The sequence below is a fragment of the Caballeronia ptereochthonis genome, assembly GCF_001545075.1.
Classification (GTDB): Bacteria; Pseudomonadota; Gammaproteobacteria; order Burkholderiales; family Burkholderiaceae; genus Caballeronia; species Caballeronia ptereochthonis.
The window spans coordinates 115,343-173,013 of record NZ_FCOB02000011.1 but is presented as its reverse complement, the minus strand read 5'-3'; the positions used below and the strand labels follow the sequence as shown (position 1 = coordinate 173,013).

At 63.8% G+C, this 57,671-nt stretch carries 44 protein-coding genes (2 of these 44 running past the window's edge); 22 read left to right on the top strand and 22 right to left on the bottom strand.

Features of this window, described 5'->3' with window-relative positions:
* The 3 genes in view from AWB83_RS13955 to AWB83_RS13945 are tightly spaced (at most 31 nt apart) and all read left to right on the top strand, a layout consistent with a single transcriptional unit that may run on beyond the window.
* Nucleotides 1-945: the 3' portion of a VOC family protein gene (locus tag AWB83_RS13955; protein WP_087046141.1), read on the top strand. Its footprint begins 21 nt before the window's first position; 945 of the gene's 966 nt are visible here — the last part of the coding sequence; its start codon lies beyond the left edge, outside the window; its stop codon occupies nt 943-945.
* Nucleotides 938-2,173, top strand: a complete 1,236-nt coding sequence (locus tag AWB83_RS13950; RefSeq protein WP_087046140.1) for an NAD(P)/FAD-dependent oxidoreductase — start codon at nt 938-940, stop codon at nt 2,171-2,173. Before AWB83_RS13955 ends, AWB83_RS13950 begins: the two co-directional genes overlap by 8 nt.
* A gap of 31 nt (nt 2,174-2,204) precedes the next feature.
* Nucleotides 2,205-3,632 (top strand): MFS transporter, encoded by a 1,428-nt coding sequence (locus AWB83_RS13945; RefSeq protein ID WP_244197722.1) that lies wholly within the window; start codon nt 2,205-2,207, stop codon nt 3,630-3,632.
* Between the two features lie 42 nt (nt 3,633-3,674).
* On the opposite strand, the gene AWB83_RS13940 is transcribed toward AWB83_RS13945, so the two are convergent.
* From AWB83_RS13940 to tssB, 13 genes are all read right to left on the bottom strand, one after another.
* A complete protein-coding gene (locus AWB83_RS13940; protein WP_087046139.1) occupies nt 3,675-4,790 on the bottom strand; it encodes a nucleoside hydrolase in 1,116 nt (371 codons plus the stop codon).
* A gap of 96 nt (nt 4,791-4,886) precedes the next feature.
* Nucleotides 4,887-5,417: a type VI secretion system lipoprotein TssJ gene (gene tssJ / locus AWB83_RS13935; RefSeq protein WP_087046204.1), complete on the bottom strand. Its 531-nt coding sequence runs from the start codon at nt 5,415-5,417 to the stop codon at nt 4,887-4,889.
* 14 nt (nt 5,418-5,431) lie between these two features.
* Entirely contained in the window at nt 5,432-6,586 is a 1,155-nt protein-coding gene (gene tssG, locus AWB83_RS13930; protein WP_087046138.1) for a type VI secretion system baseplate subunit TssG, read from the bottom strand.
* A complete protein-coding gene (tssF, locus tag AWB83_RS13925) occupies nt 6,550-8,376 on the bottom strand; it encodes a type VI secretion system baseplate subunit TssF (RefSeq protein WP_087046203.1) in 1,827 nt (608 codons plus the stop codon). Before tssF ends, tssG begins: the two co-directional genes overlap by 37 nt.
* Before the next feature lie 57 nt (nt 8,377-8,433).
* Complete coding sequence (gene tssA / locus AWB83_RS13920; protein WP_087046137.1) at nt 8,434-10,005, bottom strand: type VI secretion system protein TssA; 1,572 nt, start codon at nt 10,003-10,005, stop codon at nt 8,434-8,436.
* On the bottom strand, nt 10,002-13,505 hold the full coding sequence (locus AWB83_RS13915; RefSeq protein WP_087046136.1) for an ImcF-related family protein: 3,504 nt from the start codon (nt 13,503-13,505) through the stop codon (nt 10,002-10,004). The genes tssA and AWB83_RS13915 overlap by 4 nt, the downstream gene beginning before the upstream one ends.
* Nucleotides 13,506-13,592: 87 nt before the next feature.
* Complete coding sequence (locus AWB83_RS37245; protein WP_087046135.1) at nt 13,593-13,883, bottom strand: PAAR domain-containing protein; 291 nt, start codon at nt 13,881-13,883, stop codon at nt 13,593-13,595.
* A gap of 54 nt (nt 13,884-13,937) precedes the next feature.
* Nucleotides 13,938-15,206: a KPHS_23130 family T6SS system protein gene (locus AWB83_RS13905; protein WP_087046134.1), complete on the bottom strand. Its 1,269-nt coding sequence runs from the start codon at nt 15,204-15,206 to the stop codon at nt 13,938-13,940.
* A 9-nt stretch (nt 15,207-15,215) separates the two neighbouring features.
* Complete coding sequence (locus tag AWB83_RS13900; protein ID WP_143750051.1) at nt 15,216-16,277, bottom strand: T6SS immunity protein Tli4 family protein; 1,062 nt, start codon at nt 16,275-16,277, stop codon at nt 15,216-15,218.
* Nucleotides 16,274-17,848 (bottom strand): Tle4 family T6SS lipase effector, encoded by a 1,575-nt coding sequence (locus AWB83_RS13895; RefSeq protein WP_143750050.1) that lies wholly within the window; start codon nt 17,846-17,848, stop codon nt 16,274-16,276. Before AWB83_RS13895 ends, AWB83_RS13900 begins: the two co-directional genes overlap by 4 nt.
* 72 nt (nt 17,849-17,920) lie before the next feature.
* A complete protein-coding gene (locus AWB83_RS13890; protein WP_087046131.1) occupies nt 17,921-20,404 on the bottom strand; it encodes a type VI secretion system Vgr family protein in 2,484 nt (827 codons plus the stop codon).
* 106 nt (nt 20,405-20,510) lie between these two features.
* The gene (gene tssC, locus AWB83_RS13885) at nt 20,511-22,064 is read right to left on the bottom strand and encodes a type VI secretion system contractile sheath large subunit (protein WP_087046130.1); all 1,554 of its coding nucleotides are present in this window, start codon (nt 22,062-22,064) and stop codon (nt 20,511-20,513) included.
* Nucleotides 22,065-22,108: 44 nt separating this feature from the next.
* A complete protein-coding gene (gene tssB, locus AWB83_RS13880) occupies nt 22,109-22,621 on the bottom strand; it encodes a type VI secretion system contractile sheath small subunit (RefSeq protein ID WP_087046129.1) in 513 nt (170 codons plus the stop codon).
* Nucleotides 22,622-22,935: 314 nt separating this feature from the next.
* Between tssB and tssK the strand changes: the two genes are divergently transcribed.
* From tssK to tssE, 6 genes are all read left to right on the top strand, one after another.
* On the top strand, nt 22,936-24,288 hold the full coding sequence (gene tssK, locus AWB83_RS13875) for a type VI secretion system baseplate subunit TssK (protein ID WP_087046128.1): 1,353 nt from the start codon (nt 22,936-22,938) through the stop codon (nt 24,286-24,288).
* Entirely contained in the window at nt 24,285-25,013 is a 729-nt protein-coding gene (locus AWB83_RS13870; protein ID WP_087046127.1) for a DotU family type IV/VI secretion system protein, read from the top strand. The genes tssK and AWB83_RS13870 overlap by 4 nt, the downstream gene beginning before the upstream one ends.
* Nucleotides 25,014-25,018: 5 nt before the next feature.
* On the top strand, nt 25,019-26,692 hold the full coding sequence (locus AWB83_RS13865) for an OmpA family protein (RefSeq protein WP_244197728.1): 1,674 nt from the start codon (nt 25,019-25,021) through the stop codon (nt 26,690-26,692).
* Nucleotides 26,693-26,786: 94 nt separating this feature from the next.
* The gene (locus tag AWB83_RS13860; RefSeq protein WP_087046125.1) at nt 26,787-27,272 is read left to right on the top strand and encodes an Hcp family type VI secretion system effector; all 486 of its coding nucleotides are present in this window, start codon (nt 26,787-26,789) and stop codon (nt 27,270-27,272) included.
* 111 nt (nt 27,273-27,383) lie between these two features.
* The gene (gene tssH, locus AWB83_RS13855) at nt 27,384-30,029 is read left to right on the top strand and encodes a type VI secretion system ATPase TssH (RefSeq protein WP_087046124.1); all 2,646 of its coding nucleotides are present in this window, start codon (nt 27,384-27,386) and stop codon (nt 30,027-30,029) included.
* An 11-nt stretch (nt 30,030-30,040) separates the two neighbouring features.
* Nucleotides 30,041-30,469 carry a type VI secretion system baseplate subunit TssE gene (gene tssE / locus AWB83_RS13850; RefSeq protein WP_087046123.1) on the top strand — a complete coding sequence of 143 codons (429 nt, stop codon included), beginning with the start codon at nt 30,041-30,043 and terminating at the stop codon, nt 30,467-30,469.
* A gap of 21 nt (nt 30,470-30,490) precedes the next feature.
* On the opposite strand, the gene AWB83_RS13845 is transcribed toward tssE, so the two are convergent.
* On the bottom strand, nt 30,491-31,069 hold the full coding sequence (locus AWB83_RS13845) for a helix-turn-helix domain-containing protein (protein WP_143750049.1): 579 nt from the start codon (nt 31,067-31,069) through the stop codon (nt 30,491-30,493).
* Nucleotides 31,070-31,199: 130 nt separating this feature from the next.
* Here AWB83_RS13845 and AWB83_RS13840 point away from each other — a divergent pair, with 130 nt between their 5' ends.
* The 4 genes from AWB83_RS13840 (at nt 31,200) to AWB83_RS13825 (ending at nt 36,023) form a co-directional block, all read left to right on the top strand.
* Entirely contained in the window at nt 31,200-31,958 is a 759-nt protein-coding gene (locus AWB83_RS13840) for an acetoacetate decarboxylase family protein (RefSeq protein WP_087046121.1), read from the top strand.
* Between the two features lie 65 nt (nt 31,959-32,023).
* Nucleotides 32,024-33,079 carry an ABC transporter substrate-binding protein gene (locus AWB83_RS13835; RefSeq protein WP_087046120.1) on the top strand — a complete coding sequence of 352 codons (1,056 nt, stop codon included), beginning with the start codon at nt 32,024-32,026 and terminating at the stop codon, nt 33,077-33,079.
* A complete protein-coding gene (locus AWB83_RS13830) occupies nt 33,076-34,257 on the top strand; it encodes an ABC transporter ATP-binding protein (protein ID WP_087046119.1) in 1,182 nt (393 codons plus the stop codon). Before AWB83_RS13835 ends, AWB83_RS13830 begins: the two co-directional genes overlap by 4 nt.
* Nucleotides 34,254-36,023, top strand: a complete 1,770-nt coding sequence (locus tag AWB83_RS13825) for an ABC transporter permease subunit (protein ID WP_087046118.1) — start codon at nt 34,254-34,256, stop codon at nt 36,021-36,023. The genes AWB83_RS13830 and AWB83_RS13825 overlap by 4 nt, the downstream gene beginning before the upstream one ends.
* 8 nt (nt 36,024-36,031) lie before the next feature.
* On the opposite strand, the gene AWB83_RS13820 is transcribed toward AWB83_RS13825, so the two are convergent.
* From AWB83_RS13820 to sauS, 3 genes are all read right to left on the bottom strand, one after another.
* The gene (locus AWB83_RS13820; protein ID WP_374729113.1) at nt 36,032-37,372 is read right to left on the bottom strand and encodes an MFS transporter; all 1,341 of its coding nucleotides are present in this window, start codon (nt 37,370-37,372) and stop codon (nt 36,032-36,034) included.
* Between the two features lie 108 nt (nt 37,373-37,480).
* On the bottom strand, nt 37,481-39,118 hold the full coding sequence (locus tag AWB83_RS13815) for an AMP-binding protein (RefSeq protein ID WP_087046117.1): 1,638 nt from the start codon (nt 39,116-39,118) through the stop codon (nt 37,481-37,483).
* On the bottom strand, nt 39,115-40,578 hold the full coding sequence (gene sauS / locus AWB83_RS13810) for an acylating sulfoacetaldehyde dehydrogenase (protein WP_087046116.1): 1,464 nt from the start codon (nt 40,576-40,578) through the stop codon (nt 39,115-39,117). Before sauS ends, AWB83_RS13815 begins: the two co-directional genes overlap by 4 nt.
* 169 nt (nt 40,579-40,747) lie before the next feature.
* Here sauS and AWB83_RS13805 point away from each other — a divergent pair, with 169 nt between their 5' ends.
* Nucleotides 40,748-41,542, top strand: a complete 795-nt coding sequence (locus tag AWB83_RS13805) for an IclR family transcriptional regulator (protein ID WP_208636753.1) — start codon at nt 40,748-40,750, stop codon at nt 41,540-41,542.
* A gap of 41 nt (nt 41,543-41,583) precedes the next feature.
* Here AWB83_RS13805 and AWB83_RS13800 read toward each other — a convergent pair whose 3' ends face one another.
* The 3 genes from AWB83_RS13800 to AWB83_RS13790 all read right to left on the bottom strand — a co-directional run bounded on the left by AWB83_RS13800 (nt 41,584) and on the right by AWB83_RS13790 (nt 44,982).
* Nucleotides 41,584-43,023 carry an amino acid permease gene (locus tag AWB83_RS13800; RefSeq protein ID WP_087046115.1) on the bottom strand — a complete coding sequence of 480 codons (1,440 nt, stop codon included), beginning with the start codon at nt 43,021-43,023 and terminating at the stop codon, nt 41,584-41,586.
* 103 nt (nt 43,024-43,126) lie between these two features.
* Entirely contained in the window at nt 43,127-43,516 is a 390-nt protein-coding gene (locus AWB83_RS13795; RefSeq protein ID WP_087046114.1) for a nuclear transport factor 2 family protein, read from the bottom strand.
* A gap of 32 nt (nt 43,517-43,548) precedes the next feature.
* The gene (locus AWB83_RS13790; RefSeq protein WP_087046113.1) at nt 43,549-44,982 is read right to left on the bottom strand and encodes an NAD(P)/FAD-dependent oxidoreductase; all 1,434 of its coding nucleotides are present in this window, start codon (nt 44,980-44,982) and stop codon (nt 43,549-43,551) included.
* Between the two features lie 247 nt (nt 44,983-45,229).
* Between AWB83_RS13790 and AWB83_RS13785 the strand changes: the two genes are divergently transcribed.
* Genes AWB83_RS13785 through AWB83_RS13770 form a run of 4 tightly spaced genes read left to right on the top strand, consistent with a single transcriptional unit; the run spans nt 45,230 to nt 49,441 of the window.
* Entirely contained in the window at nt 45,230-45,439 is a 210-nt protein-coding gene (locus AWB83_RS13785) for a DUF3311 domain-containing protein (protein WP_087046112.1), read from the top strand.
* 14 nt (nt 45,440-45,453) lie between these two features.
* Nucleotides 45,454-46,857 (top strand): sodium:solute symporter family protein, encoded by a 1,404-nt coding sequence (locus AWB83_RS13780; RefSeq protein WP_087046111.1) that lies wholly within the window; start codon nt 45,454-45,456, stop codon nt 46,855-46,857.
* Complete coding sequence (locus tag AWB83_RS13775; protein WP_087046110.1) at nt 46,854-48,506, top strand: amidohydrolase; 1,653 nt, start codon at nt 46,854-46,856, stop codon at nt 48,504-48,506. Before AWB83_RS13780 ends, AWB83_RS13775 begins: the two co-directional genes overlap by 4 nt.
* Complete coding sequence (locus AWB83_RS13770; protein WP_087046109.1) at nt 48,506-49,441, top strand: CobW family GTP-binding protein; 936 nt, start codon at nt 48,506-48,508, stop codon at nt 49,439-49,441. The genes AWB83_RS13775 and AWB83_RS13770 overlap by 1 nt, the downstream gene beginning before the upstream one ends.
* Before the next feature lie 642 nt (nt 49,442-50,083).
* Here AWB83_RS13770 and AWB83_RS13765 read toward each other — a convergent pair.
* Both AWB83_RS13765 and AWB83_RS13760 read right to left on the bottom strand, forming a co-directional pair.
* Nucleotides 50,084-51,817, bottom strand: coding sequence for a cobaltochelatase CobT-related protein (locus AWB83_RS13765; RefSeq protein ID WP_087046108.1), 1,734 nt, complete (start codon nt 51,815-51,817; stop codon nt 50,084-50,086).
* Complete coding sequence (locus tag AWB83_RS13760; RefSeq protein ID WP_208636752.1) at nt 51,814-52,800, bottom strand: AAA family ATPase; 987 nt, start codon at nt 52,798-52,800, stop codon at nt 51,814-51,816. Before AWB83_RS13760 ends, AWB83_RS13765 begins: the two co-directional genes overlap by 4 nt.
* 149 nt (nt 52,801-52,949) lie before the next feature.
* Here AWB83_RS13760 and AWB83_RS13755 point away from each other — a divergent pair, with 149 nt between their 5' ends.
* From AWB83_RS13755 to pta, 4 genes are all read left to right on the top strand, one after another.
* Nucleotides 52,950-53,702: an IclR family transcriptional regulator gene (locus AWB83_RS13755; RefSeq protein ID WP_087046107.1), complete on the top strand. Its 753-nt coding sequence runs from the start codon at nt 52,950-52,952 to the stop codon at nt 53,700-53,702.
* Nucleotides 53,703-53,818: 116 nt separating this feature from the next.
* Nucleotides 53,819-54,667, top strand: coding sequence for an IclR family transcriptional regulator (locus AWB83_RS13750; protein WP_087046106.1), 849 nt, complete (start codon nt 53,819-53,821; stop codon nt 54,665-54,667).
* Between the two features lie 210 nt (nt 54,668-54,877).
* Entirely contained in the window at nt 54,878-56,713 is a 1,836-nt protein-coding gene (gene xsc, locus AWB83_RS13745) for a sulfoacetaldehyde acetyltransferase (protein WP_087046105.1), read from the top strand.
* A 66-nt stretch (nt 56,714-56,779) separates the two neighbouring features.
* Nucleotides 56,780-57,671, top strand: partial view of a phosphate acetyltransferase gene (pta, locus tag AWB83_RS13740; protein WP_087046104.1) — the 5' portion only. 122 nt of this gene lie beyond the right edge of the window; 892 of the gene's 1,014 nt are visible here — the first part of the coding sequence; it begins with the start codon at nt 56,780-56,782; its stop codon lies off the right edge, out of view.

The following is a 57,671-nucleotide window of genomic DNA, read 5'->3' as shown; positions in this document are numbered from 1 at the left end:
CGAATCACTTACGGCGTGACGGACCTCGACACCTGCCGGCGCTTCTTCGTCGACTGGGGCCTGAAGGAAGTCGCGCACGACGAGACGCGCGCGTGTTTCGAAACCCTGAACGGCTGCGAAGTGCTGCTCGCGCTCGCGAGCGACCCGACGCTTCCGCCCGCCTTCGAAGGCGGCCCGACGCTGCGCGAAGTGACGTGGGGCGTCGCGACGCGCGCCGAGCTGGACGGATTGCGCGGACGCTTCGCGGGCCAGCCCGGCCACTTCGAGACCGACGATGCAGTGGGCTGCATCGATCCGAACGGCATGGCGATTCGCGTTGAAGTGACGAAGAAGCGCGACATCGACGTGAAGGGCTCGCCTTCGAACGTGTGGGGACAAACCCTGCGCGTCGATACGCCGAGCCCGGTCTATGAACGCGCGGAACCGGTCGAAGTGGGGCACGTCGTGTTCTTCACGAACTGCGTCGCGGAGCAGGAGAAGTTCTATCACGAGCTGCTCGGCTTCGAGACGTCCGACCGTTATCCGGGCCGCGGTGCGTTCATGCGCTGCGCGCCGCACGGCGGGCATCACGACCTGTTCCTGCTGCAACTGCCCGATGGCAAGCGCGGCCTGAATCACGTTGCGTTCACCGTGCGCGATATCCACGAAGTGTTCGGCGGCGGTCTTCACATCAGCCGGTGCGGCTGGACCACGCAACTCGGACCGGGACGTCATCCCGTTTCGTCGGCGTACTTCTGGTACTTCAAGAATCCGGCGGGCGGTCTCATCGAGTACTACGCGGATGAAGACGTGCTCACGCCCGAGTGGCAGCCGCGCGATTTCGAACCCGGTCCGACCGTGTTCGCCGAATGGGCCGTCGACGGCGGTCTCGACGGCCACACGCGCCGCCAGAAAGACGCGAAGGCGCCCGAAGGCAAGTTCATGACGGAGCGGAAAAATGGCTGAGATCAACGAACTGGAGGCGCCGCGCACAGTGGTGGTAATCGGCGGCGGGCAGGCGGCCGGATGGATCGTGAAGACCTTGCGGAAGGAAGGCTTCGACGGACGCCTCGTGATGATCGCAGACGAGATTCATCTGCCCTACGAGCGTCCGCCCTTGTCGAAGGCCGTGCTCGCGGGCGAAGCGGATATCGATACCGTGCGTCTCGTCGATCACGACGCATTCGCCGAACTCGACGTGGAAGCATGGCAGCCGGAATGCGCGGCTTCGATCGATCGCGAAGCGCGCATCGTGCGCACCGCGAGCGGTCGCGAAGTGCAATACGACCGCGTCGTCATCGCGACGGGCGGCGCCGCGCGGCGTCTGCCGGAATCGCTCGTGAAGACCTCGCATCTCGCCTATCTGCGCACGCTCGACGATGCGCTCGTCATCGGCAAGCGCCTGCGCGCAAGCCACAGCAAGCGCCTGCTCGTGATCGGCGGCGGCTGGATCGGGCTCGAAGTGGCGGCGACCGCGCGCAAGCTCGGCGTCGAGGTGACGGTGATCGAAGGCGCGCCGCGTCTGTGCGGGCGCTCGGTGCCTGAAAGCGTCTCCGATTTCCTGCTGAAGCTGCATCGCGACAACGGCGTCGATGTGCGTCTGAACGCAACGCTCGTCTCGCTCGACGATCACGAAGGCGGCGTGCGCGCGCGACTCGCCGACGGCACGTCGCTCGACGCGGACTTCGCCGTCGCGGGTATCGGCCTGACGCCGCATACGGCGATCGCGGAGCACGCGGGGATCGCGGTGAACGACGGCATCGTCGTCGACGAGTTCGGCGCAACCAACGACGCGCGCGTGTTCGCTTGCGGCGATGTCGCCAATCATCCGAACGCGTGGCTGAAGCGCCGCGTGCGCCTCGAATCGTGGGCGAACGCGCAGAACCAGGCGATCGCCACCGCGCGCGCGGTGCTCGGCGTGCGCACGCCGTATGCCGAGATTCCGTGGTTCTGGTCGGATCAGTACGACGTGAATCTGCAAATCCTCGGCGATATTCCGCCGGGCGCGACACCGGTGGTGCGCGGCGATCTGGACGCTCGGCGCGCGTCGCTGTTCTTCTTTGAGGGCGACGCGCTGCGCGGCGTCATCGCGATCAACGCGACGCGCGATCTGAAGGTCGCCAAGAAATGGATGAGCCAGGGGCGCTCGGTGGATATCGCGGCGCTCGCCGACACCGCCAGGGCGCTCGCATAACCACACGTTACGGGATCACTCAGGAGCAGGCATGAGGACATTGGGCAACACGGTCGCCGGGAACGGCGGCATCGCCACCACCGTCGCCGACGCGGGCGCTGCCGCTCACGCGGTGACGAAGGGATCGATCATCGCGCGCATCGAACGGCTTCCCGCCAACGCGATGCAGGTGCGCGCGCGCATTCTGATCGGCGCCGCGACTTTCTTCGATGGCTTCGACGTCATCGTCATCGCAGCCACCTTGCCGCTGCTCATTCAGAAATGGGGGCTCACGCCGGGGCAAGTCGGTTTCCTGATCGCGTCGGGTTCCATCGGGCAGTTGATCGGCGCGTTCCTGTTTCCGTCGCTCGCGGAACGCTACGGCCGCGTGCGCTCGATCGCGTGGAGTTCGGGCATCATCGGCCTGACGAGCATCGCGTGCGGCTTCGCGCCTTCGTTCGCGATGTTCGTCGCTTTGCGCATCGTTCAGGGGCTCGGGCTCGGCGGCGAGTTGCCGGTGGCGGCGACCTACATCAACGAGATCACGCGCGCGCATGGACGCGGCCGCTTCGTGCTGCTCTACGAGATCGTGTTCCCGATCGGCCTGCTCGCCTCGAATGCGCTCGGCGCGTGGATCGTGCCGCGCTTCGGCTGGGAAGCGATGTACTTCATCGGCGGCGTGCCGCTCGTGTTGTTCTTCCTGTTGCGCACGCTGGTGCCGGAGTCGCCGCGCTGGCTCGGCGAACGCGGCCGCATGCGCGAAGCGGGCGATGCGCTCGCCGCCTTCGAAGCGACCGTCAAGAGCCCGTTGCCGCCGCTCGGCAATCTCGCGGATTTCGAAGCGATGGCGAACCGTCATCCGAAGCGCCGCCGCCTCGATCTGATCGGCCCGGCATATCTGAAGCGCACGATTGCGGTCGCGCTCCTGTGGATGACGTGCGGCGTGATTCAGTACGGCCTCTCGACCTGGCTGCCGACGATCTACAAGACCGTCTACCATGCGCCGTTGCAGCTCGCGCTGAATCTCGCGGTGGCGGCGTCCGTGCTCGGCGTGCTCGGCTCGCTGACCTGCGCGCTGATCGTCGACAAGGTCGGACGCAAGCCGGTCATCAACTGGTCGTTCGTGCTGTGCGCCGTGTCGCTCGTGTGTGCGGGCGTGTTCGTCACGCAGTCGGTGTATGTGGTCGCCACCTTCTGCGCGCTCGCGCTCGGCTTCATGGCATGCGGCTTCATCACCGCGTACGTCTATACGCCCGAGCTCTATCCGACGAGCATCCGCGCCTTCGGATGCGGCCTCGGCGGCGCATGGCTCAAGATCGCGGCGATCTTCGCGCCAGCGCTCGTCGGCAAGACGCTGATGGGCGGGAATATGAATGTCGCGTTCTACGCGCTCGCCGCGGTGCCGCTCGTCGCGGCGGTGGCGGTGCACTACCTGGGCATCGAGACGAAGGGCAAGGTGCTGGAGCAGCTCGAGGCCTGATGTGCCCCGGCGGCGCGCGCCGCCGGGTCTGCCCTTTTCGGGTTACTGGAATTTGACCGGAACCGGCCGCGTCAGCAGATCGACGTAGAGCTTGAAAAAGCGGTCGTTGTCGTAGCGCGTCACGTAGGTGATCTTCTGCGGCGACGCACCCGCCTGCGGCGCATCCGGATACACCTTCACGTGCCCCTGATCCTCGCCGGGCGTCGTATCGATGTCGAGGTACGCGCTCTGCGTCTGCGTCGCGTAGGTCGGATCGAGGAAGTAACCGATCGTCAGCGTGTCGTAGATATCGGTGTTGGTGGCGAATGCGCCCGCATTGGCGATGGCATACACCTTCGTCACCGCCGTCTGTCCCGTGGGCGGATTGACGATCTGGTTGTAGACCGATTCCGTCAACGGCACGGTATTGGTCACGTCGAGCGGAATCACCTTCTGCGGGATCGTCGTCTGCAGGAGCGTGCGCACGGCGACCGGATCGAACCACCAGTTCAGTTCGCCGACCGCGTTCGCGTTGCCCGGCACATTCATCGCGCCGCCCATGTAGACGATCTGCTTGATGAGCGGAACGATCTCGGGCGCTTTCTTCACGGCGCTCGCGAGATTGGTCGGCGGCCCGACCTCGATGATCGTCACCTGGTTCGGATAGCGCTTGATCCGGTCGATCATGAAGTCGGCGGCGTCCTGGCTCTGCAGCTTGTTCGACATCGCGAAGCCGTCGGGCGGCGCCGTCAGTTGCGATTGCTGCGTCGGCTCGGGACGCATCCACGCGCCGAAGTAGCCATTCGGATTCGCGGCCTGCTGCGCGCGAATGCTCGCGACATCGTATTGCAGCGGATAGTTCGCGCCCGCGTAGACGCCCACCTTGTCCTGCACGCCCATGCGCTCGGCGGCCTTCAGGGCTTCGGCTTCCTCCTGCAGCAGCCAGTCGTTGCCGGTCACGACGCACAGGCCGAGCAGATCGACCTTGCCTTCGCCCATCAGTTGCGTCGTCATGGCGAAGAGCTGGCCGTCGTCGCCCATCGTGTTGAAGTCCGAATCGATGATGATCTTCGGCGCATCGGCATAGGCGGGTTGATCGTCGTCGGAGCCGCCGCAACCCGCGAGCGCGCCGACGGCGGTCAAAGGAATGATCAGGAATGCCGCTTTGCAACGTCGCATGGTGGTGTCTCCCGAATCGGTTTGTGTAGTCGGTGCGCCGCGGGCTGGGCGCCGTTCATTCTACGATCGATCGGGAGAGGCGGATTGCCGCGCTTCTTATCTGGCTTTCTTGCTCCTGGCTTCCTCGTCCGGCATCAGCCTGTTGTCGACGAGGGTCAGTTTGAGCGGCTCGTCCGCCGACAGCGTCTTCGCGGCGACGACCTGCTTCCACGAATCATCGGCGGGCGGATCGCGGTAGAACGCCGCGACCGCCACGAATCCGGCCTCCTTTTGCATCGCCTGACTCAGGCTCGCCGATGCGCCCGGATTCACCACTGCCGCCATGTTGGCCTGAAGATCCTGAGCGAGTACCGTGGTGTCACGCTTGATGAGGTCGTCGTAGGACGCGCTGTCGAAGCGCTTGCGATCCTTGAGCTGATAGACACGCACCGCGACCGATGTCGAGCGGCCTGCGTCGTCCTGATTCAAGGCAACGCGTGCCGTGAGATCCACGTCGAGCACCTTGACGCGCTTGTGAAACACCGCATCGTATGCGGCGATGGAACTGTCGGACACGGCCTGCCACGCGCCGCATCCGGCGAGCAGAAGCGCGAGAGCGGCGCTGACTGCGGTATTGCATTTGAGCATGGTGAGTTCGGTCGTCACGCCTGAGGTGCGACAGGTGAGTTGATATAGGGATTTGGTAAGGGCGCCGGAAACGCTTCGCACACGCCCAGGGAAATCTCGATGTCCCGTTCGTCGGCGCAAGGCAGCACGATGGTCCATCCGAGCCGCGGCGCGCGTTCCGCGAGCGATGCGGCAACGGCCGGCGTAGGCGCGAAGCGCGACGACATCCGCATTCGAAGATGCACGTCGGCCTTCGTGCCGATGTAGAGCTTCACGAGCGCCATCAGATCATGATGCAGCGATGCGCCGGGCAGCAGGACATGCGCCTGTTGCGCGCTGGCCGGCCGCAGCGTCACGCGCACCGCACGGCTGCGGTAGGGCAGGCGCTTGCCGAGCACGTAGCCGCTCCCGAGTCCGCGACGCTTGTCGACCTGCTTTGAGGATGCGAGCGCGCCGGTCGATGTAAGCGGCGTTCCCCGTGCCGTGCGCCTGGCGACTGGCCAGAATTCGTCGACGCGCACATCGACACCCGGCGCGCCGAGCGCAACCACGCCGGCAAGCCCCTCGGGCGTGCGAGTGCGCTGAACCAGAAGGCCGAGCAAAGCAAGCGCGCGAGCGTCGGGCAAGCCGGCGCGGGCCGGCTTGTCGCCCCAGCCGAGGCCGACGAGGCACAACAGGCTGCGCGAGTGCGCATCGGTGCCGCCGTGGCGAAACGTCTCGGGATACCGGTACTTCTTCCACGCACGATACAGCAGCGTCACGAAGCGATGATTGAACTGGTCGAGAAACGCCTCGACCGCCTCGTGCCCTTCCTCGCGCATCACGATGTCGTCGAGATAGTGAGTGGGCATCACCGCGTCGACGCCGTACAGTCCCATGAAAGTCGTGCGTATCGTGGGCGGTGGCGGCGCGCCGTCCGGATCGGCGTCGTCGTGTTCGAACCCGGAGGCCGCGATCTCGCCCGCTGGAAAGCCCATGCGCGCTCGCGGCCGAAAGCGCACGGGTTCGTTCCCGAGTGTGTCGCGCTGGCCGAAGCCCGGGCACCCGGACGCACGCGCCTCGAGCAGGCGGCACAGTTGCATGAAGCTCATGCGTGGCGCGCGTGCAAGCAACGCGGCGACGAACGGTTCGGGGCACGGAAAATCGTGCGACTTCATAGCGCAGCGCGCGACATCTTCGAGCGCGGCCATTCGATGCGCGCTTGCGCGGGCAACGCGACAATCACGAGCTTCGTGAACAGATTGACCTCGGCGTAGAGCTCGAAGAAACGATGCAGCAGTTCCCCGAACAACATGACATCGCCTTCACCGGAGAACGCTTGCGAATCGAGCGTGATTTCGATCAGCACGCCCCGCTCCACCGCGCCGCCCGTCACTTCCTCGAGCAGTTCCTCCGATACATGCAGAATGCCCGCAAGACGCCGCCGGTTCAATTCGTCGTTGGTCCAGTCGTAAAGGGCGAGCGCGCCGCGCAGCACTTCCGCGTTCATCAACGAGAGGAAGTTCGGCGCGAGGTGCGAGAGCACGCGCCATTGAAAGCGATCGCCGGTCGGCGGATAGAGCGGCAAGGTCGGCGCGACGAGATTGCGCACGCCCGCGACGTTCGGCGTGCTTTCGGCCAGTTCGTCGAGCCGCGCTTCGCGCAAGCCCTTGCGCGGCAGCATGCCGTTCGTGCCGGTCACGCGCAGCGAGACGCTCTCTTCCGGCAGATCCTTCATCGACTCCCACGCATGACCGCCGAAGATGAGCCACGTCTCGTGCAGCCCATCCATGCCCGGACGCACCCGCGTATGGAAATAACGTTCGGGCGCTTCGTGCCGCAGCATGCCGCCGCGATGTCTGAACGTGGCGAACGGCACGTACTCGTAGCGCTCGGCCGTGTCGTGATCGAAGGATTCGACCGCGTCGACCGAATAGGTCTCGACGTGCTCGCCCTGATGCCCCGCCGGCACGACGCGATACTCGGTCTCGTGATGATCGATCACAACTGGCTCCGCATCGAGCTGGAACAGATTGATGACCGGCGCGCAGAAGAGCCGCACGTTGTCCTTGTCGAAGCGCTGATCGGACGGATAGGCGTGCTTCAGCACGATCTCCAGTTCGAAGCGCGTCGATTCCACCGGTAGCTTCGCGATATCGAAGCCGCACACATCGACGAACAAAAACTTCTCGCGGAACGTGAAATATTCGAGCAGCAGCTGATAGCCGGAAAACGCGGCGTCCGCCTTGGGCCACAGGCGCTCTTCGGTCGAGAAGCCGGCCGGTTCGATCATCACGCCGGCGAGCGGGCGCGCTTCGCCGTCGCGCACTTCCGGCACGCGCCATTCGATCGTATCGACATGGCGTGTAAGCGCGAGATGCATCGCAAAGGCGGTCGGCAGCTCCGCGTTCAGATGCAGTCGGACGCGCGAGAGGTCCATCTCCTCGCGGCGCGTCGAATGGTCGAGTTCGAACGCGATGCGAATGACCGAGCGTCCGTCGTGCCGGACGGCCGGACCCGCGCGCGTGATACGCAGCGGCTGCAGCGTGACCGGCTGGGTCGTGCGGTACAGGCACTGGACCATGTTCGATGCGGCGCCCTCGCCGCTTTCCCTGGGAACCGTGATCGGCACGGAACGCACTGCGACGCCCGCCGGCACGAGCACGGTGCTCTGCAGCTTCTCGGCGAGCGGAATCAACTCGACGATCGAGAGCGATGGAACCATCCGTAGGTAGTGCGGCCACAGCAGGCTCACGAGGCCTTCGGTCAGCTCGGGCAGTTCGTCGTCGAGTTTCTGCTGGAGACGGCCGGTCAGGAACGCGAAGCCTTCGTACAGGCGTTCGACGTAGGGATCTCGATCGCCGACGCGATCGAGATTGAGCATACGTGCCCGATCCGGATGCGCCCGCGCGAACTCACGGCCCGCTTCTCGCAGATAACGCATTTCGGCTTCGTAGTAGCGCAGGACGGGATCGTCGCTCCTGGCGATTTCGTTGTCCATTTGGGTTTGCATGGAATGGCGCAGATCGTTGTTCATTGCATATGTTCGCGAGCGCGTTCAGGACAGCGCGAGCGAGCGCGCCGGGTCGAGCACCGTCAGTTCGCCGTGTAATTCCGACATGCGGCTTGCGAGCGTCGCCTTGTCCGTGTCCTTGCGGTTGCTCATCGCCCTCAACGCGCGCAAGAGCTGTTGCTTCACCTCGAAGATAAGCGCCGGTTCCCAGCGCACGAGCGGCAATGTCCGGGCGGCGGCATCGAGCTCGATGAGCAGCGCGAGCGCGGTGTCCGCGCGTCCGGCGTTATCGGCGACGCGCGCCATCACGAGCCTCTGCAAATAGCGATGCCGCTCCGTTCTCATGCACGGCAGCGCCTCGAGCCACGCAAACGCGGCTTCGATGCCTTCACGCGCAACGAGATCGCGCGCTTGCGCTTCGATTTCCGGCCAGTCGCCCGACGCTCCTTCGTTGCTATCGGCGGAAACGGGCAGCGCCGCCAGGCTCTCGCCCGCTTCGAGATCGCGCACGACGGCGTGGCGCGCGATCCATTCGAGCGTGGCGTCGTCGGCGAAGGGCGTGCCATCGTTGAACGCGAGCCGTTCGATGCCGGGCAGACGTTCGAGAAAAAGTGCGAAGTCGGCGCGCAGCAATTCGCGCCACGCATGATAGGGCGCGCCCACGTTGTCGAGCGCGACGTGCTGAAAATATTGCAGATCGAACCACAGGTGATTGACGCCCTCCATGAAGGCGCCCTCCACCCGTTCGAGCAGCTCGTTCCACTGCTTCTGCAACACCAGCCGCTTGAACTGCTGGCGCAGTTCGCCGCGCGGCGCGACGAGCCGCGTGCGTGCGCTTGCATCGGCTGGCGGGACTTCGTGCAGCGTGTCCCAGCGGATGCTGCGCACGAGGCGTGTTGAAGGCAGATAGCCGTTTTCCTGATCGCGCAGCCACGCGGCCATGATGCGCGCCTGCTCGAGAAGATCGAGCGTCGAGGCGATCGACGACGCAATCGCAGGCAACGGACTCGCAGCAATCGGCGCGGATGCGCTCGGCACGCCGTCGTCCATGCGCTCGAAACGCGCGATGAGCCTGCGCAGATTCGGCCGCGCCGCTTCGCTCCACGCGCTCGTGCATCCGATGATCACATCGAGTGCGGCGCTCGCGCGCTCCAGATCGGTGGATGCGAATGCGCCCCGGCTGTCGAGCAGATCGAAGATGCGCGTCGTCGCGAGGATTTCCAGTGCGCCTCGTTTCGCTTCGGCGCGCGCGGGATGCAGCGCTTCGCCGAAGCGGTCGACCATCGCGGCGGCCAGTTCGAGTCCGTCGGCAAAACCAGCGGCTCCATCCTGACGCAGGCGCGCGAACGCATAGTAGCCGACAACGCGCAAGTCCTTGCCCGTCTCCTTGGTCAATTGTTCGCAAGCGCGCGCGATCTTCGAATCGTCGATATCGGAAAGCTTGCTCGCTTCGTCCTTCAGCTCGAAGAAGGCGTCTTCGTAGCCGGCATCGCGGCCCGCGCCGTTCCCGCCCGAGAGCGGCGCAAGCCATGCCTCCCATCTTTCGAGCCGTGCGCGCGCCATCTGTTCGGCATCGCGCGATGGAAACAGTGCCTTGAGCAAACCCGCGAGCATCATCGTGCCTCCGTGATCTTTCCTTGCGGCAGCGGCACGCCAAGCCGCGCGGCCGCGGCGAGCGCGCCCGGCGGCAGGGGCGGCGGATTGGCCATTGTCTTTTTCGGCCCATCCCTGGCCGCATTCGTCACGAAGATGCGCGTGGGCAGCGTGAAGTGCCGCAGCGCGAGCACATCGAGCGGCCCCGCGCCTGCTTCCGCTCGCATCTGCATCGAGAGCGGCGGCGCCTGGCTTTGATCCGGCGTCCATGAGAGCAGATAGCGCGCGCCGTCCTGCTGCGCCACCTTCGCATGTTCGAGCAGGCGAATCAGGCCGAAGCGGCCGTGCTCATCGAGCGCCGAGCGCAAACCGCCTTGCGCCGTTTGCCATTCCACGTGCGTGACGTTTTCCAGCGTCTGGCCCGGCCATTCGAACGGCACCCATTCTTCCTTCTGGTTGAAGTATTTGAAGTCGCGCCCTGCGAGCGCGAAGCTCATCTCCGTGACACCCGGCGTGGGCACGCCGCGCAGATCGAAGCGGACGCGCGCATCGCCCGATGGAAACATGGCCGTCGATACGCGCGTGAGCTTGTTCAGGGCCGCGAGGAACGCGGGATCGAGCGTGAGCGCGCCTTGATCGGAACCTTGCGCCGCCACCCAATGATCGCCCTGGCGCTCGATGACGCCCGCGAGCTGCGTCGTCACGAACTGAGCGATCACGCCGTTATCCAGACGCATGAAGCGCGCCAATTCAGGCAGAGAGGCGTCGTTGTCCGAATCGGCGAATGGATACCGGCCGCCGAAATTGTGGTTCCAGTCGGCGAGAATCGAAGCGCGCCAGATTTCGTTCAGGCTGGCGGACGCGGGTTGCGCGACGACTTGCCAGGTCTGATCGAGCGGCGCTTCGAAGAGTTTGCCGAAGCCCGACCATTGCTCGCCGAGGCTCGCGGCGAGACGGCCCGCATAGTCGCGGCTATCGGCGATATCCGAGGTCCTGCCTTGCAGCACGGCTTGGGCGGCGGCGCGGGACATCGCGTCGGGGTCGGGGCTCGCCATCATCTGCCGGGCTTTCAGGCGCATCGCGGTGACGCGCTCGAGATAGCGCGGCAGGCTCAGGTCGCCGATCGCCTGTGACGTCGCTTTCGCGTTGGGAGCGAGATCGCTGCCCGTCAGGCGCAGGATCGGGCCGAAGGCGACTGCCAGCGGCGAGCGTTGCGGCTGCCGCGTCTGCTTCGAGGGATCCTTTTCGTCCGTGCCGACGAGGTGCTGCGCCTTCGAGATGAGGCTGTCCGACAGCGACTGCGTCGGGGCTCCTGCATCCGCGTGATAGACGATCGCATTCATTAGTGCGACGAGCGGGGAGCGTTGTGGATCGCCGAGCAATGCGAGTTGATCGACCGTGTCCGATAGCGACGATGCATTTTGCCAGCGTATGCCGTTCAGGAATTGCGCCCAGGCGCGGGCGTAGTCGTCGAAATAGCGTTGACGTAGCTCGGCTTTGAGCGTCGACGCTGGGGTGGCGGCGTCTAGTCTGGCGTCCGAGAGCACCCAGTCGCCAGTGACGGTGCGTTGCTCGCTGGCTTCGTCGATTGCCTTCGGGATGCGTTCTTCCCATGCGGCGCGCGTAAAGACACCGGGGATCGTGGCCGTCGCGTCGAAAAGGCCACGGCTCGGATGCTCGCCCAGCAAAGCCGCAAGCGTGAGCGGCGGGTATTTCGGCTTCGCCTCGTCGATGATGTGCTGATAGATCGCATCGGTCGAGTTCTGGATGCCGCGCACGCCGATGATCGTCTGGCGTGTGGCGGCGACGAGCGAAACGTCGGGCGTAATGGCCGGTGATGAGCCGCGCTTGAGGTGGCTCGCGTAGAAGGCGATCGCGTGTTGGCGCAGGTCTTCCCAAGTGCCGTGTGTGAGCGACGAGTTGCGCGGACGCGTGGGGGCGTTGGTTGCCGTCAATTGTTGCGTGAGGAATTTTGCGTCCGCGTGCTCGGGGCGCGCGAGCATCAGGTACGTTTTGAGCGTGTCGTATGCGGCCTGCACCTGCACTGCGCCGCCGCTTGCGATTTCGGCATCGGAGAGCGAGGCGAGCTGGTTCAGGCGGGTTTCGAGCTTTGCCTGAATGGGCGCGATGAGCACGAGCGAAGCCGCGCTCAGGTAGCCGGGCCAGAGCGATTCGAGCAATGCGGCGTCGCGGTTCAGGCCAAAACGGGTGAGCCACGGCGCGCCTTCCTTGCGGTGAACTTCCAGCGTATCGAGTTGCTTGTCCAGGCTGTCGAGGGCGACGAGCGCTTGCGTTGGGGCTTGCGTCGACGAGAACCTTCCAAGCGTGGTACTTGCCTCCTGAATCATCGCGCGATTCGAGACGCCCGAAATCAACGTTCCGATGGTCCACAGCGCGACCACAGCGGTTGTCGCCCACGCGACGGTCGTCGAAAAGGAGAAGCCTACTCGCCGACCGTGGACCTGGCGGCTGTGATTGGCAATGGCTTGCCAGAGCGCATGGCTGGACGCCATCGCATGCTGCGAACCTGACCTGGCCTCTTGCCCTCCGTGATCATTTTCCGTCTCCCGCTCACGAGGAATAGCCGCAAACAGCAAGCCGTGAACGGCAGTGCGCCAGATACGCGAACTGCCGATCTGAACGATCAAATCCGAAAAGGCTCCGCGTAATCGCTCCATCTGCTGTGCCAATTCCGCCGCAGCGCAGTCATAAGGATCGACGGCAAGCCGCGCGACGCCTGCATTGGAAAGATCGGCTGCAAGCCGGTCGAGTGACGTATCGATGTATGCCTTGTCCGCGCGTGCGTTCGACCAGACACACCCAACGCTCTCATCGTGCTTCGATAAGACGCCGCTGCACTCGTTTACGTTCAGCAAGTACGCTGGCGCAGCCCAGCGCAGGGCAAGCGCATGATGCACCAGTCGATGCCCAATGGCCTCGGCATCGAATGGCTTGTTCGATGAACCTTGCGCGTGTATGACCGCAACGATCGCGTCGATCGGACGGCGCTGACGAACGCGACGAAGTTGACGGAGCCACGCCTCATCCGGTTGGCCGTCTGTACGATTCGAATGCACCAATACCAGATCGCCTTGGAGCACAAAGCCGTCAGTTTTGAGCGTTGGCGCGAGCCTTTCAACGAGCGGGACATCTCCTACCAACATCACCCAGCGATTGCGATAGCGCCAACGCCAACCGTGACGATCACGCAATGCTCTCGATAGAGCGTCAACGCGGGCTTTCGCGCTATTCATGCCTTCTTCCTGCGTTGCCGGCAGTGCCCCGAATTGCGACCGTACCCAATGTCCGACACGTCGCGCCGCAACCGCGGGGCGTGACGCGGCGTCGTAGGTGCAACCGATGAAGGCGGCGACAAAGACCAGACACAATAGGACAATCCAATTGGCGCGCGCTTCGGCTGAATGCAAGCCGAACCACTCATCGCCCTTCAGCCAGATCAAGAGTCCAGCCATCACCGTCAGGATGACAAGGCTCCAAACATCGATGCGAAACTTGCGGAACATGCTTGAAGATCAAAAAACGCGAGAAATCGGAAGCGCCGCGAATGGCGCATGTAGTACCAGGAGTACGAGCAAGGACATGCAATGCGGCTATACGTCTACATAGGACGAGCTTTGCGACGGAATCAGCCGAGGTGGAGGCTCGCATGCGCAAATGCATAGATCGTCGCTCAGCGCTCCTTGTCTGCCGTCCGGCCCCGTCATCGAAAGACGAGTTCCATCGCATACGATCAGCCCTATCGACCGGCATGCCGGACACCAAATCTCATCACGCTCGTAGGCTTGCTCCCGGCCGCCGACGCGGTCGAGTGAATCGCCCCCAAGTACCGTGCCATCCATGGTTGTCTTATCGCCCTTCAATATGTCGTAGCGTCGTGGCATTGTTCAGTGCTTTCCTTTCGCTGTAATCTCGTTCCCGAGCACATTGATTTTTGATCAGCGGTTACCGTTCACAGGCTTCGACCGTGGAACCCGAACGACGCTGAACATCAGTTCAGCGTCCTGCTTCATGACTGCAAGTTGGGTCCCTCCGGAGGCCGCCGACTTGATTGCGCAAAGCAGCGCAAACCATGAAGCGCCAATACCGGCATGTCCAACCATATAGTCGACGTCGCCCGGCTTGATCGTTATGCCGGACTTGACGAGGGCGGCGGTCATCGCGCCGGCCGAACCCAGGTCCAGTCCGCTTTGCCAGACTCCCTCGACATCCGTGGCGGCAGATCGCCCCCAGCGCAGCGCATTGGTCAATGTCGCATCCAGCGACTTACCAGTGGCGCGCTCCGGCCGATGGACCTGCGCGACAGGTATCAGCCCATATCGATTGGTGAGAGCGGGAGGCACGAGCAACATCGCGAGTGCTATCTCGCAACTACCTTCTGACGGCCCTTTATCGAGAAGCGGATTCAATTGAACGAATACGAGGAGCCGTGCGTCCTGGCTTCGATCTTGCTCAATTTCGTCAAGCCATGCATCCAGCCACATCGGGACCAGGCATTCGGGCTCGCGACATACGTTTGAGAGATGCAATCCGCGCTGCGCCCCGCTTTGCTTCCAACACTCGACGATATTGGCGGACAGCGCCGAGCCGGACACGATCAACCGAACGGATGTCGGCAATTGCCGCGGCAGACTCCCAATACTCTTCTTGAGGTCATCCTGTAGTTCGCCAAAGACCCTTCGCAGAATGTCGGCTTGTCTCGCCTCGTCTTGTAAATGTTTCCTGCCGTCCTTGTCGCGATCAGGCTGAGCGAACCAACGTACTTTGGCTGGAGGCGTGTCTGCCTTCGGCAGTGCGCATGGTTCCAGTTGCAGTGATCCAGTAAGCAGGCCATCGAACTTGTTCTCATCGGCGTCGCTGGAGAACCGGTATGCAACAGTCAAAGCATCGAGCGGGCGACTGGCTCGATCGAACATGTCGTTCATGTAATCGTCGGTTGCCTTATTCCACTCGAGCGCGTCACGACGCTGCCCTTCGAACACGGAAAAACGGCGCAACACGAAAAACCCGGCGACCCCGGCTGGAAATACTGCGACGCACGACCAGAACCACGGCGTATTTGTGGGCTCGTCCTTTGGCCAGAGCAGCAAGACGGCAAATATCCCTGCAAGCGTGAGCACCAGAAACACCACAGTCCAAACCTGGCGCGACGGTGGGTTTTCGGGGACCACGCGTTTCGGCGGCAGCTTATCGAGTTCGACTGGCATTTCGATTGGTCAGAAGCCGTTCGGGCGCGGGCGAAGCGTGCGCGATACCGCATCCCAGAGCTTGACGGCATCCGCTTCGCTCATGGATGCCGCTTTGATCGGCCCCTTCTCGAAATTGCTTGGCGCACCCGTTTTCATATCGAGAGCGATGAAGGGTGCCTCCGCGCTACCAATCGTGGAGTTCGCTTCCAGGGTAAAGGTGTTGCCGGGCACTTCCAGTTGTGTCTCTCCGGCAGTAAGCCACTCCTCTGCTTCGAGTCCCTGCAACGACACTCGACCCTTGCGCACGGTGCGGCCACCCGAAATCAGGCTCAGACTTCGCTCCACCTGCTTACCTCGCTGCAACAGCGTGTCCTTTTCCTGAATTCCGGAGTCTGTCAAAAGCGATATCTTCACATCTCGCTTGTCGGCCAGAACAAAGCGGGTGTTGATCCGCTCATTTCTTTGCGCCGTGCGCTTAAGGAAGCCGCCCAGAAAGCAAACTCCCGGCTCCGTTGGAATCACCTCATCATTTCGACCGTAGGCGCTTTCGACCAGATCAAAAACAAGATTTGTCTTTTCGGGAACGTTATTCGATGCAAACTCCCTCATCTCCGGGTGTCGATCATAAATCTTCAAATTTCTGGAATCGAATGCCTTAATGCGTACCGAAACTTGATAACCATTGTCCCACTTGTAAGCCTCAATCACGCGAGCGCCATCACTGATTTCATGTGGCTCTCCAAGCGAGATAAAATAACGAGTTTTATCGCTACCACGAACCTTTCCGTAGTCGAACAGAAATTGAAAACCAAATTCACTTCTTGTTGATTTAAGCGTCACCTCACGCGCCTGCATTTCATTTTCGAAATCCTGCAAGGATATTTGTTCGGCCGTCAGCTTTACGTCGTTTATTGTCGCGCCTCCCGCCTGAAGCGCGCCATTAGGTGCATCAATGATGAAACGACCCACGCAGCGAGGTTGCAAACCTTCAATTTTATTCGACATATTTAATCCCCCCGAGTCTGCACGAGCTTGAACTAAAACAAGAAATATCCAAAAAAACACTGTAAAACCGACTCGCTTTTTCAAAACGAATACTCCAACTGAGTGCCTTTAACGTTTTGCAGGATTTTTACCAGCGCCCAAACAGTAAACAATTGCTGCACTTTATTTTTATACGCACCCTCATGGTCTATACCGGAATAGGCTTTGCAGACGCTCACGCCGCTCTGCCCGCCAGGAGCGCGCCCTGACAAAGCGGGAACCGTTCCGTCACCAGTCTCTTCCGCACATTGCAATTGAAAAGAATCGCTACTCCACCAATGTCCATCTTGTCCTTCAAGCGTGATTTCTCCAGTCCCCGAATCCTTCATCAGCTTGGAGTTTTGGACATCGGAGAGAGGCACCATTGAATAGCTACGATCCCTCCAAAAGGACGAAGCCTTTCGCTTCCAGGTTACCGTCCCCCATGTCTTGAATTTTTCGTCGTCCCCATAAAATGCGTATGTCGACCGGTGGTATTTCAAGCTGATTTGGTCATGAAATGGCATAACAATATTCAAAATCAACTCAGCGTACCTTCCCCAGCCCTGATCCAGACCGACTTTCTTCTGATCCGCAGGATTGATGAGCCGCTCATCAGCGAGCCCCCACCATTTTCCCCTCGCCAAGTATATTTCCCGATAAGGGGATGTCTTCGGAAATGTCATGAGGTTTTTGCCGTCACTTATTTTTAGCCAGCCCATACCGTAGTCCACACTCGGCAATAGCTGAAGCGGCCCCGGACTTTGCGCGAAGACAGCCGTCATGGTTGCCGCATCAGGACCGAGCACCTTTCCGGTAAGGAACCCTTCTGTGCCGCTTTTTACCCGCTTATAGGCAGCGGCGGCGCCCGTCGCAGGCATCACCCCATGAACGATGCCCAACGCATTGTCGCCGTAGCCTTTCGCCTCCGAATAGTGCCGCGCAACGAGACCTCCCATCGAATGGGTAACCATAATTACCTTTTCGCATATCAGGTTACGTTGCTTATAGAAATCTTTGAATTCTTCTATCTTTTCGTGAAGCTGCAGCGCTGAATCAGCATTGGACTTAAGCCAGTTATAGCCAACCGCATGCACCGGGAGCTGGTATCGATAAGACAGCGCCACTTCGTCATACGTGAGTTGCCCGACGTCTGGCGTGCCTTCCATCAATCTGGCGCGTGTGCCTTCGTGTGCATGCTCTGAATCGTTCAACGCGTTCTCAAGCCACACCAAAAAGCTTCCATAACTCATCTTGCCGACGGTGCCCCAGCCGCGCCTTCGAAGTTCCTCTTCCGTGTGCGGAGTGCCAGAGGGAATCTTTCCTCCGTCGTAGACACCCGTAGCATCGGGATCGAGCTTCTGCTTGCGTGTTTCCGCACCTCTGAACATCCACGCAGTCGCCACCCTCAGCGGGCTATTGCAGAGCCACACAGGCTCATCCTCGTTGGGATTATCAGCGCCTGTTGCGATCAGGTGGCTGCCCATCACCCCAGGGACGAATATGATGGGAATCACCCGATCAGGGATCATGTAGCACACAGCAGTACTCTCGTCGGGAGCACTGGTGGTTGATGAGTAGTGCACGGAACCATCGTCAGCCAGCCTGCCTGGAATTACACGTTCCAAATTCGTCATGAGCTTGAGTCCAATCTTTGTGTTCGTATGTTGTCCCGGGTCTTCAATCGCGGCTCAAAAGAGCCCAGAACTTCAAGCACCCTTTCTTGAATCAATTCGAAGTCGAACGTTTTCCGCGAACAACGATCTCTGAAGGCTCGTCTTGCCGTTCGCGTCGGTCATGCCCTTAATGACGGACCCATCGTCTCGAATAATCGTAAAGCCGCGATTCGCAACCGGCTTGTTGTCGAAGGGACATCTCAAGGTGAATTCCTCATCGAAAGGCGCATGCTTCCAGGTGTTGACCGTTTCGGCGAGCGACGAGGGCCCTTGACGGCTGAATGCCGCCGACTTGACCGTGCGGTTGCCTTGCGTACCGTCCTCAATGCCGGTCGAAGAAAGCCGGATGTACGAACCTCCGCACTTGAGCAAAAGCTCGGTCTTCGCCTCGACGGTGACTCGGCCGTTTGCGCTGGTGATACGCATGTCCTTATCGGAGATCAAGCTCAACTCGTCGCTCTGAGCCTGAATCTCGACCTTCCCTTTTTGAGCGTACAACTTCAATCCGAGCTTCTGAGCAAAGATCGATACCAGCTCGCCAGCAGCGACGGTGAATCGCTTCATCACGCCGATGTCCGCGCTGGCGCCTGCTGTAACAAACAGGTTATCGGCCGAACTAAGCTGTAGATCCGAGCCGGAGACGACACCTACGCCGTCGGGAGCACTCAGCAGCATGCCGGACTTCTTCAGATCGTTGAGCGTGCTGTCGAAAAGCGCGCGCTGCCGTTGATAGTCAGCAGCTACCGCTTCGGCAATCCTTGCGGCTTCGGATAGCGACTGCATCTGTTGCAGCGCTTGTTGGAGAAGTCCTTGGGCGGACCGCATGTCAAGTTGCTTGCCGCACGCAGCGCTTTGAAGGTCTGCCGAGATGAAGACCCCCTTACCACCCCGTACCGCCACATGCTCATCGGTGCGCAACTCCGCGCCCCTGCCCCGCTCCTTGCGATCCCCATCCACCATGTGCCCCAGATTCAGCTCACTGGTCCGGAACGGCGTGGTCAGGTGAACATGCTCGATGCCTTCCTTATCCTCCATCCGCAATTCGTTCTGCGCCGCGGTGCGGATGAGGTTCCGCGTGTGATTGAGGTTATTGACGAGATCCGGGTTCAGGCTATCGTGCATTGCCCCGACAATGATGGGACGATTCGGGTCCTGCGCTGTAAATAAAAGCGCGACTTCCGTCCCATGAGTCAGTGGGAAATGATGCCCGTAATTGGCCCCGGCATACGGCTTGGCCATGCGGATCGGCCGGCTCGATCCACCCGGACTCCACTCATCCAGATCGAACGGCACCTTGACCACATACCAACCCTGCTCGGTCAGATACGCATACTTGTAATTCCCTGGCGACGCAATCCGCGCGGGCAAAATCCCCTCGATCTTTGGCCGCGCGACAGAATCGATGCTCGTGCGCCAGACACGATCCGCCGGAATGGCCCGGAACGTGTTCCAGTACGACACCCCACGCCCGCCGCCACAGCGTATCGATGTGATGAACAGCCCATGTGGCGCATCCTTCGGGTTCACGTCGAGCCGCATCACCTCGCCCACTTCGAGCGAGAACGGATTGCCCCTTCCTCGGAAGCTGATTTGCGTGGCCAGATACGCTTCGTGACGCAAGCGCGCAATCCGACGCCCTTCTTCCAGCGTTTCGTAATGCTCGCCCCAAGTCGATTCAACGCCGCAGGTTGTCCTGTCATCGGGCGCCGCGTTCTGCTCGACCAGCAGCGACATGTCCGCCTGCCGATGGTTGTAGTCGTTCAGTTGAACCGCTTCGGGCACGCGCTGAGTGATCTTCCTGAGCGACCTGATCGACTCCGCTCCCGCGCTCTCCAGGCCAGCGTGCATGCGACAAGGCACGACGCGCTGCTTGCGCGCATACGCATCCAGATCGTCACCGAAGATGAGGACCGCGCGGTCCTTCTTCTGCTCGAAGCGAAACCACAGGCCCGCCTCGGCGCAGAGACGCTGAATAAAAGCAAACGTGGTCTCGTAATACTGGGTGATGTACTCGGAGCGCTTATACGTCCCGCGCAGTTTTTCGAAGTCGAAGTCGACGCCCAGACGATAGCCATAGTGACGCAGCGTACCGGTGAGAATCTCCACAACCGACTGCTTCTGAAATAAGCGACTCTTCCTGGCACGATTCAGGTCGCAGAATGTCGGCTCGAGCCTGACCCGGTAGTGCGTCTCGTCCACCGAAGTCCCAAACTGCTCGAACCGCGTGATGATTCCATGCACAGTATGCGCCGGCGGCATCTTGCTGAATTGCTTCGCGTTTTCGCCGAACATCTGCCGCAAGTACGCCATGTTCGGATCGATCGGTTCGATGGTGAATGTCGCGGGTCGTCCCACCACTCGGTCCATCGGGATGTCGGTCAGCGGACTCGTGAAATCGATCTGATACCAATACAAATCGCTGATGTCAGCGCGACCATTGAACTTCAAGACCGAAAACGGCGCCGGATGCGGCGCGAGCTTCAACTGATAGGCCTGAGACGGCAACACCATCGACATGTGGGGTACTCCGGGAATACGCGTCGTCATTCAGACGACATGGCCGGGACAGTTCCTCCGACCGCCCCGGCAAAATGCACGAGCGTCATATGCGTGAATCGGCGAATCAGTTCTTCGCCTTCGGCATCTGCGAAACCAGCGACAAGCCGATGTCCATGCCTTCCACCTGAAAATGCGGCACGATGAACAGTTTGATGCGGAAAAAGCCCGGGTTATCCTCGATGTCCTCGACCATCACCCTCGCCTCGCGCAACGGATGCGACGCCTGCAATTCGTCGCCCGGATCCTTCATCTCGGTGACGAGGCCCTTGATCCAGCTGTTCAACTCCAGCTCGAGCAGCCGCCGGTCCTTGGTCGTGCCGATGTTCTCGCGCTGAATCAGCTTCAGGTAGTGCGCAATGCGCGACAGCAGGAAGATGTACGGCAGACGCGCATTGATGCGGCTGTTGGCGGTCGCTTCCCTGGTCTCGTACAGCGCGGGCTTTTGCGTCGAGTTCGCCGAGAAGAAGCACGCGAAGTCGTGATTCTTGTAGAACGAAAGCGGAATGAAGCCGAGATTGGCGAATTCGAATTCGCGAGTTTCGGGAATCAGCACTTCGGTCGGGATCTTCGGCTGGACGCCCGTGCCGAGGTCATAGAGATGCACCGGAAGATCCTCCACCTTGCCGCCCGCCTGCGGACCGCGAATCTGCACGCACCAGCCGTTGTTCACGAAGCTGCGCGTCATGTTCGCCGCGAACGCGAACGAAGCGTTCACCCATAGATAGCGGTCGTGGTCCGGACCCTTGACCTGCTCTTCATAGTTGAAGGCGCGCACGGGCGTGGTGTCCTTGCCGTACGGCAGGCGGCCGAGCACGCGCGGCATGACGAGACCGACATAGCGCGCGTCGTCGGTATCGCGGAAGCTCTTCCACTTGATGTACTCGGCGCGGTCGAAATAGTTGCCGATATCCTGGATCGCCGCGACTTCCTCCATCGACTTCTTGCCGAAGAACGCCGCGCCCACCGAGCCGATGAACGGCATATGCGCCGACGCCGCGACCTTCGAGATGTTGCGCAACAGCGCCACGTCCTGCGGCGTGTTGCCGAACTCGAAGTCACTGATCATCGCGCTGATCGGCTGGCCGCCCGGCGTGTCGTATTCCTCGATGTAGGTCAGGCGATACAGTCCGCTCTGGATCAGTTCCGGCGCATCCTCGAAGTCGCGGATCAGCGCGTCCTTCGACACGTCGAGCACTTCAATGCGCGCGTTCTTGCGAAAATCCGTGCGGGAAACGAGCATCTTGAGCCCGCGCCAGCGGCCTTCAAGCGCCTGGAACCCAGGGTGGTGCATGACCGCGTCGAGCTGTCTGCCGACCTGGCGATCCAGCTGGCCGATGAAGAAGTCGAGCAGCGACTTGTCGAGGCGGTCCACCGGCCTGCTCGTCTGCGCGACGAGATCGAGGAACGCGCCCATGCCGCGCGCGAGACGCTCGTCGGCGGACGCCTCGGAGAGCATGTCGCTGTCGCGGAATGCTTCGAGCGGACGAGCCTGCGACACGGGGCTCAGGTTGATCTTGCTGCACAGCGATGCATAGACGCTCTCGCCGTAAGACTCTTGCGGCGCGTCGAGCACGACGGTCTCGTCAGCGTTGCCCGCACGGGCTTCTTTCTTGCTCATGAATTGTCCTCTCAGAGATGCTTGTCGATCGAACCCAAAGAGGCTCAGGCGTGCCCTTCGGGCTGGGTCGCCGCCGTGGCGATCTGCGCGAGTTCGCCGCGCAGCTTGTCCGAAAGCGCCTTGTTCTTCAGGATCTTCTCGAATTCACGACGAAACGCGCCGTTGTCCAACAGATTCGATTTCAGGTCGCGCAGCAGATTGCGCACGGCCAGAAGCGCCTGCAACTCCGGAATCTGACGCGCGACCTGCTCCGGCTCGAAGTCCTTGATCGAACGGAAAGAGAGGTTCACCGGCAGCTCCGAGCCGTCGTTGGCCAGCGTGTTCTCCGCGGCAAACTTCAGATCCGGCGCATGGTCTGCGAGAACCGCATCGAAGTTGTTCTTGTCGATATTGACTTTCCTGCGCTCGGAGAGCGGAGCCTGCTCACGCCCCGCGCTGAAATCGCCCGCCACGAGCAGCTTGAGCGGCAGCTCGACCTTCTTTTGCGCGCCGCCGGTATGCAAGTCGAGCGTGATCGAAACGCGGCTTTTGGGAATCTCCCGCTGGAAGCTATCCATCAATAATCCTTATTAAAATACACGCACCTCTCGACAGCAAATCAGCTTTCCTGATGAGGGGCGACTACGAATCTATCTGGGGAGGTATTAGAACAGGTTTTCTTTCAGCATAAAAGCCTCATACGCGTATCCAACTTATCTCGTTAATAGTCCTTTTTCCATCCTTTCTGAGGTTGATTCTCGTGCAGGGGATTTTTACCCTTCAGTGGCACCTCATCAAGTCACTTCACCAATATAATAGTTATACGAATTAATTGTCCAAGGCTAGAATCGCTAGCCCGATACGAACGATTGAGATCGCAAGACACACACCCATGCGAATCGACAAGCCGCTCTGGCACGAAGGCCTGATTCTCACGCAGCAGCATTTCCAGCAACAGGAACGGTGGACGGAATTCTCGCTGCGTCAGTTCGCCGGCGCCGCGCTTGCGCATGCGTGGGGCACGCTCGAGGTCGAGGTCGATGAGCAGGCGCTCGTGACCGGCCGCTTCAAACTTTCGCGACTCAGGCTGCGCTTTCCCGATGGCACGCCCATCGACACATCCGTCGCCCATCCGCTGCCGCCCGCGCGCGATCTGACGCAGGGCGTGAGCGCGGATCGGCAGAGCGTGACGGTGCTCGCCGCGCTCGCGCTACCGGACGCCAACGGCAGCAACTGCCGCATGGACGAGGCGACGCTCGCGCGGCCGCGCCGCTCGTATCGCGAGTTCGTCAAGGTAGTGGATCTGAACGGTACGGACGAAGCCGAGATCGCGGCGGAACGTCACGCGGTGCGCCTGCTCTTCGACTTCGAGCCGCATGCCGACGACACGGTCTGCGCCATCGCAAGCCTGAAGCGATCCACGAGCGGCCAGTTCCAGCTCGACGCCCGCTACGTGCCGCCGTGCCTCACGCTCGGCGCGCATGCGCTGCACATCGAACGCATCAACCGCATGGCCGACATCCTGCTTGCCAGGAGTCTCGCGCTCGGCACGCGGCGCAGCGAACGCATCGAGCAGGTCGCCGAATACGGCGTCGCCGATGTGCAGTTGTTCTGGCTGCTGCACTGCATCCACACGGCGTGGCCGAAGCTGCGGTTCTTCGCGTCGAACCCCAATCAGCCGCCTGAGCGTCTCTATGGCGCGCTGGCCGAACTCGCGAGCGCATTGATGACTTTCTCGACGGGCTCGCAGCTGACCGACATCCCGGCCTACGACCACGCGCGCGCGGATGAGGTATTCGCCGAGCTCGAATCGACGATCCGGAATCTTCTGGACGCGATCATTCCATCACGCGTGGTGGCGATCGATCTCAAGCGCGAGAACGCCACCACCTGGGCCGGCGGGATTCTCGACGAGCGCATCGCCGAGGGCGCCGCCGACTGGTATCTGTCGGTCAACTCGACGCTCCCCGCCTTCGAGCTCATCGAACGGATCCCGCGCCTGTGCAAGATCGGCACGCCGGATGACGTCGATCACATCGTCAACTCGGCGCTCGCGGGCATTGCGCTGAAGGCCGTTCAGCGCGTCCCCGCCGCGATTCCGGTGCGCCTCGACAACCAGTACTTCGCGCTCGACGGCGCAAGTCCCGCGCACGTTCGCATGCTGGCCGCGCGGGCGTGCAAGATCTACCTGCCCACCTCCGTGCCAGACGTTTCGCTCGGACTTTACGCGGTGTTGCGCTCATGAAACTTTCGTCCTCGTCTTCCCGGCATATGGCGCTGGTCGATCAGACGCCGGGTGGCGCGCCAATCCTTGCGAGCGGCATTCGCGATCTGTTGCGCGATACCGCGCTTTTCGTCGCGCAACTGTCGACGGGCGGCAAGGCCGGGGATCTCGACGCGTTGCGCACGCGCTGCTCGCAGATGATCGATCAGTTCAGCGAGGCGCTCGAACGTCGCGGCTACACGGTCGACGTGCGCGAAGATGCGGTCACCGCTCAATGCGCGCTGCTCGACGAAACGGCGCTTCATCGCCTGCCCGGTCACGACAAGGCACGATGGACCGCGCAACCCTTGCAAGTGGAGAAGTTCCGGCAGCACGACGGCGGCGACCGCGTGTTCGACCGGCTTGGCGTTCGCATGCGCGAAGATTCGCCGCAGATCGATCTGCTCGAATGCTACGCGGCTATCCTGGGGCTCGGCTTCGCCGGCCGATATGTGGTCGGGGGCGAGGAAAGACGCCAGACGCTCATCCGCGAGTTGAACGCGCTGCTCGTGCGCCTTCGTCCCGAAGATGCGCCCTCGTTCATCACGGAACAGTCGGGACGGCGTTTCGGCGACTGGCTTCACCGGATCTCGCCGTGGGCGATAGCGGCCGCCGCCTGCGTCGCCGCGCTCGTCACATGGCTCATCTGGCATGTCGCACTCGACGCACAACTCGCATCCCTGATTCCGAACGCGGTCAAGCCGTGAGCGTCATGCAAGGATTGGGTTATCCGGCTCGCACGATCCTCATTTTCGCGGCTACGCTCGCGCTCGTCGTGCACTGGCTCGTCGAGCCGTTCGGCAAGGAATGGATATGGCTGGGCACGGTCGGCATTCTGATCATCGCGATGGGCCTCGTCGCGCGGCGCACGCGTTATCTGTCCCGCGCGCGCGAGCAGAGCGCGCCCATCCTGAAGGCGTTGAGCGCGGCGACGACCGACATTCCGGTCAACCTGCGCACGCGCATGCCGCTCATGCTCGTCATGGGCGACGCGCTCGCCTCGCTGTTCGACCGCAAACACGATGAGCAGCGTCTCGTGTTCATCGGCGACGGCGCAATCTGGCTGCGCGTGGAGCGCACGCAGGATCTGCCGCACGTCGCGCTCGCCATGCGGCAGTGGCGCGATGGTCAGTCGCCCGATGGCGTCGCGCTGTGCATCGCGCCCGCGCTGCACGCGGATGCCGACTCACTCACGCAGCACCTGCGCGTGGCGCGGCAGACGCTCGCCGATGTCTCGCGCATGGTCGGCGCGCGCCTGCCGGGATACGTCACCGTCTATCAGCGGTTGACCGGGCTCATGCCTCGCGATGGGAACGCCGCGCGCCAGTGGCACGGTGCATCGGCAAGCGCACCGCTCACCGACGCGCTCCGTTTCGAAGCCGTCGTGCGTCACGCGGAAAGCCACGCGCTGCGCCACGGGGACGATCCCTACGCGGCGGCGCACGCCGCGGCGCTGGCGTCGATCGTCGGATGGACGCAGCGCGTCGTGTTCGGCGCGCTCACCGATCCCCGCCAGCCGGCCGCGCCTTGGACCTTACATGGCGCGTGCTGGATCGACTGCGGACCCGCGAGCGATGCCGGCAAGCCGTGGGAGCGGGACGTGGCGCGGCAAACCTGCATCACGCCTGCCAGCGTCGATGCGACGCCCGCTCCATGGCCGCTGCCGCAGCCGCTGATCGAGGCGATGCCGCGGCGCGTTCGAAGCTCGCCGCGCTTGGTCGCCTTCGCGCATGCCATCGGCATCACGGCGCTCGCGGCCGGCGCGGCCTTCCTCGGCGCCGGCAAGCACAACGCGGAGTTGCTGCGGCGCGTGCGCGCGGACCTCGCGCATTACGCCTCGATCGCGCCGGATCACGACGACGCCCGCCGCGACGCGCTGCACGCGCTCGTCGCCGATCGCGATGAACTCGATCGCTACGCCCGCACCGGCGTGCCGCCGAGGCTCTCGTTCGGGCTGTATCACGGCGCCGCATTGCTGCCGCGGTTGAACGCGGCAATCGCGAGCTATCAGCCGCCGCCCGCCGTCGTGACGCTCGACAGCATGTCGCTGTTCGACAGCGGCAAGGCGCAACTGAAACCCGGTTCGACGCGCGCGCTCGTCGAGGCGCTGCAGATGATCAGGGCGCATCCGGGCAAGCTGATCCTGGTGGCGGGCCATACTGACAACTCGGGCGACGCCGCCAGCAACCTCAAGCTGTCGATCGCACGTGCGGCGGCCCTGCGCGACTGGCTGATCGAAGCTTCCGGCATCGCCGCCACGCGTTTCGCGGTGCAAGGCTACGGCGACACCCGCCCGATCGCGGACAACGACACACCCGAGGGCCGCGCGAAGAATCGCCGCGTCGAAATCACGCTGGTGCCGGATATGGCGAACGACTCGCGCTGACGCCCGGACCGAATCCCCGGAACTCCGCTTCCGGGATCTCGTGGCTCAGAAATCTGTCTGGGCATTACTTCGCAATACCAATCAGGAGCAGTAGATGGCCATTCCCGCATATATGTGGCTCAAGGACGACGGCGGCGCCGACATCAAGGGGTCCGTTACCGTGCAGAGCCGCGAAGGCAGCGTCGAGATCGTCGCGTTCGACCACGGCGTGCACATTCCGACCGACGGCAACACCGGCAAGCTGACCGGCACGCGCGTGCACGCACCGGTCATGCTGACGAAGGAAACGGATGCTTCCACGCCATATCTGTACAAGGCGGTGACGAGCGGCCAGACGCTCAAGTCGGTCGAAATCAAGTGGTACAAGATCGACGACGCGGGCAAGGAGAAGGAATACTTCAATACCAGGCTCGACAACGTCAAGGTCGTCGCCGTGCGCCCGAAGATGCACGACATCAAGAACCCGGACTACGAGAAGCACAACCATCTGGAAGAAGTCGAACTCCGCTACGAGCAGATCACCTGGTCGTACAAGGACGGCAACATCATCCACAAGGACACGTGGAACGAGCGCGCCTAAGCGTCTCGCGATGACGTGACTCATCGACGCCGGCCCGTTTTCGCGGGCTGGCCTGCCAGTCGTTCACCCGGCGCCGCACGCCGTCCTCATTCCCTCGTCACTGAACTTCATATGACAACGCGCGACTCCACTCATCTGCTTCGTCGTCTCAACCCGCACTGCGCGAGGACGCTCGAATCAGCCGCGAGCCTGTGCCAGACGCGCCTTTCCGACGAGATCACCGTCGAGCACTGGCTGCTGAAGCTGATCGAGGCGAACGACGGAGACATTCCGGCCATCCTGCGGCACCATGAAATCGATGTCGACGCGATCTGGAACGCCCTGCTCGCGGCCATCGATCGGCTGCCGCGCAATCTGCGCGGCATGCCGTCGCTATCCATTCAGCTCGCGAGCGTGCTGCAGGACGCGTGGAATCTCGCTTCGCGCGAGGACATCGACGGCACGATCCGCTCGGCGCATCTGCTGCGCGCGATCATCGACGCGCCGCACGCGATGCGCACGCAGGACGCATGGCCGCTCTTCTCGCTTTCCGGGCCGCAGATCGAACGGCTGCTGCCGCGGCTCGGGCCATCCACTTGCGAAAGCGCGTCCGCACAGAAAGACGAGGCTGGCGAGTCCGCCGCCGAGCCGGCAGGGCAAACGCCACCGCGCTCGACGGAAGGCGAAGCGCTGGCCCGCTTCACCATCGATCTGACGGCAAAGGCCCGCCGCGGCGAAATCGATCCTGTGTTCGGACGCGATCGCGAGATCCAGCAAGTGATCGACGTGCTCGTGCGCCGTCGCAAGAACAACCCGATCCTGGTCGGCGAGCCGGGCGTCGGCAAAACGGCGCTGGCCGAGGGACTCGCGCTGCGTATCGCCGAAGGCAGCGTGCCGGCGCTCTTGCGCGAAGTGCGCATGCTTGCGCTCGATCTCGGTCTGCTGCAGGCCGGCGCAGGCGTGAAAGGAGCGTTCGAACAGCGCCTGAAGCAGGTGATCGACGAAGCGAAGGCGTCGGCGGTGCCGGTCGTGCTTTTCATCGACGAGGCGCATACGCTGATCGGCGCGGGCAATGCGGCGGGCGGCACGGACGCGGCGAATCTGCTGAAGCCCGCACTCGCGCGTGGCGAATTGCGCACCATCGCGGCCACGACCTGGTCGGAATACAAGGAATACTTCGAGCGCGATGCGGCGCTGGAGCGGCGGTTTCAGATGGTCAAGGTCGAGGAGCCCGACGATGACGCGGCTTGCCTCATGCTGCGCGGACTCGCCACGCGTTACGCGAGGCACCACGGCGTGCATATCCGCGATGAAGCGCTCGTCGCGGCAGTCAGGCTCTCGCGCCGCTACATTCCCGCGCGGCAATTGCCGGACAAGGCCGTCGACCTGATCGACACCGCCGCCGCGCGCGTGCGCATGGGACTGGAAACGCCGCCCACGGAATTGCAGCGCGCCCGCGCGGCGCTCGCGGCGCTGGAACTGGAGCGCTCGACGATCGACGCCGATGAACGCGCCGGAGTCGATGACTCAGCCACGCGACGCGAGGCGCTGGATGCCGCGATCGCGCAAGCCCATGCCGACGTGAGCGGCATTCAGGCGCGCTACGAGCGTGAGCTATCGCTGGTGCGCGCGCTATTGAAAGAGCGCGGCGCCGGTCACGCGAAACCTCGATCGGACGAGCTCGCGCACGCGAAGCACGCGCTCGCCGAAGCGCAAGGCAAGACGCCGCTCATCTTCGCGGACGTCGATGCCCGAGCCATCGCGCGCGTGGTCGCCGAATGGACCGGCGTGCCGGTCGGCAACCTCGTCGAGGACGAACTCGTGAGCCTGCTCACGCTGGAAGATCAGCTTCGGGCGCGCGTCGTCGCGCAAGACGATGCGCTCGGCATGCTCGCGCAAGGCCTGCGCACCGCAAAGGCGGGACTCCGCAGCGAACATGCCCCGCTCGGCGTGTTCCTGCTCACCGGAACATCCGGTGTCGGCAAGACGGAGACTGCGCTCGCGCTCGCCGACGTGCTCTTCGGCGGCGAGGCCGCGCTCACGACGATCAACATGTCGGAGTATCAGGAAGCGCATACCGTTTCGCAGTTGAAGGGCGCGCCGCCCGGCTATGTCGGATACGGACGCGGCGGCGTGCTGACCGAAGCCGTGCGCCAGCGCCCCTACGGCGTCGTGCTGCTCGATGAAGTCGAGAAGGCGCATCGCGACGTGCTCGACATGTTCTATCAGGTGTTCGATCGCGGCTCGATGCGCGATGGCGAAGGCCGCGAAATCGATTTCCGCAACAGCGTGATCCTGGTGACGTCCAATCTCGGCAGCGAGCACATCCACGACGCGACGGCGGACCATCCGGACATCGCCCACGCCGCGCTGCTCGACGCGATCCACGAACCGCTGGTGAAGCACTTCCAGCCCGCGCTGCTCGCGCGCTTCCAGACACTCGTCTATCGGCCGCTCGACGCGAATGCGCTGGCGTCGATCATTCGTCTCAAGCTCGCGAAAATCGCCGATCGCCTGATGCGTCAGCACGACGTGAAGCTCGTCTGCGATGACTCACTCATCGCCTCGCTCGCGGCACGCTGTCTTTCGCGCGATTCGGGCGCGCGCAACATCGACGCCTTCCTCGATCAGCGGATCCTGCCCGCCATCTCGCGCGAGCTGCTCGCGCGCATGGCGAGCGGCGCCACGCCCGCCGAAATCCGCGTTGCGAATCCGGAGGAAGGCAGTCTGTCCATCGAATTCGTGGATCGCGGCGCGCCCGCGCAAGCCATCGCCTGAAGCGAGCGACCATGCCGGCCGGTCCATCCCTTTACGACATGCTGCTCGGTCAGATCGACGGCGAGCCGCTCGAGAACTTCGACGATCGCACGCTCGAAGCCCTGAGCGTGCAGCAGAACGTGCGGCGCATCCTGAACACGCGCGCGGGTGCGCTCAAGCATCTGCCCGACTATGGCTTGCCCGATCTGACGAACATCTACCGGTCGCTGCCCGCGTCCTCGCAGGCGCTCAAGGAACAGATGGAAGCAAGCTTGCTGAAGTACGAGCCGCGCATCCGTGCGATCGAGGTCGCGATGATCGACACGCCCGACCCCGGCTTGCAGGTGAGCTTCGAGATGACCTGTCATCTCAGGCGCGCGGGACTCGTGCGCTTCGGCACTTACTTCGTGCCGCCGGGCATATTCAGGCTGGAGCGGCGCGTACGCGAGGGGAAGGTTTGAACGCACGGGACGAGGCGCCGCTCAGGCCGGCGTGACGACCCAGACGAGCACGGTCTCCGAATCACCCGTATTTCGCGACCAATGCGGCTTGCTGGTGAGAAAGGTATAGCTGTCCCCCTCCTTCAGTTCGAAGCACTCTCCGTCGATCCACATCTCGAGCGAACCCTTCAGCACGAATCCGGCCTCGCGCCCCTTGTGCATCGCGACACGTTCCTCGAAGCGCGCGCCGGGCTGCAAGGTCGACATCATCAATTCCAGGTCCTCGCCGAGATACGGCGACAGCGCCTCGGTCGCAATGCCGCCCTGCTCGTACTTGCGCCGGTTGTGCGCGCGCACGATGACACCGCGCTCGCGCTCGGGCGGCAAGGCCTGATCGAGCAGGAACCAGCCGATCTGCACGCCCAGGCCCACGCTGATCGCGTAGAGATCCTTCAACGATGGCCGTGAACGGCCGCGCTCGATCTGACTGACGAAGCCGACCGAACGATCGATGCGCTGAGCCAGCTCCGCGATGCTGATGCCGCGCGAACGGCGCAGGCGCCGGATCTCCTCGCCGACCTGATCCAGTTGATGATTCGCGCCCTCGCGTACGTCGCTCAAGTAAGCCTCCCGTAGACATCGTTCATGATTCGAAATTTTCAATATTCTTGCATATCGGGTGAACTACTTATGGGAAAGAACATTCCGTCGTGAATTAATTGGTTCAAATTTTCACGACCGGAAAACCCAAATGTCATTTTTTCAGTCGAAACCGTTCACCGTTCCCGACCGCACGCCGCTCTTCAAGCCGATGCCGCGCTTCTACAAGGGCTATCGCAAGTTGAGCGTGTTCTGCGAAGCCACGCGCGCGGGCATCCAGAAATCGCTGCCCGGCGGTTTCGAATGCGCGGGCGAAGTGATCGAGGTGTTCGTGATGTCGTGTCCCGAGGTGAACGACGTCGCCAATCCCGAGATGGGGCCGCGCAGCTATCTGGAAGGCGGCGTGGTCGTTCCGGTGCGCTACGGCGATCTGACGGGCGGCCACGTGCTCTACGAGTACGTCACCACCGACGACGCGATGGCCGGCGGCCGCGAGGTCTGGGGCTATCCGAAGAAGCTGGGCGACGTGACGCTCGACGAATCCGGCACAGGCGTCATCACCGCGCAGGTGAGCCGCCTCGCGCGCAGGCTGATCGACGTACGCTTCACGCCCGAGGACGTGTCCTTCGACAGGCCGGTGCTGCATCCGCGCATCCAGGTGAAGCGCATTCCGCGCGCGGACGGCGAAGGCTACGACGTCGATCAGGTCATCCGCAACGATCTGCGCGCGCCGAAAGTGAGCCAGCTCGTGCGCGGCACGGCTTCGCTCGCGCTCGGCGGCAGCTCGATCATGGACCCGCTGTACGAGCTCGGCGCGGGCAAGGTGATCGGCGCGGAGTTCACGGTGGCCGAGTTCTATCTGGATTACGGAACGGTCTACGAAGACAGGCTCGCCAAAACGCCTGCCTGAAAGCGCCCATTCACGCATTTCCGGGCATCGCCCCGCCACGCCGCAGTCCCGCCAGGAGCGACATCATGCAAAAAATCGACCGCCGAGGCTTTCTGACACTCGCAGGCGCGGCGCTCGCGGCGAGCGCCGCGCCCGCCTTCTCCGCGACATCGTCCGGTCGCCCGGACAGCATCACCGTGCGCGACGCGGGCGGCTCCTACGTCGACGCCTTCCGCGAGGCCTTCTATCTGCCCTTCGAGGCCAAGACGGGCATCAAGGTCGTTCCGGCGGCGTCCGCGCCCGAGCCGACGGCGCAGATCAAGGCGATGGTCGAGGCGAAGTCGTATCTATGGGATGTCGCGCTCCTGAGTCTGGCGGCGCACGATCAATGCGTGAAGAGCGACCTTCTCGAACCGCTCAATATCGGCGGCTCCGCCTACGACGACCTGCCGCCGGAGTATCGCCGGCCGCATTTCGCCGGTGTCGACGTCTACACGACCGTGCTCGCCTATCGCGCCGACAAGGTCAAGCGCGCGCCGCAATCGTGGCAGGACTTCTGGAACGTGAACGACTTCCCGGGCCGCCGCGCGCTGCGCAACTTTCCGTTCGACACGGTCGAGATCGCGCTGATGGCCGATGGCGTGCCGACCGGCAAGGTCTATCCCTGCGACCTCGACCGCAGCTTTGCGAGCCTGAACAGGATCCGGCCGGCGGTGAACGCCTGGTGGACGGCGGGCGCGCAATCGACGCAACTGCTGCAGACCGGCGAAGTCGACATGATCGCGATCTGGAACGGCGCCGCCCAACGCACGATCGATGCGGGCGCGCCGGTGAAGCTCGTCTGGAACCAGAACATCGCGGGGGTCGAGGGCTGGTGCATCGTGCGCGGGACGCCGAAGGCGCAGGCCGCGCGCGAGTTCGTCGCGTTCGCGATGCAGCCTCAGCAGCAGGCGCTGCTCGCCAAGTACATGAGTTACGGGCCGGCGAATCCGAAGGCGTACGAGCATATCGATCCGAAGCGCGCGCAGGTGCTGAGCACCAATCCGGATTATCGGAAAGTGGCGCTCATGATCGACAACGATTACTGGGTCACGCACAAGGACAAGACCATCGAGCAGTTCAACGCCTGGAGAATGCGATGAGCGTGCTGGCGGCCAGCCTGGCCGGCCCCCACGGCCACGCCGACGAGGCGCGCGCCCGCGCGGACCGGCTCTCTGGCAGGCCGCTCAAGCTGCGCACCGCGGGCCTCACCAAGCGTTACGGCGACGTTCTCTCGCTCGCCGCCACCGACCTCGCGATGGCCGAAGGCGAATTCCTCACCCTGCTCGGCCCTTCGGGTTCGGGCAAGACGACCTTGCTTTCGCTGATCGCCGGCCTCGTCGAACCGGACGCGGGAGAAATCTGGATCGACGGCCAGAACGCCACGCGCGTGCCGAGCAAGAAGCGCGACCTCGGGCTCGTGTTCCAGAATTACGCGCTCTTTCCGCACCTGAGCGTCTACGAGAACATCGCGTTTGCCCTGCGCATGCGAAGGATGAGCGAACGGGACATCGGCCGCGCGGTCGGGCAGGTGCTGGAAGTGGTGCGTCTGTCGCATCTCGCGGAGCGCATGCCGCAGGCGCTTTCGGGCGGCCAGCAGCAGCGCGTCGCGCTCGCGCGCTGCTTCGTGTATCAGCCGTCGATCATCCTGATGGACGAGCCCCTCGGCGCGCTCGACAAGCGGCTGCGCGATCACATGCAGATCGAGATCGTGCGGCTCTCGCGCGAAGTGGGCGCGAGCGTGATCTACGTCACGCACGATCAGGAAGAAGCGCTCGTGATGAGCGACCGCATCTGTCTCCTGAACGAAGGGCGCGTCGAGCAGATCGGCACGCCGGAAGAGCTCTATTTCTCGCCGGCGAATCTGTTCACCGCGGGCTTTCTCGGCGAGTCGAACCGCTTTCGCGTCACCGTGAGCGCGGACGGCGAAGCGCGTCTCCCCGACGGCAGCCGCGTGCTGTGCCGCACCCCCGTGCCGGTCGAGGCGGGCCCGGCGAGCGTCATCGTGCGGCCGGAGAACCTGGAACTGCTGCCGGGCGCGGGCGCGCTCGAACCCGACAACCGGATCGATGCGGTGATCGAACGCGTCGTGCTCACCGGTCCGCTCACCCGCGTGATGATGCGCTCCTCCGACGGCGCGCCACTCGTCGCCACGTTGCCGAGCCGCATCGGCGGCGCGCGCGTCAGGCCCGGCGATGCGGTGCGCGTCGGCTTCGACCGCGACAGCGCGATTCTGCTCAACGGCACCAGCGAGGCCGGCCGAACGCCCGGTGCGGCATGAGCTCCCTCGCCACGTCCTCTCGCCGGCGCATGCCGACCCTGCGGCACATGGCGCCGCTCGTTCCCGTGCTGCTGTTTCTCGGCGCGCTCTTTCTGGTGCCGATTCTCCTGCTGCTCTCGCGCAGCGTGATCACGCCGGACGGCGCGTGGTCCGCCGCCAACTTCGTGCGCCTCTTCGAAACCTCCGCGTATTCGAAGAGCCTGTGGATCACGATCAGGGTCGGCGCGGTCACGGCGCTCCTGTCGGTCGGGCTCGGTTATCCGCTCGCGATGCTGATCGCGCGCTCGCGGCCGTCGATGGCGAGCCTTCTGACACTCGGCGTGCTGATTCCATATTGGGCCGGCGTGCTGATGCGCACCTTCGGCTGGATGGTGCTGCTCGGGCGTGAAGGCGTCGTCAATGCGTGGCTCTCGACACTCGGCTTCGGTCATCTACCTGCGCTGATCTACAACTTCAGCGGTGTGATGATCGGCATGGTCAACGCGTACATGCCGCTCGCGATCCTCGTGATGGTGTCCGTCATGAAGACCATCGATCCGCGTCTCATCAGCGCGGCGGCCACGCTCGGCGCGGGCACGGGTGAGACCTTCTGGCGCGTCTATTTTCCGTTGTCGCTGCCCGGGGTCGCCTCGGCGCTGCTGCTCGTGTTCATCTCGAGCCTGGGCGTGTTCGTCACGCCCGCGCTGCTCGGCTCCGGCGACGAAGTGATGATCGCGCAGGTCATCATCGATCAGGTGCAGCAGTTGTTGAACTGGGGCTTCGCGGGCGCGGTCGCAACGCTCGTGCTCGTTACCGCGTTCGTCATCTTCAAGGCGTTCGATCGCCTGTTCGGCGTCGATACGCTCACGGGTCAGGCCGATGCCGGCCGCTCGCCCCGATACGGAAAGTGGCGTTTCGGCCGGCGCGTCGCCGGCGGTCTCGCCGCCGCGTCCGATCGCATCGAGCGCGCCTGCGAGCGCATCATGGCCGGCGTACCGGGCGCGGGGCACACCCGCAAGGCGATGCGCTATCTGCTCGCGGGCCTGATTCTGCTGTTTCTCGTCGCGCCGGCCCTGTTCCTGATTCCCGTGTCGTTCACCGAAGGCAGTTTCATTCAATGGCCGCCGCGCGGCTTCTCGCTGCGCTGGTACGCGCTCATTCTCGGTTCGGACCTCTGGGCCCGCGCCGCGCTGCGCTCGTTCGGCATCGGCTTCGCAAGCGCCGCGCTGGCGCTCGTCATCAGCCTGCCCACCGCCATCGCGCTCACGCGGCGCCGCTTCGCGGGTCAGCAAGCCTTGCTCGGCTTCATTCTCGCGCCGATGATCGTGCCGCACATCCTGCTCGCCGTGTCGCTCTTCCTGGTCTATGCGCGGCTCGGGCTCGTGGGCACGAGCGCGGGCCTCGTGCTCGGCCATACGGTGATCGCGCTTCCCTACACCGTCATCACGCTGATGGCCACGCTCACCACTTACGATCGCCGCCTCGACCAGGCCGCCGACACGCTCGGCGCGGGCGTGCTGCAGCACATCCGCTTCGTCATGCTTCCGGTGATCCGTCCCGGCCTGATCGCGGCGTTTCTCATCGCCTTCGTGACATCGTTCGAAGAGCTCACGCTCGCGATGTTCGTGACGGGCGGACTCAGCAGCACGCTGCCCAACCAGCTATGGTCCGAGATGCTGATGGCGGCGAGCCCCGCGCTCGCCGCAGTGTCGACGCTGATTTTTGCGTTCGTCGTCGTGATCGCGGTGGCCATTCATCTGCTGCGCGCGCGGGATCGGCGCGCTTAGCGCCGGTCCTACTCGTGCCAGTTCCCCGCCCCGCCGGCGAACGCAGGCACCCCCATCTCCTCGCGACTCCGCGCCTCGCGCGCCTCGTCGGCCTCGACAGTCTTGCTGGTGTCGATGAAAAGCGCCGCGACCGCGCCCACCGCGAGCAGCCCCGCGGAAATCGTGAACGGCACGTTGTAGCTGCCCGTCTGTTCGATCAGATAGCCGAAGGCCACCGGCGACACCATCCCCGCCACGCCGAAGCCGGTGTTCATCATGCCGCCCGCGGTACCCGCATATTTGCCCGCGATATCGAGCGGCAAGGTCCACAACACCGGATTGGTGATCTCCAGGAAGAAGAACGAGCCGGTCAGGAACCACACCGCGGCGATCGGGCTCGGCGCATTGACCATCGGCAGCAGGAAGGCGAGCGAGCCGCCCATGCCCACGACCAGAATGCTGCAGCGCGCGAGGCGCAGCCGCCCCGTGAGCCTGTAGATGCGGTCCGATAGCACGCCGCCGAGCGTATCGCCGATCACGCCCGCGAGCAGCGGCAGCGCGGTGAAGAGCGCGAGGTGCTTCAGATCGAAACCGCGCGATTCCTTCAGATACGACGGCAGCCACGTCAGATACACCCACAGCAGCCAGCCATAGCAGAAGTCCACGAACGTCACGAGCCACATGCGATGAATCAGCTTGCGCCAGGGCGTCGCGTTCTTCTTGGCGCGCGCGCATTCCCCCGCGCGATAGCCGATTTCCGCGGTTTCCTCGGGCGTGATGCGGCGGTTCTCATCGGGCGAGTTGGTGAACACGAAGAGATAAAGCGCCGTCCATGCGAGGCTCGCGACGCCGAGCAGGATGAACGCCTCGCGCCAGCCGCTCGCCGCGACGACGGCGAGCACGACCGGCGGCGTGACCGCGCCGCCCAGCCGCGCGAAGCTGTGCGTGATGCCTTGCGCGAAGCCGCGCTCGTGCACCGGCATCCAGTACGTGAACGCGCGCGTCGCGGTCGGGAAAGCGCCGCCTTCGCCGATGCCGAGCGCGACGCGCATCAGCACGAGCATCGCGATGCTGCCCGCGAAGCCCGTCGCGAGCGTGGCCGCGCCCCAGATCAGCGAGAGCACGGTCAGCACGAGCTTCGGCCCGAAGCGGTCGGCGAGCCAGCCGCCGACGATCTGCATCACCGCGTACGGATAAGCGAAGGCGGAGAACACGAGTCCGAGCTGCACGGACGTCAGTCCCATCTCCTGGCGAATCAACGGACCCGCGACGGCGATATTCACCCGGTCGATGTACGAGATGAAGTACATCAGGCACATCACGCCGAGAATGATATGGCGCGTCTTCACGCGCTGACGATGCTTGTTCACGTTGTCTCCTTGTCGACCGGAGTCATCGCTTCAGCGATTTGCTCCGGTCCCATGTAAAGCTCAGTCCATCTGATGTGGAATGGGTCGAGTGTGCGGATCCGCGCCAGCTTATCCTGCGGGCTGCGGGCTCTGCACGAGCTTCAGGCGCTGCACCTTGCCCGAGGGGCCGCGCGGCAATGCATCGATGAAGCGGAATTCACGCGGTGTCTTGTAGCGGCCGAGTTCGCGCAGGCAGTGCGCGCGCAGCTCGGCGACATCGAGCGAAGCCGCGCCGCCGCTCGGCACGATGAACGCGACGATATCCTGCCCGTAAGCCGGATCGGGGACGCCGACCGCGGCCGCTTCGAGCACGCCGGGATGGCGCAGGAGCGCCTCGTCGATCTCGCGCGGCGCGATGTTCTCGCCGCCCTTGATGATGAGCTCCTTCGCGCGCCCGTTGATGTAGAAGAAGCCCGCCTCGTCGCGATAGCCGAGGTCGCCGGTGCGCAGCCATCCTTCGGCGATGAAGGCGTCGCGGGTCTCGTCGGGCCGCTTGTAGTAGCCGCTCATCAGCTGATCCCCGCGCAGCACGAGCTCGCCCGTTTCGTGCGGCGCGCACTCGCGCCCTTCGAGATCGACGATCTTCGCCTCGCCGCCCGACGGCAGGCCGATGCTGCCGATTCTCCGCAACGCCTGATCGTACGGATTGCTGAAAGCCGGCGCGGCGGTCTCCGTCATCCCCATCGTTTCGATGACGCCGATGCCGAAGCGCTCCTCGAACGCGCGATGATGATCGGCCGGCAGCGCCGCCGATGCGCTGCGGCAGAACTTGAGCGCGGAGAGATCGACGCCTTGCGCGCCTTCGCCGTTGAGCAGATAGGCGACGATGGTCGGCACCACGTTGATCCATGTGCAGCCGTGCTGCGAAGCCTCGCTCCAGAACGTGCGCGCCGAGAAGCGCGGCGTCATCACGGCCGAGCCGCCGTGATACAGCGGCGTGAGCAGCGCCACGACGAGGCCGTTGATGTGATAGAGCGGCAGCGACACGAGCACGCGATCGTCCTCGGAGAGACGATGCTCCGCGCTGATGTTGCGCATGTTCGCGAGCAGGCTGCGGTGACTCAGGAGCACGCCCTTCGGCGCGCCGGTCGTGCCCGACGTGTACATCAGGAGCGCGGTATCGCCGGGGTTGATGCCGCCCCCCTCGCTTGCGACGATGCGCACGCCGGGAGGCGCATCGTCGCGCGAGAGAGGAATCGCGCGCGTGGACAGCGCCGGGATGTCGGGCAACACGTTTGTATCCGGCGACGTGCGCACCACCGCGATCTCGCGCTTCATGCCTTCGGCGCGCAGCGCGTCGATTGCCTCGATGATCGTGTCGTGCGTATCGTCGGCGACGAAGATCGCGCGCGTATCCGAATGCTCGACGATGTAGCGCACCTGCGAAGGCTGGCACAGCAGGTTCAGCGGATTGGCGACGAGCCCGCCGTACATCGCCGCAAGCAGAAGACGCGCGGTCTGGATGCCGTTGCCCATGAAGACGGAGACGACATCGCCCGGCCGCAGTCCTGCCGCCTTGAAGCGCGCTTCGAGCGCACGGCAGTCGTCGCGCAGTGCGCCGAAGGTCAACGTGCCGCCTTGCGCCGCGCAGAGCAGGAAGTGCCTGTCGGGAGCATGTTCGGCCCGCGCGTCGATCAATGCGCGCAGCGTACGCGCATCGTGCGGCAGTCCGGCGCGCGAAGCGATTCGATCGGGAAGCGCGCTCATCGTCCGCACCTCCGGAAGTAGTCGCCGAGGAGCGCATCGACTTCCGGCACGCGCTCCGCGATCGGGTAGGCGACGCGCGTGATGTTCAGGTATTGCCGATAGCCGAGATTCGACGAGAAATTGTTGCCGCCCCAGGTGCCGCAGCCCATCGAGAGCGAGAACGGCAGGCCGTTGTCGAAGTTGCCGCCGGTCGCGAGGCAATGCGCCTGATCGACGATCACGCGCGCCACCGGCAACTGCGTGCCGAGCGTGACAGCGAGTGCGTCGTCCGCGCCGTGCACGCCGACCGAATGCCCCGCGCCCATGTAGCTGTAAATGCCGCGCACGATGTCCATCGCCGCGTCGATGTCGTGTGCGCGATAGACCGTCAGCACGGGCGAGAGCTTCTCGCCCGAGAACGGATGATCGGCGCCGTAGCCGCTTTCCTCCACCATGAGGAACTTCGGCTCGCGCGCGGCGATGTCGTCGAGGCCCGCCTCGCGCGCGATCGTCGCGGCGGAGCGCGCCGTGCAGCGCGCCGAGAGCTTGCCGTCCTGCCACATCGCCGACTGCAATTGCGCCTTTTGCGCGGCGTCGAGCAGCACGCCGCCTTGCGCCGCGAGGGCATCGAGCATGCGCGCGTAGACCGCATCCTCGATCACGACGCTGTTCTCCGACGAGCAACTGGTCGCGTTGTCGAAGGTCTTGGATACGGCGATCTTGCGCGCCGCATCATCGGGTTTCGCGCTCGCCGTGACGATCGACGCGACGTTGCCGGCGCCCACGCCGAAGGCCGGCGTGCCGCTCGTATAGGCCATGCGCACGTTGGCCTGCGAGCCGGTCGCGACGACCAGATCCGCGAGGCGCATCAACGCGGCGGTCGCGGCCTTGCCAATCGGCTGCGGCAGCATCTGCACGAGATCGGGATCGAGCCCCGCCTTCGCGAACTCCGCGTGAATGAAGCCGATGAGCAGCGCGCACGACGAATAGCCCTTCGGCGAGGGCGCGACGATGATCGCGTTGCCGCACTTGAGCGCGTTGATGATCTTGTTGGCCGGCGTCGCGCCCGGATTCGTCGACGGCGTGATCGCCGCCACCACGCCCACCGCGCGCGCGATCTCGACGATGCCGTGCGCCTCGTCCCGCGCGATCACGCCCGTCGTCGCGACGCCGTGGAGATCGCGCAAGAGGCCGAGCGTCTTGCGATGGTTCTTGCGGAACTTGTCGTCGGCGTTGCCGAGTTCCGTATCGCGCACGGCGAGTTCCGCGAGTCGCCGGTTGCGTTGCGGCTCCATGATCGCCCACGCGGCGGCCGCGGCGGCGGTGTCGAGGGTCTCCTGCCCGGCGTGCTCGAAGCGGCGCTGCGCGGCGCGTGCTCGCGCCACCAGTGCGCCGACGATGCGATCGGCATCGGATTCCTGTGTGTTCGGCGTCTGCGCGCGGGAACGCGCGAGGGTGGCGCCGCTTGCCATGTCATTCATGCGATAAGCCTCGGCTGATGAAGGATTGGAGGTGCTATCCAATCTAGTCAGCCGCGTTCGTCGCGCGGTCCCGTTTTCTGGACGAACGCGTGCAGCGAAATCGCCAGCATCGAAAAATCAGGTTTTCGGGACTTTCCATAGTCCCGAAAACCGGTGTTTTCGACGCACAATGAAATACAAACGCAAAGTAGAAGGAGACAGCGTGACGTCGAATCAATCGAATGCCGCCGCCGTGCGCGCGTTTCGCGTGCTCGAAACGCTCGCGGAGGCGAACCGCCCGCTATCGATGACCGAGCTCGTCGATGCGCTCGGCCTGCCCAAGCAGACGGTGCATCGCATCCTCGTGCAATTGATGGACGCCTGGCTCGTGACGCGCGGCGCGAGCGACAAGCTCTACGAATGCTCGGCGCGCGTGCGCACGCTCGCCATCAATGTGCTGATGCACGCGGGCCCCGCTGCGGCGCGGCATGCGCTGCTCGAGCAGCTCGTCACGCGCGTCGGCGAAACCTGCAATCTGACGATGCTCGCGGGTAACGACGTCGTCTATGTGGATCGCGTTGAAACCGGCTGGCCGCTGCGCATGCATCTGCAGCCGGGCTCGCACGTGCCGCTGCACTGCTCGGCAAGCGGCAAGCTGCTGCTCAGCTTTCTGCCGAAGGAACGGCGCGAACGCATGATCGAGCGCATGCCGCTGCGTTCATACTCGGAGCGCACCATCACCGACCGGGACGCGCTGCGCAAGGAGCTCGCGGTGACGCGCCGCCGCATGCTCGCCATCAACAATCAGGAGCATCTGCAGGGGCTCGTTGCGATTGCAGTGCCGGTGATGCTCGACCGCAATCGCGCGTGCGCGGCCATCGCAATTCAGGCGCCGGTGGGACGCATCGGGCTCGATCAGCTGCTCGCCTTCGAGCCCGATCTGCGCCGCACCGCCGAAGAAACCGCCAAGACGTTCAGGGAATGAGCGGCCGGTCCGCGAATGCAGCATTCCGGCCGCCTGCGAGCTCAACGCTCCGCTGTTTGCAGATGCCGCGTCGAATGGTCTTCGGATTCGACTTCGACTTCCTTGCGGCCGCGCTTGAACACGACATAAGCGACGATCAGGATGCCCAGACTGGCGACGCCGAGCCACAGCGGCTTGCGTTGATCGGGGATGAAGGCCATCGCGACGAGAATCGCCAGCATCCCGAAGATCGCGAGCCAGGTCAGATAGGGAAATCCCCACATGCGCACGCGCAGGTCGTTCGCCTCGAAGCTCGTCATGCGGCTGCGCAGGCGCAGTTGCGAGAACGCGATCAGCAGGTACACGAAGATCGCGACCGTGCCGTACGAGTTGACGAGGAACGCGAACACCGTATCCGGCGAGATGTACGACATCACCACCGACACATAGCCGAACACCGTGCCGAGCAGAATCGCGCGAGTCGGCACGCCGCGCTTGTTCACCTTCGCGAGACCGAGCGGCGCATCGCCGTGACGCGTCAGCGCGAACAGCATGCGCGAGGCCGCATAGAGGCCCGAGTTGAGCGCGGACAGCACGGCGGTGAGCACGATCGCATTCATCACGTTCGCCGCGGCGGGCATGCCCATCACGTCGAGCGCGCTCACGTAGGGCGTCGCCATCTGATGCGAGTTCCACGGCACGAGCGCGACCACCAGCGCGACCGAGCCGACATAGAACACCAGCACGCGCGTGATGACCGAATTGGTCGCCTTCGCGACGGCCTTGGCGGGCTCCTTCGCCTCCGCCGCCGCGATCGTGACGATCTCCGCGCCGAAGTAGAAGCCTGTCGCCGCGACCGCGCCCGTCATGACCGGTCCGATGCCATTGGGCATGAAGCCGCCGTGTCCGAGGAAGGTTGCGGCGACATCGGCCGTGTGCATCGACGCGGGCCACAGGCCGCATACATAGAGGCCGCCGAGAAACAGGAACACGATGATCGCGCCGACCTTGATCGACGAGAACCAGAACTCGAACTCGCCGTAGCTGCTGACCGAAATCAGGTTCGTCAGCGTCAGCACGACGAGGAGCACCAGACTGATGATCCACGAAGGCACGTCGGGTATCCAGAACTGCACGAGCTTCGCGCCCGCCACCGCTTCGAGCGCGATCACGATGACCCAGAAGTACCAGTACATCCAGCCGGTCAGGAAGCCGGCGAGACGCCCCGGTCCGCGCTGCGTCTTGAACGCGAGGCGCGCATATTCGTAGAACGAGCCGACGGCGGGCATCGCACAGGCCATCTCGCCCAGCATGCGCATGACGAGCACCACGAGACCACCGGTGATGAGGAACGAAAGAATCGCGGCTGGTCCCGCCTGCTGGATCACCACACCGCTACCGACGAAAAGTCCGGCGCCTATGACGCCGCCCAGCGCGATCATCGTCATGTGGCGCTGCTTGAGGCCACACTTGAGATCGCCTTGATCCGTACTCGATTGCATGTCGTCTCCTGATCTGCTTGTATCGATTGCCCCTTCGACCGCCGGTTCGTTGCCAGCGTGTCGAGGCACTTCATTGCTTCACGCGATGCCGCTCTCCCTCTTCTCAGAGCGTGGGACGGTCCTTGCGGAACGCGTTCTTCACCGCGATCTTGCCGTCCTTGAAGGTGAAGACGTCCACCATGCGCGCCTCGATGCGCGAGCCGTCCGCCTTCGTGCCGCGAAACGTCGATTCCGATACGCCGCGCTCGCCGCTCACGAAATGCTCGCCGTCCTTCCACGATGCATCGGGGCATGTTTCCCATGCGAGCGCGAAGCCCTTGCGCACTTCGTCGCGGCCGCTGAAGGTGCGGCCCAGTACATCCGGGCCCGCCACGCCGTGAAAGACGCATTCGTCCGCCATGCAGCTCATCAGCGCTTCGATGTCGTGGCGGTTCCATGCATCGTTGAACGTCTCCAGAAGGCGGATGTAGTCCTGATTCGTTTGAGTGCTCATGTGTCGATCTTTTCAGTACGTTGCGAAAGGGTTCAGCGCTTTTCGTCCTGCGCCAGATACTTGTGGTAAAGGAATCGTTGGCCGACGCGGCGAAACGGCGCGAAGCCCTTCCACCGCACCATGCCCATCACGTTCGGATATTCGAGCGCGGAGTCGTAGATCGGCAGATCGTCGCGGCTGCTTTGCCACTTGCCCGCGACACGCTCGGCCAGGCGCCGCCCCGCATGCGCGGAGAATGACACGCCGTTGCCGCCGTAGCCGACGGCATAGAAGATGCTCTGCTGCGGATCGGGCTGCGCGACGCGCGGCATCATGTCGTGACTCACGTCGACCCAGCCCCACCACGAATAGTCGATGCGTATGCCCTTGAGCGAAGGAAACTTGCGATGCAGCCCTTCGACGAGCACCTCCATATGCCGCGGGTTCGCGGCATCGGCGCCCGTGATCGCGCTGCGGCTGCCGATCTGCACGCGGTTATCCGGCAACAGGCGATAGTAGAAACGCAGCGTGCGCGTATCGGTGATGACCTGACGCGTGCGGAAATTCGTCGAGGCAAGTTCCTGCTCCGTAAGCGGCCGCGTGACGAGCGAGTTCGAGAGGATCGGCATGATCTTCGCGTTGAGCGCGCGATGCATGTCGTTGCGCGTATAGCCGCCCGTCGCGAACGCGACCGCCTTCGCACGAATGACGCCGCGCGGCGTGCGCACGTGATGCACGCCGCGAATCGTCTCGACGTTGAGCACGGGCGTGCTCGGATGGACCTTCACGCCGAGCGAGCGCGCCATGCGCAGATAGCCGAACGCGAGCTTGAGCGGATGCACGCCGATGCCGTCCGGTTCGAGCAGCGCGCCGCAGCTTTCGCGATCGTCGACATACGATTGCGCGACTTCCTTGGCGCTCAGCATGTGCGCGTCGTAGCCGAAGACGTCGCGCATCACCTTGCATTCGTTGGCGAGGAAGTCCATCTTGCGCGCGCGGTGCGCGATGTACAGATGGCCGCCCGGCTGCGGATCGCATGCGAATTCCTCGATCAAATGCTTGAACGTATCGAAGCCTTCGCGAATCTCCGCATCGAGCTTGAGCGCCGTCTGCTTGCCCCAGCGCTCGATCCATTGCGAGCGATAGAGACGGCCGCTCGCGTTCTGCCCCTGCCCGCCGTTGCGGCTCGTGCAGCCCCAAGCGGTGCGGTTTGCATCGACGACCGTCGCGCGGATGCCGTGCTCGCGGGCCAGAAAGAGCGCGGTGGAAAGACCGGTGAATCCCGCGCCGACGATCAGCACGTCGACATCGGCATCGCCGGGCAACGGTCCGTCGTCTTCGGGCGGCTCGCCGGCGGTCGCGACCCAGTAGGTGGGCGCGTAGTCCATCGCCTGACGGCTGATGGGCGAGACGAGCGGATCGTAGAGCGGATCGTATGGGGCGCACGCGCCACGAAGGGCCGGCGCAGGGAAGTCGAGAGTAGCCACCGATAACTCCTTGGAAAGTACCCTCATACTGCACCGAACTCCGCGCGCCGCTTAGTGCCAGCCCGAAACCTTCGTTAGTGCCAGGTCGGTGTCCGCAAAGGCGCCTCCGCGCGGCGCCACTGGCCCCACCGATTGGCCGTCTCTGGCACTACGAGGGACCATTTTTGTCTGGTCATACTGGACCGAATTCCCTTTCGCCCCGCGCGATGCAGGCACTGCGCGGGGTCATGATCATGCGGAGTGGACCATGCTCAAACTCTTGATCGGACTCGGTTTGCCCTTTGTCGGCGTGATCGGGCTGCTGCCTTGGGCCGCGTCGAAAGACATTTACGTGCTCGGCATTCCGTTTATCTATGCGTGGATTTTCGGCTGGTTCGTGCTGACGTCCATTTGTCTCGAGCTTTGCTGGGTACTGTTCGACAAAAAAGCTGAACGGCGCGAAGCGCGCGATGCATAGAGGAGGATTTCGGTATGGCTTCCACGGTATTTCTGGGGTTCATCGCGCTGTCGCTGTGGCTGGCGCTGCGCGCGGGCAAGGGACGCGGCTCGCAGAGCGTGCACGACTTCTTTGTCGCGTCGCGTCAATTCGGCGCGTGGCTCGTGTTCTTTCTCGCGGCGGGCGAGATCTACAGCATCGGCACGATGGTCGGCTTTCCGGGCGGCATTTACGCGAAAGGACCGACCTACGGGGTCTGGTTCCTCGGCTATATCCTGCTTGCGTATCCGATCGGCTATTTCGTCGGGCCGAAGATCTGGGAGGCGGGCAAGCGCCATAACGCGATCACCCTGCCCGATCTCTTCAAGGGACACTTCGCCAGCCGCGCGCTGGAGCTGATCGTCGCCGTCTCAGCGCTCATCTTTCTGCTGCCGTGGGGCCAGCTGCAATTCACCGGCCTCGTCGCCGCGCTCAAGGGCCTGGGCTGGAACGTGAACCCCGTGGGCCTCATCATGATCTCGGCGCTGCTCGCGTTCACGTATATCGCGATCGCCGGCGTGCGCGCATCGGCGTATATCGCGATCCTGAAAGACATTCTGATGGTCGCGGCGATCGTCGTGACGGGCCTCGCGGTGGCGTGGGAAGCGGGTGTCGAGCCGGTGTTCAGAGCGGCGAGCCAGCACGTATCGAACGCGATGAACGCGCATCAGCTCACCTTCTCGATGAGCACGATGCTGTTCCAGTCGCTCGGCTTCTATGTGATGCCGTTCGCGATCCAGAACTTCTTCACCGCGAAGAGCGCCGACACGATCCGCCGCTCGCAAGTCGTGATGCCGCTCTACATGCTGATGTATCCGTTCCTCGTGGTCGCGTCGTACTACGCGATTGCGCAGAATGTGCCGCTCGGCTCGCCCAACGAGGCTTTCTTTACCGCCGTCGTGCATCTGCTGCCACCCTGGCTGGTCGGCATGGTCGCGGCCGGCGCGTCGCTTTCGGGGCTGCTGGTGCTCGCGGGCATCTGTCTCGCGATCGGGCCGGTCGTCACGCGCAACCTGCTGCCGAACATGCCGGAGACGCGCCAGAAGGCCAGCGCCAAAGTGGTGATCGGGCTGTACCTGGTGCTGTCCATCGGCATGACGCTCGCCACGCCCAACCTGATGCTCACGCTCATCAACATGACGTACTACGGCGTCACGCAGTTCTTTCCCGGCGTGATCGCCATCGTGTTCGGCCTGCGCGTGAGTGCGCGGGCCATCGCATCGGGGATGCTGGTGGGGCAGGTGCTGGCGGTCGTCCTGTATGTGCTGCATGTCGATATAGCGGGCCTGAATCTCGGCCTCGTCTGTCTCGCGGTGAATGTGCTCATCGTCTTTCTCGCCAATCCGAGCGCCGGCCGCAAGCAGGTTCACGCCGACCTGATCCACTCGAACGACTCATGACCCAGACCGACAACGACGCAGTGAAGGTGCTCGTCGCACGCAAGATTCTGACGATGAACCCGCAACAGCCGGTCGCCACGCACGTGGCGATCCGCAACGGCAGAATTCTCTCTGTCGGCGCGCGTGACGACATACGCCAATGGACCGACGCCGAACCGGACACGACCTTCGGCGACAAGGTGCTGATGCCGGGCCTCGTGGAAGGCCACTCGCATCTGATGGAAGGCGCGATGTGGAGCGCGGTGTATGTCGGCTATTACGAGCGCCGCGGGCCGGATGGCACGCGCTGGGCCGGCCTGCAATCGCTCGATGCGGTGATCGAGCGATTGCGGGAAGCCGAGCGCAAGCTCGACGACGCCAGCACGCCGTTGCTCGCATGGGGCTTCGATCCGATCTTCTTCGGCAGCGACCGCCTGACGGTGGCGCAACTCGATCGCGTATCGGCGACGCGCCCGATCGCGATCCTGCATGCGAGCGTGCATCTGATGAACGTGAATTCGCCGATGCTCGAACTCGCCGGCATCGACGAGGACACGGATGTCGACGGCATCGTGAAGGACGCGAGCGGTGGGCTCACCGGCGAATTGCAGGAGTTCGCGGCAATGTTTCCGGTGTATCGCGTGATCGGCGCGAAGCTCTCGCTATCCGCGAGCGACAACCCCGAGGCGATCCGCGACTTCGGCCGGGTCGCGCAGCTCGCGGGCGTGACGACGGCTACCGACCTGCTCAACGATCTGTCCGACAAGGGCATGCGCAATCTCGTCGAAGTGACGCGCGATGCGCGCTTTCCGATTCGGCTCGTGCCCGCGTTCGGGCCGCAGCGCAATCCCGAAGGCGGGCCTTCTCGCGTGCTCGAAGCGGTCGAGCTCAACTCGGACAAGCTGCGCTTCGGTCCGGTGAAGTTCATCGTCGACGGCTCGATTCAGGGCTTTACCGCCCGCCTGCGCTGGCCGGGCTATGTGAACGGGCGGCCGAACGGTTTGTGGCTGATTCCGCCGGAGCAGTTCGTCGAAACGTTTCTGCCCTTCCATCTCGCAGGGCTGCAACTGCACATCCACACGAATGGCGACGAAGCGACCGAGCTCGTGCTGGACGCGATCGAGGCCATCGTGAGCCGACACCCGCGCGCGGACCATCGGCATACGCTGCAGCATTGCCAGATGGCCGACGCGCGGCAGCTCGCGCGCGCTGCACGCCTCGGCATGTGCGTGAACTTCTTCTCGAACCACATCTATTACTGGGGCGACGCGCACTATACGCAGACGATGGGCGCCGACCGTGCGAACCGGATGAACGCGGCGGGCACGGCGAACGCGCTCGGCATCACGTTCGGCCTGCATTCGGATGCGCCGATCACGCAGCTCAATCCGCTCTTTACGGCGTGGTGCGCGGTGCAACGGCAGACCGCATCGGGCCGTGTCCTGGGCGAAGCGGAGCGCCTGAGCGTAGCCGACGCACTGCGTGCGATCACGCTCGGCGCCGCTTATACGATCGGCATGGACGACGTGATCGGCAGCATCGAGGTCGGCAAGTTCGCGGACTTCGCCGTGCTCGATGAAGATCCGCGTGAGGTTCCCGCCGAGCGCCTCGGCCAAATGCGCGTGTGGGGCACGATCCTTGGCGGTCGCGCTTTTCAGGCGCCTGCTTGATGTCTCCGATTCCGCTCGTCGTCATCGGTGGCTATCTCGGCGCGGGCAAGACCACGATGATCAACGCGCTGCTGAGCAACACCGAGGGCCGCCGCGTCACGGTGCTGGTCAACGACTTCGGCTCGATCAACATCGATGCGGCGTTGATCCGCGAGCGCAGTGACGATGTGATCGGACTGGAGAACGGCTGCGTGTGCTGTTCGATCGGCGGCAAGCTGATGGAAACGCTGATCGACATCAGCGCGCGGGAGGTGCGGCCCGATCTGCTCGTGATCGAGGCGAGCGGCGTGTCGGACCCGGTGCGCATCGCGCAGGTGGGCATGCTCGATCGCGCCTTCCGTTTGCAGGGCATCGTCGTGGCGGTGGATGCGGAGCGCATCGAGGAGACGCTTGCGGATGCGTATATCGGCGATATTGCGCGGCGGCAGATCGAAGGCGCGACATCGATCGTGCTCACGAAGACTGATCTCATCGCGGCCGATGATGCGCGTGCGGTGCGTGCGCGGGTGATGGAGTTGGCGCATACGCGCATCGTGTTCGATGGCGATCGGGGCGAGGTGCCGAATGTGCTTTTCTTTGGCGATCAGGCATTGTTGCGTGAAGGCGTCATGCCGCTGCGGGCATTAGGGCCGTCTCGAGATCTTCCTGCGAACCTGCGCAGCTTCACGTTTCATTCCGACAAGCGCTTCGACAGGCGGCGGCTGAAGGACACGTGTGCTTCCTTCTCCGATCGGATCTTGCGGGCGAAGGGTTTCGTTCGCTTCGACGATGGTGCTTGTGCGGAGATTCATGTCGTCGGGAAGCGGTGGTGTGTCAGGCCTTGCTGCGATGTTGCGGGGACCGATATCGTCGTTATTGGGCTCTTCGAGCCGGATGAGGTTCAGGGTTTTGATGCGGCGCTTCTTGGGGCTGCTTCTTTGTTCGTGGAATCCTGAATTCTTAGTGGTCTATTAGCGTTGCCCCTGTGCGGGGCGGCAGTCACTTTCTTTGCTGCTGCAAAGAAAGTAACCAAAGAAAGCAGCTTTGGACCCAGAGTACTTGAGCGGGCTCGTCGTCATCGTTCGGAGTGGCCCAGCCTCTAAGTGTTGCCCTCAAAGGACCAACGCGACGTGGCTCGCGCACGGTCTGGCGAGCTAGAAGTTTAAGGGTGCTGGTTCAGCACCAAAGCGTTCCGGCACAGCGCTACGCGCTGCCGCAGGGTCTGCAAGGGAAACCGCCGTTAGGCAGAAGCGGAGAGATGGAAGCGTTAGTAAGAACGCGGGCGCACACCCGATTTCCCCTTCGGCCGCGCAGCGGCCCGTGCTCTTGGGTGCTGAACCAGTCAGTTTTGTGGTGCGATTTGGCAGACCGTGCGCGAGCCACGGCGCGTTGGTCCTTTGAGGGCGACACTTAGGGGCTGGGCCACTCGGACCGATGACGACGAGTCCGCCTCAAGCACTCCGGCCCAAAGCTGCTTTCTTTGGTTACTTTCTTTGCAGCAGCAAAGAAAGTGACTGCCGCCCCGCACAGGGGCAACACTAATAGACCACTAAGAATTCAGGATTCCACGGAAGAACAAGCAAGCGACCAAACAAAACCTAGCCCCCACTACGCCGCCGCTCCCCCACCCACCCCGCGAGCTTCGCAAACAAAGTCATATCCGGCGCCACGGATAAATCAACGGCAAAGTGATGCCGATAGTACGGACTAAGATCGAGCCCGACGCCGAGCCCAAGCACTTCCACCACCCGCGCAGCATCATACCGCTCCACGACTTCACGCAAATGCTGATCGAGATAGCAGGAATCATTCGCCTGCGCAGTCGCGCTATCCATCGGACTTCCATCCGAGATCACGACAAGAATGCGTCGCGCTTCACCACGCGCGACCAGCCTCGAGCAGGCCCACTCCACCGCCTCCCCATCGATGCCCTCGCGGAACAGATCAGCCTTGAACAGCGCCGCGATATCGCCGCGCGCCGCACGCCAGCTTGCATCGCCTTCCTTGAAGATCATGTGGCACGCTTCGTTGAGCCGCCCCGGATGGCGCGGCCTGCCCAACGCCAACCAGTCTAGCTTCGCGCGCCCGCCGTTCCATGCACCCGTCGTGAAGCCGAGCACTTCGGTCGCCACACCGGCCATGCCCAGCGCACGTACGAGCACGTCGATCATCACCGCGACCGGTTCGATGCTCGCCTTCATCGACCCGGAACAGTCGATCAGAAAGCTGACCGCGCAATCCGCGTTCGGCCGTTCGCGTTCGCGCCTGAACAAGCGCCGCTCGCCCGGCGATGCGACCAGTTGCGCCAGACGCCGCCCGTCGATGCGCCCCTCTTCCTCGCCGAACGACCAGCCATCGCGCTGCGGCACCGCAATCGACGCCTGCAGCATCCGCGCGAGGCGCGGCACGTTGATGTGCCGCGCGGCGATCAGATCGTCGAGACGCTCGCGGTATTCGCGCAACAGCGCAGCGCGAATCAGCGTCGCCGGGCGAATGGTCTTGTCATGGCGCGTAGTGAAGATGCGATAGCCCTCACCCGATGCCTCGCGCGCGCTGCTCTCCCCACTCGCGGCCAGCGCGAGGCGTTCGGCTTCGCCCTCCTCGTCGTCGATGTCGAACCAGGTGCCGAGCATCGCCCGTGCGGCTTCCTCCTTGTCATCGTCGCTTGAAGCATTGCTTTCGACGAACGCGTGCCGCACGTCGCGCACCATCGCACCAATGCGTCGCGCGATATCCAGCGCGTGATCCGCATACGCGCGCTGATCGCCGCAGTGCCGCCGCAAACCCGCGAGCGCCACGCCGAGCGACGGCGCGAGCGCAGCGCGCGTCGCCTCGATGAGCCCCTCGGTTTCTTCGAGCACGGCGCGCCCGGACAGACGCGACGCGGCCATCTGCGCGACCGTGTAAATCAACAGACCGATGTCGCTGTCGAGCAGCCCCGCTTCGTAGCACGTGAGCGACCACGCATCGAAGCGATGCCGGACGTTATCCCTTACGCCTTCCATGCCGGCAGGCACGAGCGCTTCGCAGCGCAACTGTTCCAGCATGTCGAAGATCAGACGCTCGACCGGTTCTTCCGGCGCGAGCGCCTGATGCACCGCCGCATCGGAAAGCGCAATGCGCAGCGCGGACGCATCCGCCGCGCCGCGCGTCGCAGCAACGTCCTCGTCGTCCCTGGCGTCGCGGCGCAAATGCGGCGCATGCAGCGGCACCGGCCGCAGGTGGCGATACAGCCTGCCGCCCCGATAGTGGAGCGCACCATCGCCCGTCAGCGCGCGCACCGTTGCGGCGCACAGCGCGTCGCGCCGCGCGAGTTCGCGCGAGCCGCTCATTTCGCGGACTCGTCGTGCCACTGCGACGGCGTCTCCAGTTCCTCGCCGAACGCGCGCTGAAAATATTCCGCGACGATCGGCCGTTCCGCCTCGTCGCACTTGTTCAGGAAAGTGAGACGCAGGGCGAGCTTCACATCGTGGAAGACCTCGCAGTTCTCCGCCCAGCTAATGACGGTGCGCGGCGACATCAGCGTGGAAAGATCGCCGGCCTGGAACCCGCGCCGCGTGAGTCCCGCCATGCTCACCATCGAATCGACGAGCGCGCGACCTTCCTCGTGATCGAGCCGCGGCACGCGCGCGAGCACGATGCGCGCCTCTTCCTCGCGAGACAGATAATTGAGTGTCGCGACCACGTTCCAGCGGTCGATCTGCGCGTGATTCAGCATCTGCGTGCCGTGATACATGCCGTTCAGATTGCCGAGGCCGATCGTGTTCGTGGTCGCGAACAGGCGAAAGAAGCGGTGCGGCTGGATCACGCGGTTCTGGTCGAGCAGCGTGAAGCTGCCCTCGCGCTCGAGAATGCGCTGAATCACGAACATCACGTCAGGGCGGCCCGCATCGTATTCGTCGAACACGAGCGCGACAGGCCGCTGCAAGGCCCACGGCACGATGCCTTCCTGAAACTCGGTGACCTGGACATCGTCCCGCACGACGATCGCGTCCTTGCCGACGAGATCGAGCCGGCTCACGTGGCCGTCGAGATTCACGCGCATGCACGGCCAGTTGAGGCGCGCCGCCACCTGTTCGATATGCGTGGACTTGCCGGTGCCGTGCAGCCCCTGCACCAGCACGCGCCGGTTGAACGCAAAGCCCGCGAGAATCGCCAGCGTGACCTCGGGATTGAAGCGGTACGCCTCGTCGATTTCCGGAACGTGCGGATCGCGCGTGCCGAACGCCGGCACCTGCAAATCCGAGTCGATGCCAAACAGCGTGCGTACGGACACTTTCCGGTCCGGCTCGTCCATCCAGGTGTCGCGCATCATGCTTCGTCTCCCGTTGCTGAGGCTCCATCATAGCGTCTATATTTTTCCGGAACAATTCATTTCGTTTATTTATAGACATTCGGCCTATCGGGCGATGTTCGGCACCTCATTTACAATAATGTCGAACGAATTCAAATGGAAAAACGCCGATGGACAAGCCCGACACGCCCACGCTGCGAGCCTTCGCGCTGCTGGAGTATCTCGTGCAGGCGGGAAATCCCGTGTCGCTGACCGACATGGCCGAGGACATGGGCATGCCGAAGCCTTCGCTGCACCGCATGCTGGCGTCGCTCGAGGCGGGCGGCCTCGTGATCCGCGAGCCGGGCGACAAGAACGCTTATGTCGTCGGCCCGCGCCTCGCGCAACTGGGCCTCAACGTGATGACGCACGCGGGCGCGCGCCGGTTGCGTCACGCGATCCTCACGCGGCTCGTCTCCGATCTCGGCGAGACCTGCAATCTCACGATGCTGCACGAGAACGAAGTGCTGTATCTGGACCGCGTGGAAGCCCCGTGGCCGCTGCGACTGGACCTGAAGCCGGGCTCGCACGTGCCCGTCTGGTGCAGCGCGAGCGGCAAGCTGCTGCTCGCGATGCTGCCGCGCGAGGAGCGCAATGTGCTCGTGCGCTCGATGAAGCTGGAGCGCTTCACCGCCAACACGATCACCGATACCGAAATGCTCGAAGCGGAACTGGACCGCATCGCGAAGAAGGGTATCGCAATCGACAACGAGGAGTTCGTGCAGGGCATCGTGTGCGCGGCGGCGCCGATCGTCGATTCGAGCGGGGCATGCATCGCGGCGATCGCGGTCCACGCGCCGGTGTCGCGCTCGCCGCTGTCGCGCGCGCTGGAGATGGTGCCGCGCCTGAAGGAAGCTGCGGAGGAGCTCAGGAAGACTTTCTGAATTCGCCTCCTTATCGAGCAAAAATTGCAACCACGTGTTCCGGAAAATCCAGCTAGGAGGGCGAATTTCGGGTTAAAGTAGCCCTAATCCGAAACCATTCGTTCCGTTTCCGGTTCATGCGCGACGTCACTCACCTCGATCCCGCCGGCCACACCCGCGATGAAGCGCGGACGCTTCGTCCGCTCGCCGTGCTCGAACAGCTCGCCGCGGCCGGGCACGCTTACACGCTGTCCCAGCTTGCCGCGCGAGTGCGCATTCCCAAGGCGACGCTGTTGCGCCTCATCGATTCGCTCGAGGAGCAAGGCTATGTCGCGCACATGCCGGACTCGCGCGGCACCGACCGCGGCATCGCGCTCGGCCCGCGCGCCGCGCAGCTCGCGCTGGCCACGCTTGCCAACAGCTCGTTTACCCGCGCATGCCGCTCGATTCTGCGCTCGCTCGTCGACGTGATCGGCGAAAGCTGCAACCTCACCGCGCTCGACGGCGATACCGTTCTCTATATCGAGCGCGTCGAGACCGCCGAGCCGCTGCGTTTGCACATGCAGGCCGGCATGCGCGTGCCGCTGCATTGCACCGCGAGCGGCAAGCTGTTTCTCTCGCAGATGCCCCTCGCCGAGCGCCGCCAGATTCTCGGTCGCCTCACGCTCACGAGAAAGACCCATCGCACGCTGACCGATCAGGCGCTGCTCGAAGCCGAGCTCGACCGGCTCGCCGCGCGCGGCATCGGCATCGACAACGAGGAATTCGTGCTCGGCATGGTGGCGGTCGCGGTGCCCATCGCCGATGCCGCGACCGGGCGCGTGCTCGCGTGCCTCGCCGCGCACGCGCCGACCGCGCGCGCGAACCTCAACGATCTGCTCAAGGCCGTGCCGCAGCTGCGCGATACCGCCGTGAAGCTCGCGACGCTCACCGACGCATCCGATGGTCTGACGCTCATGGCGCGGGATCGTCAGTCGGCGCGCTAGCGCCCATTTCCACCGGCATTTCCCGCGGACGCCCATCACACGGGCCCTCGCGGAGATTCTTCCCGGTCACGCCCTGAAATTCCGAATTTTTTAGAGACAAAACATTCCATTTATTTGAAAAACAGGTTGACTGCGAAATCGCGACGTCCTACGATGTCTTCACGATACATATTCCGGAACTGATCGTTCCGTTTTTTCTGGAGACATCTCATGAGCGAGCACGACCAAGCCCGTCCTTCCAAGACCGACGCCGGGGCGACCCCGAGCGGTCCGCAGGCGATGACCCCATCGGAAGCATTCGTCGAAACGCTCGCCGCCAATGGCGTGACCGAGATGTTCGGCATCATGGGTTCGGCGTTCATGGACGCGATGGACATCTTCGCGCCTGCCGGCATCCGTCTGATTCCGGTCGTGCACGAGCAGGGCGCCGGTCACATGGCCGATGGCTATTCGCGCGTGTCGGGCCGTCACGGCGTCGTGATCGGCCAGAACGGCCCGGGCATCAGCAACTGCGTGACGTCCATCGCGGCCGCTTACTGGGCGCACAGCCCGGTCGTGATCGTCACGCCCGAAGCGGGCACGACGGGTATCGGCCTCGGCGGCTTCCAGGAAGCGAAGCAACTGCCGATGTTCCAGGAATTCACCAAGTATCAGGGCCACGTCACGCATCCGGCGCGCATGGCCGAGTTCACGGCGCGCTGCTTCGATCGCGCGATGTCGGAAATGGGCCCGACGCAACTGAACATTCCGCGCGACTACTTCTACGGCCAGGTCAAGGTCGAGATTCCGAAGCCGCAGCGCCTCGACCGCGGCCCGGGCGGCGACCAAAGCCTGAACGAAGCGGCCGATCTGCTCGCCGAAGCGAAATTCCCCGTCATCATCTCGGGCGGCGGCGTGGTGATGTCCGATGCCATCGAGGAATGCAAGGCGCTCGCCGAGCGTCTCGGCGCGCCGGTCGTCAACAGCTATCTGCATAACGACTCGTTCCCCGCGAACCATCCGCTCTGGTGCGGCCCGCTCGGCTATCAGGGCTCGAAGGCGGCGATGAAGCTCCTGAGCCAGGCCGATGTCGTGATCGCGCTCGGCTCGCGTCTCGGACCGTTCGGCACGCTGCCGCAACACGGCCTCGACTACTGGCCGAAGGAAGCGAAGGTCATCCAGATCGACGCGGACCACAAGATGCTCGGCCTCGTGAAGAAGATCTCCGTCGGCATCTGCGGCGATGCGAAGGCGAGCGCCATCGCGCTCACGCAACGCCTCGCGGATCGCAAGCTCGACTGCGACGCGACGAAGGACGCCCGCGCGAAGACCATCGCCGCGGAAAAGGCCGCGTGGGAGAAGGAACTCGACGAATGGACCCACGAGCGCGATCCGTACAGCCTCGACATGATCGAGGAGCAGAAGAACGAGAAGCCGTTCAGCGGCGGACAGTATCTGCATCCGCGCCAGGTGCTGCGCGAGCTGGAAAAGGCCATGCCGGAAGACGTGATGGTCTCGACCGACATCGGCAACATCAACTCGGTGGCCAACAGCTACCTGCGCTTCAACAAGCCGCGCAGCTTCTTCGCGGCGATGAGCTGGGGCAATTGCGGCTACGCGTTCCCGACGATCATCGGCGCGAAGGTGGCGGCGCCGCATCGTCCGGCCGTGTCGTATGCGGGCGACGGCGCCTGGGGCATGAGCCTGATGGAAACCATGACGTGCGTGCGCCACAACATTCCGGTGACGGCTGTCGTGTTCCATAACCGGCAATGGGGCGCGGAGAAGAAGAACCAGGTGGACTTCTACAACCGCCGCTTCGTCGCCGGCGAGCTCGACAACCAGAGCTTCGCCGCGATCGCGAAGGCGATGGGCGCGGAAGGCATCGTCGTCGACAAGCTGGAGGATGTGGGCCCGGCGCTGAAGAAGGCCATCGATCTGCAGATGAATCACGGCAAGACGACCATCATCGAGATCATGTGCACGCGCGAACTCGGCGATCCGTTCCGCCGTGACGCGCTCTCGAAGCCCGTGCGCATGCTCGACAAGTACAAGGACTACGTCTGAGCCCAGCCGTCGCGCCGCCCCGTTCGCCCGGGGCGGCGTTTTCTCTCCGACCACAGTGAGCCCGCCATGAAAGCCATGCATCGCATCATCGATCAGGCTCGCGACCTGCCGATGCGCATCGTCCTCTCCGAAGCCGAAGACGCGCGCGTGCTTCAGGCCGCGCAGCGCGCACACCGGGAAGGCATCGCGCACATCGTGCTCGTCGGTGCGCGAGCGCGTGCGTATCAGGTCGCGGATGGCGCGGGCATCGACCTCGAAGGCATCGAACTGATCGATCCTTCCCAATCACCGCTCGCGCAGCGCTTCGCCGAGGAGCTCTTCGCACTGCGCGAAAAGAAAGGCATGACGCCCGACGAGGCGCGCGCCGCCGTGCTCCACCCGCTTTGCTTCGCCAATCTGATGGTGCGGCTGGGCGAAGCCGACGGCTCGGTTTCCGGCGCGGTCAATACCACTGCCGACGTCGTGCGCAACGCGATCCAGATCATCGGCGTGCGCCCGTCGTTCAAGCTCGTGTCGAGCTTCTTCCTGATGATGCTGTGCGAGCCCTTTCATACGATGAAAGGCGGCCTGATCTTTTCCGACTGCGCGCTCGTCGTCGAGCCGAATTCCGAGCAGCTCGCCGAAATCGCGATGGCCGCCGCCGACAGCGCGCGCAGCCTGCTGATGGAAGACCCACGGGTCGCGATGCTGTCGTTTTCCACGAGCGGCAGCGCTCATCATGCGGCCGTCGACAAGGTGATCGACGCGACGCGGCGCGTGAAGGAGGCGCGCCCGGGCCTCGCCATCGACGGCGACGTGCAGCTCGATGCCGCGATCGTCGCCGAAATCGCGATGCGCAAGGTTCATCATTCCCAGATCGAAGGACACGCGAACACGCTGATCTTCCCGAGCCTCGAAGCGGGCAACATCGGCTACAAGCTCGCCGAGCGCATCGGCGGCGCGAAAGCCATCGGGCCGC

What these genes read in the sequence shown, in the direction of transcription:
- AWB83_RS13865 (WP_244197728.1), top strand. Translation starts at nt 25,019, where the DNA reads ATGCAAGGATTGGGTTATCCGGCTCGCACGATCCTCATTTTCGCGGCT.
- AWB83_RS13895 (WP_143750050.1), bottom strand. Translation starts at nt 17,848, where the DNA reads ATGACGAATTTGGAACGTGTAATTCCAGGCAGGCTGGCTGACGATGGT.
- AWB83_RS13835 (WP_087046120.1), top strand. Translation starts at nt 32,024, where the DNA reads ATGCAAAAAATCGACCGCCGAGGCTTTCTGACACTCGCAGGCGCGGCG.
- AWB83_RS13765 (WP_087046108.1), bottom strand. Translation starts at nt 51,817, where the DNA reads ATGAGCGGCTCGCGCGAACTCGCGCGGCGCGACGCGCTGTGCGCCGCA.
- AWB83_RS13915 (WP_087046136.1), bottom strand. Translation starts at nt 13,505, where the DNA reads ATGTTCCGCAAGTTTCGCATCGATGTTTGGAGCCTTGTCATCCTGACG.
- tssE (WP_087046123.1), top strand. Translation starts at nt 30,041, where the DNA reads ATGCCGGCCGGTCCATCCCTTTACGACATGCTGCTCGGTCAGATCGAC.
- AWB83_RS13770 (WP_087046109.1), top strand. Translation starts at nt 48,506, where the DNA reads ATGTCTCCGATTCCGCTCGTCGTCATCGGTGGCTATCTCGGCGCGGGC.
- AWB83_RS13800 (WP_087046115.1), bottom strand. Translation starts at nt 43,023, where the DNA reads ATGCAATCGAGTACGGATCAAGGCGATCTCAAGTGTGGCCTCAAGCAG.
- AWB83_RS13755 (WP_087046107.1), top strand. Translation starts at nt 52,950, where the DNA reads ATGGACAAGCCCGACACGCCCACGCTGCGAGCCTTCGCGCTGCTGGAG.
- AWB83_RS13750 (WP_087046106.1), top strand. Translation starts at nt 53,819, where the DNA reads ATGCGCGACGTCACTCACCTCGATCCCGCCGGCCACACCCGCGATGAA.
- AWB83_RS13905 (WP_087046134.1), bottom strand. Translation starts at nt 15,206, where the DNA reads ATGCCAGTCGAACTCGATAAGCTGCCGCCGAAACGCGTGGTCCCCGAA.
- AWB83_RS13775 (WP_087046110.1), top strand. Translation starts at nt 46,854, where the DNA reads ATGACCCAGACCGACAACGACGCAGTGAAGGTGCTCGTCGCACGCAAG.
- AWB83_RS13785 (WP_087046112.1), top strand. Translation starts at nt 45,230, where the DNA reads ATGCTCAAACTCTTGATCGGACTCGGTTTGCCCTTTGTCGGCGTGATC.
- AWB83_RS13870 (WP_087046127.1), top strand. Translation starts at nt 24,285, where the DNA reads ATGAAACTTTCGTCCTCGTCTTCCCGGCATATGGCGCTGGTCGATCAG.
- tssH (WP_087046124.1), top strand. Translation starts at nt 27,384, where the DNA reads ATGACAACGCGCGACTCCACTCATCTGCTTCGTCGTCTCAACCCGCAC.
- AWB83_RS13950 (WP_087046140.1), top strand. Translation starts at nt 938, where the DNA reads ATGGCTGAGATCAACGAACTGGAGGCGCCGCGCACAGTGGTGGTAATC.
- AWB83_RS13760 (WP_208636752.1), bottom strand. Translation starts at nt 52,800, where the DNA reads ATGATGCGCGACACCTGGATGGACGAGCCGGACCGGAAAGTGTCCGTA.
- AWB83_RS13860 (WP_087046125.1), top strand. Translation starts at nt 26,787, where the DNA reads ATGGCCATTCCCGCATATATGTGGCTCAAGGACGACGGCGGCGCCGAC.
- xsc (WP_087046105.1), top strand. Translation starts at nt 54,878, where the DNA reads ATGAGCGAGCACGACCAAGCCCGTCCTTCCAAGACCGACGCCGGGGCG.
- tssJ (WP_087046204.1), bottom strand. Translation starts at nt 5,417, where the DNA reads ATGCTCAAATGCAATACCGCAGTCAGCGCCGCTCTCGCGCTTCTGCTC.
- AWB83_RS13940 (WP_087046139.1), bottom strand. Translation starts at nt 4,790, where the DNA reads ATGCGACGTTGCAAAGCGGCATTCCTGATCATTCCTTTGACCGCCGTC.
- AWB83_RS13780 (WP_087046111.1), top strand. Translation starts at nt 45,454, where the DNA reads ATGGCTTCCACGGTATTTCTGGGGTTCATCGCGCTGTCGCTGTGGCTG.
- tssC (WP_087046130.1), bottom strand. Translation starts at nt 22,064, where the DNA reads ATGAGCAAGAAAGAAGCCCGTGCGGGCAACGCTGACGAGACCGTCGTG.
- AWB83_RS13815 (WP_087046117.1), bottom strand. Translation starts at nt 39,118, where the DNA reads ATGAGCGCGCTTCCCGATCGAATCGCTTCGCGCGCCGGACTGCCGCAC.
- tssG (WP_087046138.1), bottom strand. Translation starts at nt 6,586, where the DNA reads ATGGCCGCGCTCGAAGATGTCGCGCGCTGCGCTATGAAGTCGCACGAT.
- AWB83_RS13825 (WP_087046118.1), top strand. Translation starts at nt 34,254, where the DNA reads ATGAGCTCCCTCGCCACGTCCTCTCGCCGGCGCATGCCGACCCTGCGG.
- AWB83_RS13795 (WP_087046114.1), bottom strand. Translation starts at nt 43,516, where the DNA reads ATGAGCACTCAAACGAATCAGGACTACATCCGCCTTCTGGAGACGTTC.
- tssK (WP_087046128.1), top strand. Translation starts at nt 22,936, where the DNA reads ATGCGAATCGACAAGCCGCTCTGGCACGAAGGCCTGATTCTCACGCAG.
- AWB83_RS37245 (WP_087046135.1), bottom strand. Translation starts at nt 13,883, where the DNA reads ATGCCACGACGCTACGACATATTGAAGGGCGATAAGACAACCATGGAT.
- AWB83_RS13840 (WP_087046121.1), top strand. Translation starts at nt 31,200, where the DNA reads ATGTCATTTTTTCAGTCGAAACCGTTCACCGTTCCCGACCGCACGCCG.
- tssB (WP_087046129.1), bottom strand. Translation starts at nt 22,621, where the DNA reads ATGGATAGCTTCCAGCGGGAGATTCCCAAAAGCCGCGTTTCGATCACG.
- tssA (WP_087046137.1), bottom strand. Translation starts at nt 10,005, where the DNA reads ATGATGCTCGCGGGTTTGCTCAAGGCACTGTTTCCATCGCGCGATGCC.
- AWB83_RS13805 (WP_208636753.1), top strand. Translation starts at nt 40,748, where the DNA reads ATGAAATACAAACGCAAAGTAGAAGGAGACAGCGTGACGTCGAATCAA.
- AWB83_RS13830 (WP_087046119.1), top strand. Translation starts at nt 33,076, where the DNA reads ATGAGCGTGCTGGCGGCCAGCCTGGCCGGCCCCCACGGCCACGCCGAC.
- tssF (WP_087046203.1), bottom strand. Translation starts at nt 8,376, where the DNA reads ATGGACAACGAAATCGCCAGGAGCGACGATCCCGTCCTGCGCTACTAC.
- sauS (WP_087046116.1), bottom strand. Translation starts at nt 40,578, where the DNA reads ATGAATGACATGGCAAGCGGCGCCACCCTCGCGCGTTCCCGCGCGCAG.
- AWB83_RS13890 (WP_087046131.1), bottom strand. Translation starts at nt 20,404, where the DNA reads ATGTCGATGGTGTTGCCGTCTCAGGCCTATCAGTTGAAGCTCGCGCCG.
- AWB83_RS13945 (WP_244197722.1), top strand. Translation starts at nt 2,205, where the DNA reads ATGAGGACATTGGGCAACACGGTCGCCGGGAACGGCGGCATCGCCACC.